Below are 57,671 nucleotides of genomic sequence, written 5' to 3'. Positions count from 1 at the left end.
GAGCTTTCCACTCATGTCGGGGCTAGCTTCGCCGTCGGAATCTTCGGCCTGTATCGGTCTTTTGTGTTTTAGATTTGGCCACTAACTCAAAAGGTGTCATCCAAAACAACAAGGCAAATAAAGAGAATGTACATCCTGAAATGCGTTAATTTGAGTTAACATTTGTTAACGAGGGAATTGTTTTTACAATGGCGTTTGCAAGTTCGCAATGGTCTTTGGTCAACTACAAGTTCACAGTTAAAGGGTACTTTACTTACGGAAATTCATATTTTATTGAAAGCCAAGTGCAAAACTATTCTTAAAAAAAACATATAGCTTATTTGTTAAAAATAGAATAACGCTACATTTGTGCTATGGAAATTACAGCAGCAAACAGAAAGTGGTTGGACGAGTTAAACTTGTCGCATCCATTGGTTCTCGCAGGACCTTGCAGTGCCGAGACTGAGGCACAAGTATTACAAATAGCACGCGAATTAAAAGATTCGGACGTGTCGATCTTTAGAGCCGGAATCTGGAAACCAAGAACACGTCCAGGTGGTTTTGAAGGCGTTGGCGCGATTGGTTTAAAATGGCTCCAAAAAGCAAAAGCAGAAACAGGAATGTTAATGGCAGTGGAAGTGGCCAATGCAGCTCACGTAAAATTAGCATTAGAACACGATATGGATGTATTGTGGATTGGCGCTCGAACTACTGTAAATCCGTTTGCCGTTCAAGAAATAGCAGATGCATTAAAAGATACCGACAAAATTGTTTTGGTAAAAAATCCCGTAAATCCAGATCTAAGTCTATGGATTGGTGGCGTAGAACGTTTATATGGAGCTGGAATTAAAAACTTAGGCGTCATTCACCGTGGTTTTTCGGTGTATGAGAAAACCAAATACCGCAACAATCCAGAATGGCAAGTAGCTATTGATTTGCAAAATCGCTTTCCTTTATTGCCATTAATTTGCGATCCATCGCACATTACTGGAAGACGCGACATGATTCAGGAAGTTTCGCAACAAGCGTTGGATTTAAATTACGACGGTTTAATGATTGAAACGCACATTGATCCAGATAATGCATGGAGCGATGCGGCTCAACAAGTTACACCAGATCGTTTGAAAGAAATTTTTGAAGATTTAAAAGTAAAGAAAAAAAGCAGCGAAAGTGCAACTTACATTATAGAAATTACCAAATTGCGTAACAAGATTGATGCTTCAGATAGTAAACTATTGGAAATCATCGGCGAGAGAATGCAAATTTCGGAAGCGATAGGAACGTTGAAAAAGCAAAATAAAATTGCAGTCTTACAAAGCCAACGCTGGATGGAAATCCTAGAAAGAATGAAGCGGGAGGGAAGCGAAAAAGGTTTAAGTGAACCATTTATTTTAAACTTCTTTAAAGCCATTCACCAAGAAAGTATTACGCATCAGGAGAAAGTAATAAACAAATAGTTTCATGTAAAAGTTGTCAGAAATGGCAACTTTTTTTTTGTAAAAAATCTTCAATCAAAATAGTATCTTTGTCCCATGACAGGAATCGTTTATAAATCTACTGGAAGTTGGTACACCGTTAAAGGTTCGGATGGTGCTTTTATTGAATGCCGTATTAAAGGGAAATTTCGGATGAAGGGAATCAAAAGTACCAATCCCATTGCCGTTGGCGATCACGTGGATTATGAAATTGACGAAACTTCAGATAAAATCACGGGAACTATTGATAAAATTCATGAAAGAACAAATTACATCGTTCGGAAATCAGTGAATTTATCGCACCACATGCATATTATTGCATCCAATATTGACCGCGTATTTTTATTAATTACCGTAAATAATCCTCCTACAACGTTCAATTTCATCGATCGTTTTTTAGTAACTGCCGAAGCGTATGGTATTGAAACTATATTGGTTTTTAATAAAATTGATACGTTTGACGAAGCCACTTTGGACGAACAGTTGTACATGCAGTACGTCTATGAGCAAATTGGCTACCAATGTCTTCGCGTTTCTTCCACAGAAATGAAAGGAATTGACAAGCTAAAAGAACTGATGATTGGAAAAGTGAGCATGTTTTCCGGACATTCAGGAGTGGGAAAATCGACTTTGGTAAATGCGATGGAACCTTCTTTGCACTTAAAAACAAAGGTAATTTCAGAAGCCAGTAAGCAAGGGCAACACACCACAACCTTTGCAGAAATGTACGATTTGAGTTTTGATGCTCATATTATTGACACGCCTGGAATTAAAGGTTTTGGAATGGTGGATATGGAACCTGCCGAAATTAGCGGTTACTTTCCGGAATTTTTCAAGTTGCAGGACCAATGTAAATTCAACAATTGTTTGCACAAAGAAGAACCGCATTGTGCGATCAAAAATGCGCTAGAAAAAGACGAAATTGCTTGGTCACGCTACCGCAGTTATCTGAAAATAATGGAAGGCGATGATGAAAATTACCGTACCGATATTTACAACGATGATCGAGTAGCAAGCGATGATACCAGAAAAAGTGAATAGTTTGCAGTTATAGTTTTTGGCTTTCTGCTAAAAATCCTAAATCCTAATTCATAAATCCTCAATTTAAAAATGAAAGCCGTCATCCAACGTGTTACCTCCGCCTCAGTTACAATCGATACTATAATTACGGGTCAAATTCAATCTGGATTATTGGTATTTGTAGGTATAGAAGAGGCAGATTCTCAAGAAGATATTCAATGGTTATCCGCTAAAATTGCCAATTTGCGCATCTTCGCAGATGAAAATGGGGTAATGAATAAGTCGGTTAAAGATAGTGGTGGCGCACTGCTAATTGTGAGTCAATTTACACTTCAAGCGTCCACTAAAAAAGGAAATCGACCTTCTTACTTAAAAGCGGCGAAACCTGAAATTTCCATCCCTCTGTACGAAGCTTTTTTGTGTCAAATGGAAATTGATTTAACTAAAAAAGTGCAGTCCGGAACTTTTGGAGCCGATATGAAAATTGCTTTAATAAATGATGGCCCAGTGACTATTTTGATGGATACTAAAAATAAGGAATTAGTTCCTTACCAATTCGGTGATAATTAATTTTAAGAAAAACTTCAATATTGATGTAAATAGGCCATCAACAACATTAATTATGTAGTAATTATACATGTTTATGCCATCGACAACATTAAATGTGTCATAATCATACATGATTATGCCGTCGCCAACCTTAATTATGCAAGAATTATATATAATTATGCCATCAGCAACAATAATTATGGCGTCTACAACATTAATTATGGCATCTACAACTTTATATTTGGAAAATTCATCTTTAAGTTTTGCATCTCTACTAGTGTTTTGCTTGTGAATTATCGTATTAAACTAAGGTAAACTATAATTTGCAACTTCTTGTTTACCTAAAATTTCAGAATAACTTTATGAAGTGGGTAACTCAAATAAATTAAAGACAAACAGTGATGGAAAAAGAGTTATATATCCTTGCTTTCTCTATATTTGTTTTTCAATTATAAAAGAGTACATACAGCTCCTTGGAGGTAACGAAAAAACTATTTTAGACCTACTGAAGTAAAAATTATTCGGGAAAATTTAAAATAGGTTCGGCAGAATTAAGTTGATGTCAAATACGAATTTTCTGAAAAAAAAAAGTAATGACAGTGGGAATTTTCCTCGTATTGCGTTTAATATTGGAGAGCATTCGTTTAAAGTTTTGATACAGAAATCGCAAACCTGGTTCACCAACTAGGGTTTTTAAAATTATAAATATGAATATACAAAATTCCCAAATTGACGTTGATAACTGGATCAAAGAGCACGGCGTTCGCTATTTCAATGAGTTGACCAATATGGCACAATTGACCGAGGAAGTAGGCGAGGTAGCCCGAATTATCGCCCGACGGTACGGCGAACAATCCGAGAAAGAAAGTGATAAAAATAAAGACCTTGGAGAGGAATTGGCAGATGTTGTTTTTGTAGTTTTGTGTTTGGCCAATCAAACCGGAATTAATTTACAAGAAGCCTTTGACAAGAAGCTAGATTTAAAGACAAACCGCGACAAAGACCGTCATAAAAATAATGAAAAACTAAAATAATGAATCCAAATTTAAAGCGCTTTTTGGTTATTTTGCCATTAGTTATATTCATTACTTTTCCATTATTTTATTTCATCGAAGAAGATCGAAACTGCGTATTGGATTTTGGAAGTAAATGTTCCAACTCTTATTTTATAAGAACTTCAGTGCAAGTAGTAGTTATGACCGTATTATTCTTTTATCTAGGAAGAAAGAAAACGGCCAATAAAACAAAGTAAATTTTGAAAGAAAAAGGCATTACATTTATAGTCGGTTTTATAGGAATGGGACTTTTTTATGGCGTTTTGCTTTACTTTTTTGGATCGGCATCTTCAACAGGTGAAGTGATTCAAGGAGCTATTTTCTTTGGATTAATGTGGGGTTTAGCAGAAGTTTTCGTATTTCCATGGATTCGTAAAAAGTTTAAAAAAAAGTAGGTATATGAATTTGCAATTACATCATTCTAAAATAATAACTAAAGCTACTATTGCAATCACCGGTTCCAAGTCAGAAACCAACAGATTGCTATTGCTTCAAGCATTGTTTCCACAAATTAGTTTGAAAAATACATCCAATTCGGATGATTCTGAAGTGATGATGAAGGCGTTGTCTCACATTTTACAACCTAAAACTTACAACCTAGAACCTACAACAATAAACGTCCACCACGCAGGAACTGCCATGCGATTTCTAACGGCTTTTTTTGCTACGCAAAGCAATTCAGACATAATTTTAACCGGCTCGTCACGAATGAAAGAACGTCCGATTCATATTTTAGTAGAAGCATTAAATAATTTAGGAGCTCAAATTTCGTACGAAGAAAAAGCGGGCTTTCCGCCAATACGCATCAAAGGCAAAGAATTAGAAAGTAGCGAAGTTGCTATGGAAGCCAATACGTCCAGCCAGTTTATCTCGGCTTTAGTACTGATTGCTCCAAAACTAAAAAACGGATTAAAATTACATTTGAAAGGCGAAATAACTTCAATGCCGTACATAAAAATGACGTTGGCTTTGTTAAAAGAAATTGGCGTAAAAGCTTCTTTTGAAAACAACATAATAACGATACAACCTAGAACCTACAACCTAAAACCTACAACAATAGTTGTGGAATCCGACTGGTCTTCCGTATCTTATTTTTACTCGATAGTAGCACTTTCTGAAATTGGAACACAGATTACACTTTCAAGCTACAAGAAAAATAGTCTGCAAGGTGATTCTGTTTTAAGTGAAATTTACAAAGATTTTGGAGTAGAAACGGTTTTCAATGACGATGAAACAATAACGATTTCAAAGGTTAATGCAAACGTCAACAGCATAAATCAAAAATCAAAAATTCTAAATCTTATTAACGCGCCAGACATTGCGCAAACCATAGCTGTAACGTGTTTCGGGTTGGGAATTGGATGCGAACTAACGGGATTACATACCTTGAAAATCAAAGAAACAGATCGGCTTCAAGCTTTGAAAAATGAATTGATAAAGTTGGGAGCTTCTGTAGAAATTTCTGATGAGAGTTTGGTTCTTAAACCAACTTCAGTAATCAAAGAAAATGTTACGATAAAAACGTATCAGGATCATAGAATGGCGATGGCATTTGCTCCTTTAGCCTTGAAAACGGCGCTGCAAATTGAAGATGCTGAGGTGGTTTCGAAATCCTATCCCGACTTTTGGACCGATTTAAAAGGTTGTGGTATTCTGATTTCGCAAGACCAGTAGAAGTATTTTTAACATAATATTGTATAAAAGACTTAAATTTTGCGAGAACCAAGTCAATGTCTGTATGGCATTGCGAAAATAAACAGTGTTTTACTTGACAACGCCTAGTTGACAGTCGTATCTTTGCAAGCGCATTAGGAAATATTTTAATTCTTGACGCTACAATCTTAATACTGTACTTTTATTATGAAATTATCTCACTTCCAATTTGATTTGCCGAAAGAGCTTCTTGCTGAGTATCCTGCTGAACATCGTGATGAAGCACGATTAATGGTTATTAACCGAGAAAAAAAGACCATTGAGCACAAAATGTTTAAGGACGTTATTGATTACTTTGACGAAGGAGATGTTCTAATTTTAAATAATACCAAAGTTTTTCCAGCACGTCTTTACGGAAATAAAGAAAAAACGGGAGCAAGAATCGAAGTATTTTTATTGAGAGAATTAAATGCAGAACAGCGTTTGTGGGATGTTTTAGTAGATCCAGCTCGTAAAATTCGTATTGGAAATAAATTATATTTTGGCGATGATGATTCGTTAGTAGCTGAAGTTATTGACAATACTACTTCAAGAGGTAGAACATTACGTTTCTTATACGATGGTTCTTACGAAGAATTCAGAGCTAAACTTACGGAACTTGGAGAAACGCCTATCCCAAAATACATCAGTCGTGAAGTAACTCCTGAAGATAAAGACCGTTACCAAACGATTTATGCTAAAGAAGAAGGAGCAGTTGCAGCACCAACAGCTGGTTTGCACTTTTCTAAACACTTAATGAAACGTCTTGAAATTAAAGGAGTAGATTTTGCAGAAGTAACACTTCACGTAGGTTTAGGAACTTTTAATCCAGTGGAAGTAGAAGATTTGTCTAAACATAAAATGGATTCGGAAGAATTGATTATCAAGCAAGAAGCGTGCGATATTGTAAATAACGCAAAAATTAAAAAGAAACGCATCTGTGCTGTAGGAACAACTTCTATGAGAGCTGTAGAAAGTGCAGTTTCTTCTGCTAGAACATTAAATACATTTGACGGTTGGACTAATAAATTCTTATTTCCTCCTCACGATTTTAGTATTGCAAATTGTATGATTACCAATTTTCATACTCCAAAATCAACTTTATTAATGATGGTTTCTGCTTTTACAGGACATGATTTAATGAAAGAAGCATACGCAGAAGCAATCAAAGAAGGATATAAATTCTACTCATACGGTGACGCGATGTTAATCATCTAATTGCTTTTTATATAAAACAAAGAATCCCATCAGCAATGATGGGATTTTTTTATGAAATTTTGTGATCAAATTATTTTTAGAAATAGTGTACTGTTTGCATCCTCTTGCTGTAAGGCTAAAGAAATAGTAGGAATGATTTTTAAATAGAAACTTCCAGATTCAAAACCAGCAATTCTTCCACATAATCTCGTTGATTAGAAAGTCGCGGAATTTTATTTTGACCACCCAACTTGTTTTGATTTTTAAGCCAATCATGAAATAAATTTGGTCGTGCAAAATGAATAATAGGAGCGTTTAAAGTCATGTTGTTATACCTTTTGGCTTCATAATCCGAGTTCAAAGCTTGCAGACTTTCGTCCAAAACCTTCTTGAAAAGTGCTTCATCCTCAGGATTTTTTCGAAATTCAATGATCCATTCGTGAGCACCTTTCTCTTTACCTTCCATAAAAATTGGGGCTACCGAATAATCAATCATTTCAGTATGCGTCACTTCGCAGGCTTTGGCAATTGCATTGTCGGCATTTTCAATAATGAGTTCTTCGCCAAATACATTTATGTGGTGTTTGGTTCGTCCCGTAACTCGAATGCGGTATGGATTTAAAGACGTAAACCGAACAGTATCGCCAATTTGGTACCGCCACAAACCAGAATTGGTAGTGATGACGATGGCATAATTTTTATTGATTTCAACATCTGCAAGTCGGATAATTTTCTGTTCAAGTGTTCCGTACGTATCCATCGGAATAAATTCATAGAAAATCCCGTAATCCAACATCAACAATAAATCACTTGAATTATTCAAATCCTGAATGGCAAAAAAGCCTTCTGATGCATTATAAATTTCATAATACTGAAAAGTATTACTTGGAAATAGATTTTTATATTGTTCTTTATAAGGATCAAAAGCAACGCCGCCGTGAAAATAAACTTCGGCATTGGGCCAAACTTCTAATAAATTTGTTTTTTTGGTTTCCTCCAAAACTTTGTTCAATAAAACCAACATCCAAGACGGAACTCCCGCTAAACTGGTCACATTTTCGAACCTCGTTTCATTGACAATAGCCCCTAATTTAATTTCCCAATCGTCCATTAAGGAAACCTTACTACTTGGCGTACTGCTGAATTCAGCCCACATGGGCATGTTTTCAATCAATATGGCAGATAAATCTCCAAAAAACGAATTGTTGTCAGCATACAATTGTTTGCTTCCACCCAAACGCAAACTTTTACCGGTAAACATTTGCGAATCTTCGTTGTTATTGAGGTAGAGAGAAAGTAAATCTTTGGCTGCTTTATAATGGCAATTTTCCAACGCATCGGCACTTACCGGAATAAATTTACTTTTAGAATTAGTGGTTCCGCTGGATTTTGCAAACCACTTAATTGGCGTAGGCCAAAAAATATTTTGAGCCCCTTTTCGGGTTTGTTCAATTAAAGGTTCAAGGCATTCGTAGGTGGAAATTTGTACACGATCGGCAAAGGTCTGGTACGATTTGATACTTTCAAAATCATATTGAAGGCCAATTTGCGTCCTTTCGGCAGTTCGAATCAAGTTCATCAACAATTCCTCCTGAACTTCATTGGGGTATTTTATAAACAATTCAATCTGGTGAATTCGCTTTTTTAAAATCCAGGTTGCAACAGAATTAATAATTGGTAACGCCATTTTATATTATGATAATGGTTGTTGAATTTCTAACTTTACCAAAAATAATAAAAAATAGTCCAAATTCGGGATTCTAAAATTTAAATATACAATGACTTACGAAGGCACGTTAACAAAGATGCAAACCGAATTGGGAACTCCCATCCAATATTACTTGGTTTTTGAAAATAGTTTTCTAAACGTCAATCAGTTACTTGGTAAAGAAATAGAAATTATCTTTGACGGCTACCAATGTTTGAACTGCGGAAAGGAAAAGAAAATTTTTCGTCAAGGTTTTTGCTACGATTGTTTTTACAGCAGTCCGGCCGTTGGCGATTGGATCATGAAACCCGAGTTAAGTACAGCACATTTAGGAATTGCCGACCGTGATTTGGAATACGAATCACGTGTTCAGTTGCGACCGCACATTGTTTATTTTGCGTCGTCAAGCGAAATTAAAGTAGGAGTGACGAGAGATTCTCAAGTGCCTACGAGATGGATTGATCAAGGTGCCGAGCAAGCTTTAGCGATTGTAGAAGTACCCAACCGCTATTTAGCAGGAATTACGGAAGTCGCATTGAAAAATCATTTTGCTGATAAAACCAATTGGCGAAAAATGTTGACTAATGACATCATTGAAGTAGATTTGATGGAGGAAAAACAAAAAGTAGCTGCACTTTTACCTGCCGAAGTACGCGAATTTTTTGATCTAAATGCATTTCACGTGGAGTCTTTACAGCATCCTGTTTTAGAATATCCAAAGAAAATTGCAAGTTTGAGTTTAGATAAAAATCCATCATTTCAAGGAAAGCTGACTGGAATTAAAGCACAGTATTTAATTTTTGAAAACGGAACTGTTTTTAACGTCAGAAGTAATGAAGGGTATAAAGTTAGAATATCTGTATAAAAAAAAGTCCTTTTAAGAAATTTTCAAAAGGACTTTACTTTTTATAATGCAAATATTTTATTTTTTCTTTCCGCCAAATAAACCATTAATCAGGTCGGCTGCTTTGTCTTTTACCTTATCTTCTTTGGTTGCAGGTTTTGTAGAATCTTTAACCGTTGTGTTGCCTTTAATCAGGTTTTGTAACGCGTTTGTTCCTTGATTGATCAACTTGTCTTTCTGTTGTTGAATCAATTGGTTGGCCAAATTGGTTACCGCTTGTTTCATATCTGTCGAAATCTTAGGATTACTAAAGTTACCAGTCACCATTGCACTGACAGGAATATTTTCCAATTTTGCCGATTCAGCAGGAGTTAGTTTTGCTAACAATCCATTTACTTCGCTTCCCAAATATTTCGCTGGGACATTGAATTTTAAATCGTAATTCATAGATTGATCAAATCCGTGCGAACCGCCAACCGTCATTTTAATGTCTTGGTACTTTATATCAAATGGTTTTACATTGACTTTTCCATTCTCAAAAGTAAGATTCGCTTTTAAATCATTTAGATTGATTTTACTCAAATCTATAAACTTAATATTGCTGCTCAAAGCGGTTAACAAATCGGAGTTTTTTGCATTAATCGTAGTGGATAACAATTGTCCAAATAAGTCTCCACCAATTGTTTTTAAATCAGGTGTCATTTCTTTCGCATCTAAATTTCCATTTAATTTAATGGTAGAATTTAACTGTCCATTAATGATTCCGGCTATTGGAGCAATGTTTTTTAACATGTCCAACTGCGTAAAAGATTGCTGAATGTCCACACCTTTCAAGCCCAATTCCATTGCAAAAGTGGGTATTTTACTTTTCGTAGAAACCGAACCATTTGCGGTAATTAAGCCGTTAAACAAGTTTGTTTTTACGTTTTGCAAAGTCACTGTTTCATTTTTAACCAAAAGCGTTCCAGATACATTCTTCAAATTCAAATTGTCATACACCACACTATTTGCAGCAGCATTTAATTTGATGTTTAAAAATTTAGGAACCTTTATTGCTTCTTCAGTCGTAGTTTTATCATTCGCTTTTTCAGTTGTTTTCGTCATGAAATCACTCACAATAATTTGATTTGATTTCAAATTAAATGTACCTTGAATGTCGCCATTTTTAAATAGAAAACCATAGAAATTTTCTAAAACGCCGTTGATTTGCAAGTCGGTTTTACCCGTTGTTACATCCAACTCTTGCAAGTTTACGGTAGCAGGATTAAACTGTGCAACCGCTTTATTGATGGTATATACTTTTTTATCTTCGTCGGTATATTTAAATCCAGTAATGCTTAAGTTTCCAGAGTTGCGGACTTTTTCATACTGACTTTTATCGATGGATTCCATGTCAAATTTGGTTACCAAATCTGCTTTTAAAATCCCTGAAAGTGGTGTGGTTAATTTAATGGGATACGCTTTTGAAACATTCCCTAAATTAATAGTTCCTTTTAAAGCCGCATCAACCAATGGGTTTTCAGTGATGTTTTTTACATTTGCTTTGACATCAAAAACATCTTGGTCAATTCTAAACGAGAGTTGGTCCAAATTGACATACGTATCTTTCATCAATCCGCTTTCGTTTATGATTTTAGTGTCAATCATAATATTAGTAACCGATTTTGGCAAATCAGGATACTTAAAGGATGCATTTTTAGATGAAATGTCAATGTTGAATTTTGGAATCGTTGTTTCGGTCAACATTCCTTTTGCAAAACCTACAACAGTAAAGTCACCCGTGGTCTGTACAGTATTCAAATTACCTGCATATTGTGCGGGAATTACCCCCAAAAAGTTTTTGAAGGAAGAAGTTGGTGTTTTAAAGCTCAGATCATAATTCTGTCCATCTTCCACCATTTGGATAAAACCGTCAAACTCTAACGGAAGTTGATTTATTAAAGCTTTATTCTTTTTAAAAGTATATTTACTCTGTTCTAAATCGATCCCTAAAACAGCGTCTAAATCCAGTTTCATGTTTTTCATATAATTGGTAGAATCCATATCAAATGAAACTCTAGCGGTAGTCTTAGTATTCAAATCCAATTTTGAAGCGGCAAAATTTCCTGTACCTTGGTGGTTTAAACTGTCAATGATCAACTTCATCTTTGATGTTTCATCAAAATATTTAAATTTTAAATTTTCAAATTCATAATTCTGAATGTTCAACGCAAAGGGTTTACTGTCCTTGCCGTCTTCTTTTGCTGCATCTTTTAAAGCAATGTCAAAGTTACCCACGCCATTTTTGTCAAATAAAATATTGACTTTTGCATCCTTTGAGTAAAAGGATTCAATATTCATGGCTTCATTTTCTCCTTTAAAAAGTTCTTTTACGGACATTTTTAAATTTACTTCTCCTGAATAAAGCAGCGTGTCTCCAGCAAAAGGTGCTTTATTGATGATGCTCAATTTATTGATGGTCACATTTGCTTTAGGGAAACTTTTGAGTAAACTCAAATCAACCTCTTCAAATGCAACAGTGGCATCCAAATTTTGGTTGATGGAAGTAATTACCATTTGTTTTATTTTGTCCTTGAACAGAAACGGAATGGAAACGAGTGCGATAATAAGCACTAAAAGAACAATTCCTGTGACTTTTAAAATCTTTTTTAACATAATATAGAATATTGAAAGGCAAAATTATTAAATAGAAAGCCAACTTATCTAATAAAATTAAATAAGTTGGCTTAATAATAACTATTTGGTTATTTATTTTATGCTTAACTCAAACGGTAATGCAGTTTGAATGCCAGTTCGAGACGATGCCTCTTTCAATCGTTGCCAAATTTTATAATTTTCGGCACCTATTTCTTCTTCAATTAAAGCTGCTTTTGAGGTAGCAAACGGTAATCCTGCAAAAATATCTTCAAACTTCTTATCAAATTCTGGGAAGTTAACAGTTCGGTATTCTTTGATTTTTGCCAGTTTTGCGGCTTCCGCCAAAGCTTTGTCTAAACCGCCAATTTCATCCACTAATCCAATTTTTAAAGCTTCAGCACCAGTCCAAACGCGTCCTTGTCCAATAGCATCCACTTGTTCAAAAGTCATTTTTCGGCCTGCAACTACTCGGTTTACAAAAGTGGTATAAATGCGTTCGATACTTTCTTGTGTTACTTTACGATAGGTATCTGATAAAGGTACAAACGGACTGTAATCTGCCGAGTTGGTATGTGTGGTTACTTGTTCCGTATGAATCCCCATTTTTTCAGATAGTGTAGAAAAATTAGGCAACATTCCGAAAACACCAATTGAACCTGTAATTGTCGTGTTTTCTGCAAAAATTTTATTCGCGTTACAAGCAATGTAATATCCACCGGAAGCGGCTACATTTCCCATTGAAACGACTACAGGTTTTACTTTTTTGGTCAATTCTATTTCACGCCAAATCAATTCTGAAGTCAAAGCACTTCCGCCAGGACTGTCAATTCGCAGTACAACGGCTTTAATGTCTTTATTATCTCGCGCTTCTTTTAACGCCCGATTCATTGATTTTTCTCCAATATAACTTACATCACCTTCGCCTGAACGAATTTCTCCTTGTGCATAAATCACAGCAATTCTGCTTTCGGCACTGGTATTTTTTGGTTTTGTATTGTTATTTAACGTATAATCTACAATAGTTATTTTTTTATACTCTTTGTCTTTTGCCACTTTCAAAGCACTCTTAATGCCAGCGTGGTATTGGTCTTCATAACTTACTTTGTCAATCAGTTTTTCGGTCTTTGCCATTTCTGGTGTTCGAGCCAAAAGTCCGTCAGCAATGTTATTTAATTGTGCAACAGAAACCTTTCGAGACGTAGCAATATCGCCAACCATTCCCGTCCAGACGGAGTTCAGCAATGCAGAAATTTGTTCCCGATTTGCGTCACTGATTTCATTTGAAATAAAAGGCTCCACGGCACTTTTATATTTTCCGTGTCGAATTACTTCTAATTTAACTCCCGTTTTTTCTTGCAAATCTTTAAAAAACATCACTTCAGATGAAAGTCCTTTAAAATCCATTTCGCCTAAAGGATTCAAATAAATGGTATCGGCTACGGAACTTAAATAGTATTCTTTTTGCGATAAAACTTCAGAATACGATACGATGAACTTCCCCGATTTTTTGAAGCGAGCCAGTTCGTCACGAAGTTCTTTCAGTTGTGCCATTCCTAAATTTGAAGAATTGTTTAGAATACTGATTCCTTTTATATTGTCGTCTTCTTGTGCAGCAGCAATTGCTGTTAAAACATCAGTAAAACCTACGCGATTTTCACCTTGAAACATACTCACTAACGGATCGGAGAATTTTCCCGTAAAGTCACTGCTTACGTTTTGTAAGTTTAATTCAATTACAGAATTGTCTTCAACGGTAACCTTTTCCGACTCTCCTCCGAAAATTACGCCGATAAAAATGATTCCAAAAACAAAAATCATGATAAATAAAAACAACCCGACAACAGTTGCTACTACATTTCCTAAAAATTTCATATCCTATTTCTTTTGCCTAATAAGACGTTTATCCTGTCGATTTGTTACAGTTTCATTTGAATATTTTAAAAATCAATTCAGGAGTACTTCTTTTACTTTTTTTAGAAAATGTTTTACTTAAATTTGCAGTCTATGGAGGAGCAAAATAAAATAGTATTATCAATTGGAAGTAATCAAGGCGATAGAAAAGATCTGATTCAACAAGCGATTAATGCAATCAACAGGAAAGTGGCAACGGTAATTTCAGTTTCAAGATTATACGAGTCGCCTTCATGGGGTTTTGAAAGTGAGCCGTTTTACAATTGTGCCATTTTAGTGCATACTTCAAAATCGCCTTCCAAAGTTTTAACAGCCATTTTGAAAATAGAGAAAGAGTTTGGTAGAATTCGAACCGATGAAAAAGGATATAAAGCAAGGCCAATAGATATTGACATTATCAATTGTAACAACGAGATTTTGCAAACCAATACTTTGCAAATTCCGCATGTTCAGATGGAAAACAGACGATTTGTGTTATTGCCCATGAAGGATTTGGAAACAGAATTTGTACATCCTATTTTGCATAAAACTGTAGCAGAACTTATTGCAGATTGTGTGGATGTATCCGATTGCAAAGCGGTAGCCGTTTTGGAAAATCCGTTTAAGAATACACGAATTAACAACTACAGTTTCATCGCTGTGGAAGGAAATATTGGTGCAGGGAAAACAACTTTGGCACACAAAATAGCTGCGGATTTTAATGCGAAGAAAATTTTAGAACGTTTTGCAGACAATCCTTTTCTTCCAAAATTTTACAAGGATCAAGCACGGTATGCATTTCCGTTGGAAATGTCTTTCCTGGCCGATCGCTACCAACAAATTTCTGATGATCTGGCACAACTGGATCTGTTTAAAGATTTCATCGTAGCTGATTATCATATTTTCAAGTCGCTTATTTTTGCAAAAGTAACTGTTACTGAAGATGAATTTAGATTGTATCGGAAGTTGTTTGAAATTATATATAAGGAAATTCCTAAACCGGATTTATATATTTATTTGTACCAAAATACAGAACGTCTCTTGCAGAACATCAAAAAACGGGGAAGAAGTTATGAGCAAGAAATTCCTTCGGATTATTTGGATAAAATAAATCAGGGTTATTTTGACTTTATCAAAACGCACCCTGATCTGAATATTTTGGTATTAGATGTTTCCGATCGCGATTTTGTAAAAAATCAATCGGATTATATTTATATTCTTGAGGAAATAGACCGAGCGCTTGCCGCACATTAAGCTTTTAATTGCTTGAATAAATCCCAAACTACAATTCCGGCACTTACAGCGATATTGAGCGAATGTTTTGTTCCCAATTGCGGTATTTCAATACAACCGTCACACAACGCAACTGCTTCCTGAGAAACGCCGTATACTTCGTTTCCAAAAACGAGAGCATATTTTTTAGTAGCATCCACCTGAAAATTGTCTAATAAAATAGCTTGTTCCACTTGCTCAATGGCCAAAACAATTACGTTTTCTGCTTGCAAATTTTGAATTACATCAGTTACATTTTTTTGATGTTCCCAAGCGACCGTCTCTGTTGCTCCAAGCGCGGTTTTCTGAATTTCTTTGTGAGGTGGTGTTGCGGTAATGCCACACAAATATATTTTTTCTATTAAAAAAGCATCAGACGTTCTGAAAACCGAACCAATATTGTGCAAACTCCGAATGTCGTCCATTACAATAATTATTGGCGTTTTATCGGCAGTTTTAAAATCTTCAACCGTTTTGCGATCCAGTTCGCTGTTTTCTAATTTTCTCATGATTGGGTATTTGATTGTGCAAAAAAAAAAGCTTCCTCGTGAGGAAGCTTTGAAATCTATATGAAGTGTAAACTAGCTTTTTACTGCTGCAGCGGCTGGCTGAGGCAAAACATTTCCTTTAATAGTTAAAAGTTTTGAAGGAGTTGTAGTTGAATTACTTGTTAAAGTAATTGTTTTAGTAAATGGACCTGGACGATTTGTATCGTATTTTACACCAATAACAGCTGTAGCACCTGGAGCGATTGGCGCTTTTGGCCAAGTTGGAACTGTACATCCACAAGATCCTTGTGCGTTAGTGATAATTAAAGGTTGTGTACCGTTATTTGTGAAAACAAATTCACGAGCACCATCCGATTTTAATTCAATAGTTCCGTAATCCATTACATCGTTAACGAAATTAATTCCAGCTCCTTGTACTGTTGGAGCTACAACTTTAGAAACTTTTGCTTTAGGTGCTTTTTTAGAAGTTTGTTGAGCAAAAGATCCAGAGAATGTCAAAAGCGCCACTGCTGAAAATAATAATATACCTTTTTTCATTGTAATATGATTTTTATAGTTTGATAATGACAAATTTATATAAATAGAATGATATTGAGGACATTGTTTTCTTAAAATTGAATTAAAATTTTTTGAGTAGCGGTAATCAGGTATAAAATTTTTAAATTCGCTCACTGATATATTGTCCTAAAATAAATAGTAAACGCATTGAAATCACCAAAGAAAGAAGTTAAAGAAACGCCGTTAATGAAGCAATACAATGATATTAAAGTAAAATATCCTGACGCATGCTTGCTTTTTCGTGTGGGCGATTTTTATGAAACTTTTGGAGAAGACGCGGTTCGGGCTTCAAAAATATTGGGAATTGTGCTTACCAAAAGAAGTGCCGGTTCGCCAAGTGAAACTGCATTGGCTGGTTTTCCGCATCATTCTTTAAATACGTATTTGCCAAAATTGGTAAAAGCGGGACTTCGAGTAGCCATTTGCGATCAGTTGGAAGATCCAAAAATGACCAAAACCATCGTCAAGCGTGGTGTTACAGAGTTAGTGACACCAGGTGTTTCCATGAACGATGAAGTGTTGCATTCCAAATCAAACAACTTTCTAGCATCAATATATTTTGGCAAAAAAAATGTTGGAGTCGCCTTTTTAGATGTTTCTACAGGTGAGTTTCTTACAGCACAAGGCAATGAAGAATACATTGATAAATTATTGCAGAACTTTAACCCAAGCGAGGTTTTGGTTCCAAAAGTGAATAAATCAGATTTTAAAAATGCTTTTGGAGAAGATTTTCATGTGTTTTATTTAGAAGATTGGATTTATAGAGAAGAATATGCATTTGAATTATTGACCAATCATTTTAAAACCAATTCATTGAAGGGTTTTGGTGTGGAAGATTTGCAGGAAGGGATTATTGCTTCGGGTGCCGCCTTATTTTATTTGTCAGAAACGCAGCACAATAAAATTCAACATATTTCTATTTTACAACGTATTGCGGAAGATGCTTATGTTTGGATGGACCGGTTCACGATTCGGAATTTAGAATTGTATCACAGTTATAATCCAAATGCCGTAACGCTTTTGGACGTTATAGATAAAACCATCTCACCAATGGGAAGTCGCTTGTTGAAACGGTGGTTAGCTTTGCCTTTAAAAGACATGAAAGCGATTCAGAAAAGGCATCAAGTGGTTACTTATTTGAAGGAAAATAAAGATTTGCTCAAAAATATTCAATACCAGATCAAGCAAATTTCGGATTTGGAACGATTGATTTCTAAAATTGCGGCAGGAAAAGTAAGTCCACGAGAAATTGTTTACTTAAAAGACTCGTTGGACGCTATTATTCCGATTAAGAAAATCGCGTTGGAAAGCAAGAATGAAGCGGTTAAAATTATTGGAGACAGCTTGCACAGTTGTGATTTGCTTCGAGAGAAAATTAAAATCACTTTAAATCAAGACGCTCCTGTTGCTTTGGCCAAAGGAAATGCAATTGCAAAAGGAGTTAGTGCAGAATTAGATGATTTACGTGCAATATCAACCTCTGGAAAAGATTTTTTAGACGGAATTGAAAAAAGAGAATCGGAACGAACGGGGATTTCTTCATTGAAGATTGCCTTTAATAATGTCTTTGGATATTACATTGAAGTTAGAAACAGTCACAAAGATAAGGTTCCTGCAGAATGGAGCAGAAAGCAAACCTTGGTCAATGCCGAACGCTACATTACTGAAGAGCTAAAAGAGTATGAAACAAAGATTCTTGGAGCGGAAGAGAAAATTCAGAAGTTGGAGTCGGAGCTTTTTGAACAGTTGGTAGTTTGGATTGCTACTTATATAAAGCCCGTTCAACTGAATGCGAGTTTAATTGCACAGTTGGACTGTTTGACTTCGTTTACGCAACTGGCAATTGAAAATAAATATGTGTGTCCAGATTTGGACGATAGTTTTGAATTGGAAATTAAAAATGGTCGCCATCCTGTTATTGAAAAGCAGTTGCCTATTGGAACACCTTACATCGCAAATGATTTGTTTTTGGACCGCGAAACACAACAGTTGATTATGATTACCGGACCCAATATGTCGGGAAAATCAGCTATTTTAAGGCAAACGGCATTAATTGTTTTACTTGCGCAAATGGGTTGCTTTGTTCCAGCGGAATCGGTACGAATGGGTGTGGTGGATAAAATATTTACTAGGGTAGGCGCTTCGGATAATATTTCTATGGGAGAATCTACTTTTATGGTGGAAATGAATGAGACGGCTTCCATCTTGAATAATATATCTGATAGAAGTTTAGTGCTTCTAGATGAGATCGGTCGAGGAACAAGTACTTATGATGGAATATCGATAGCATGGGCAATTGCGGAGTACTTGCACGAACATCCATCAAAACCAAAAACATTATTTGCCACGCATTATCATGAACTAAATGAAATGACGGATATTTTTGGACGCATCCAAAATCATAATGTATCAGTCAAGGAATTAAAGGACAATGTGCTTTTTCTTCGAAAATTGGTGAAGGGCGGAAGTGCTCATAGTTTTGGAATTCATGTAGCAAAGATGGCGGGAATGCCGCAAACGGTTATTCTTCGAGCTCAAAAGATTTTAAAGAAACTGGAAAAAAATCATTCGTCGGACGCTTTGGATGGTGTTAAAAATGAATCGCAAGAAATGCAAATGAGCTTTTTTAACTTGGATGATCCTTTGTTAGAAGAAATAAAAGAAGAAATTTTGAACATCGACATCAATACTTTGACACCGGTAGAAGCCTTAATGAAGTTGAATGAAATCAAAAGAATGCTGATTAAAAAATAAGTTTGTTAAAATTTAATTTTTAAAAACTACGTTTTCAGATTGTTATAAATTTCATTAAAAATAATTCAGAAAAAGGTTTGTGTAAGTAAATAAAAGTCCTACATTTGCACCCGCAACACAGTAATAGTGGCGCTGTTCTTTAAGATTTTGAAATGCGAAAATAGCTCAGTTGGTAGAGCGCGACCTTGCCAAGGTCGAGGTCGCGGGTTCGAGCCCCGTTTTTCGCTCAAACCATAAATATTGAGGTTGTGGATATGATTTTTTTAGTTATATTTGTGCCGAAGTAAATTACAAGGTTGATGAATGTCTTTATAATAGTAAAGAATAACGTTCAACAAAACAGTAAATCGCTCGGATGGTGAAATTGGTAGACACGCTGGACTTAAAATCCAGTGAACAGCAATGTTCGTGCGGGTTCAAGTCCCGCTCTGAGTACAAAAGCTCGTAATGAAAATTACGAGCTTTTTTTTTGATTATGAAAATAAGCTACAGTCATATTGGTTCCGTTTTTGGAGCCGCTCCAGTGCAAGCTCGTAATAAAAATTACGGGTTTTTTTATGCTGTAAATTGAAAATTCTTTTTCACCTTCATGTCCTGAATAATTCTTAAACTGATAAAATAAATATGGGTGCCTTTGTTATATCTAAAAAACACAATGATGAATATAAATTTGTCTACACGTCGCGAAAAGGGAAAATTGTGTTTAGTAGTAAATCGTATGAGTTAAAGATGTATTGTGAGGAAGATATTGATCTGATAAAGGAAAATGCACATGTAGCCCAATGTTTAAAATTTAAGGCCTCTAACGGCACTTTTTTCTACAAGCTAATGATAGGTGATAAGGAATTGGCTAAAAGTAGAAAATTCAATACGGAGCTTCGTTTGGCAAAAGGAATTGCAGAAGTGGCTTTGTATGTTTCTAAAGCTGAAATATTAGATTTTTCTGGCGCGCCTGTTTTTATAGATTAGAAAAATAAAATATAAAGGCATAAAAAAAGCCTCACTAAAAGTGAGGCTTAATTTTCTGTAACTGTGAATTACTTAACTTCAGTTGAAGTTTCAGTAGTTGTTTCAACAGCCATTGTGTCAACGTCAGTTGTAGTTGTAGTTTCTTCTACTACAGGAACTTCCATTGTAGTTTCTTCTGTTGTAGTTGTAGTTTCTTCAGTTGCTGCATCTTTACAAGATACGAAAGAAACGCTTAATGCTACTACTAATGCTAAACTTAAAAATACTTTTTTCATCTTACTTTTTATAAAAGGTTAATTATTAATTCGATGCAAAGATATAAATTTTTTGATATGATAATTTTTTTTTGGAAAATTTTTTAAAAAAAATAAATACCTCTTCAACGAATAATCATTTTACAATTACTGTGCCAAAAACACAAAACCATAAAGAAAACTTAAATAAAGTTAATTCTTTTTTCTTTTATTTTTAACCTTCTGTTTTTTAGCACTTTGCTTCCCTTTCTTCGGGTGTACTAATTTCATTTCGTCAATTAAATTTTTTGCACCAGCATATTTATCAATGATAAAAAGTACATATCGCATATCAACCATGATGTTTCTACAGATAGCGGGGTCATAATACACATCGCTCATTGTTCCTTCCCAAACTCTATCAAAGTTCAAACCGATCAAATTTCCATTCGCATCAATAGCTGGACTTCCTGAATTTCCTCCAGTAGTGTGATTTGTACCAATGAAGTTAACAGGCATTTTACCATTTTCACCGTAGGGTCCGTAATCTTTCACGTTATATAAATCAATTAATTTTTGGGATACGTCAAATTCATAATCATTTGGAATGTATTTTTCCATAATTCCATCCAAATAAGTTACTGGCTCGTAAGCAACAGCGTCTCTTGGCTCATAGCCTTTTACTTTTCCGTAAGTTACACGAAGCGTACTATTCGCATCTGGAAAAATACGTGCGTCGGTATTCAGTTCTAATTGTGCTTTCATGTAGGTTCGCTGCAACGCACTTAATTGTGTATTGATTTGCTCATATTTAGGATTTACATTTTTCAAAAATGCTTCACCTAAACTTTTTACCAATTGATATCCCTTGTCGTTATTCAGGTTTTTCAAAACCGTTTGCGAATCGCCAGTTAATAATTCTTTTACACCTGCATAAGTAGTCATCTTGGAAGTACCATAAACGGACGCTGTTAATTGCGCAATATTGGTATTTTTTAAATCAGCAGGAATAAATTGTTGAGGCGATTTATTCAAATACAAATCAATTAATTGTTCAAACACTTTTTCATCCACTTGTAGATTGAAGTTTTTGTAGAAATCGTCTAGACCGTCCACTAAGTTATCTCTTCGGTCCATTAGCGCTTGGTCGCCTCTCATGGCTTGAATTTGTTCCAGTTGGTATAATTTAAACCCTAAACCTAGCAATTCAGTATTTCTCAAAACTACTTCCATAAAGTAATCACGACTTACAGTATAAGGCAAGATTTCTTCATAATTTTTTTCAAAATCGGCTAGCAAATTTCCATATTCCGCTTGTTTGCCTGCTTTGATAATTTTCTGTTGAAAAGTAGCTTCTTGATCTCTTTTAATTTGAACTGCATTAGATTTAATTAAACCTTGTGTTTCTCCAATCCATTTTTTCCAATAATTTGCAATTCCTGCATATTTAGAAGCGTATTGAATTTTGATTGCTTTGTCTTTTCTCATAAATCCATCAGTTACCTTTAAGGCACGATCACGGATTTCAATTTTTGCAGGATTGGTTTCTTTTACAATTTGCTCAATTGCAACAGCAGGTAAATACTCTGTCGTTCTTCCAGGATATCCAAATACTAAAGTAAAATCGTCTTCTGAAACGCCGTCAAGCGATACTGGAAGGAAGTGTTTTGGAGTGTAAGGAATATTATCTTTTGAATAATCTGCGGGACGGTTATTTTTATCTGCATAAATTCTAAATAAAGAAAAATCCCCAGTATGTCTCGGCCAAACCCAGTTGTCTGTATCTGAACCAAATTTACCAATAGAACTTGGCGGCGCTCCAACCAATCGGATATCCGTGTACGATTCAGTTACAAAAAGCATGTACTGATTTCCTTCAAAAAAAGTTCTAATCTTAATACCTTGGTAGCTTTCTTTTGCAAAGGATTTGTTTAAATTAGAAATGTTTTCTTGAATTTTCTTCTGTTTGTCTGCTTCAGAATTTAGTGCTTCAACGCCATTTAGAATTTGTGTGGTAACATCTTCAATTTTGACAATAAAGGTTACTTCTAAATCTTTATTTGGAATTTCATCTTCCATTTTCATTGCCCAAAATCCATCGGTTAAATAATCGTGTTCAACCGTAGAGTGCGACTGAATTTGGCTGTAACCACAGTGATGATTGGTTAGTAAAAGTCCCTTTGAAGAAATAACTTCGGCAGTACAGCCACCATTAAATTGAGGAACAGCATCTTTCAAACTTGATTTGTTGACATCGTAAATATCAGATGCCGACATTTTCATGCCTAAGTTTTTCATTTCAGTTTCGTTCATTCCTTCTAATAATGAAGGAATCCACATTCCGCCTTGTTGGGCCTGCATTTGAACGACGAATAAAAGTAAGAGTAATTTTAAAAATTTCATGTGCGTTGTTTTAAAAAAATAAAATAGGTTTTAGTAAAAACGAAAAAACACTTCGCTTTGGACGAAATGTTTGGCAATATACCATTTAAAGTGCTTAAAAAAGTAGATTTAACATTTTTTAGGGCTTTGTAACGTATTTCATAATTTGTCTGTTGTGTATCGTGAAATCATTTGATAGGTATAATTTTTTAGCTACTGCATTGTGTGGCTCAATTTCCAAGTAAACCAATTTCAAATCGTTCTGATGCGCTTGATTGCGTACAAATTCCAAAGTTTTTTTACCAATTCCCTTTCCTCTAGCATTTTCATTAAGGTAAAGTTCGTCTAAGAATGCGATTTTTCCTTTGTATTCAAAACTAAAAATATAGGTTAGAATTACATATCCAACAACTGTTTTGTCGTACGAAATCAGCCAACAATGACCTAAATTTTGATCTGCCACAAAGGTTTCAAACAATTTCTTTGTCGTTTCAGCTTCGATCGGATAGTTATCAATTGCGTAGAAATCTTCCATCATTGGAACAATTTCTTCTATATCGGATTTTTTTAAAGGGTTGAATTCAATCATAAAATTTCTTTTAAAATAATTTCAGTTGCATTTTTATTCATTTGCACGAAAGTGCTGCAAATATGTCCTTTTTCTGCTCGAATGTCTTCATTTTGAATCAAGTTTTCAAATGCTTCATTCAATTCATTTTGATTAGAAATGGATAGACAACCTTCCATATTTACCAACGCAGTGGCTTCGGCAAAATGCGAATAGTTGGGTCCGATCACAATTGGAACACCAAAAGTAGCCGGTTCTAAAATGTTATGAACACCCGGATTGCCAAAACCTCCACCTACATAAGCAATATCTGCATAAGAATATATTTTTGTCAAAATCCCAATGGTGTCAATAATGAATACTTGATATTCTTTTAAATCTGGTTTTCTCAAAGTTTCGATTGAATAACCAGAATAGGTTAACGTGTTTTTGAGCATTTTTTTAGACAAGGACGCTATTTGCTCTTCTTTTATAGTATGAGGTGCGATTATAAATTTTACATTATGATGCGTAGAATTAATAAAATTCACCAATAAATCTTCATCTTTCGGCCACGAGCTTCCCACAACAACCGTTAAAGTATTATTTTTAAATTCATGAATAAAGTCAAGTGCATTGTCTTTTTCTAAAATCGAAGCAACACGGTCAAATCGTGTGTCTCCAGAAACGGTTACATTCGTCTTTTTTAATTCCAATAATAGTTCTTTTGAAGAAGAATTTTGCACAAAAAAATGGTGGAAGGCGTTAAGTGCGTTTCTGTAAAATCCGCCATACCATTTAAAGAACAATTGATTTCTTCTGAAAATTCCTGAAATTAGATAGGTTGGAGTTGCTCGTTTTTTTAGTTCATTTAAATAGTTGTGCCAATATTCGTATTTGATGAAGAAGGCCATTTCGGGATTTACGATATCTACAAATTGTTTTGCATTGGATGGCGTATCTACAGGTAGATATACTACCACATCAGCGACTTTTGTGTTTTTACGCACTTCGTATCCGGATGGAGAAAAGAAAGTCAATACAATTTTATGTTTCGGAAAACGATTTTTAATTTCTTCCATAACCGGTAAACCTTGCTCATATTCGCCTAAAGAAGCAGCGTGAAACCAAATGCATTGATCAGTAGCAGCAATTTTGCTTTTTAAAGTTGAAAGTACATTAATTCTACCATTGACAAATAGTTTTATCTTTGGGCTGAATAACGCAATTATTTTTAATAGAAACGAAGTGAGATAAGTTACAAGATTATAAAGCAGATGCATTTTTGTCAAATTTTATCGGGCTAAATTACATTACTTTACCTGAATTTCATTGATAGGACATATTAAATTGTTATTTTTGCTTGATTTTAAATCGTAATATCAAGATGAAAAAAATTCAAATGGTTGACCTTAAAAGTCAATATGAAAAAATAAAAGAGACCGTAAATACTTCAATTCAAACGGTTTTAGATACAAATACTTACATTAATGGACCGGAAGTGCACACTTTTCAGAAGAATCTGGAAACGTATATGGGTGTGAAACACGTAATTCCTTGTGCTAATGGAACGGATGCGTTGCAAATTGCCATGATGGGATTGGGATTGCAACCTGGGGACGAAGTAATTACTGCTGATTTCACCTTTGCAGCAACTGTTGAGGTAATTGCATTATTGCAATTGACTCCCGTTTTAGTGGATGTAGATTTGGTTAATATGAACATTTCGCTTGACGCTATTCGAAAAGCAATAACACCAAAGACCAAAGCAATTGTTCCTGTACATTTATTTGGCCGTGCCGCAAATATGGATGCCATTATGGAAATTGCAAACGAACATAACTTATTTGTTATTGAGGACAATGCACAAGCCATTGGTGCTAATTTTACTAATAAAAACGGCGAAAAACAGAAAGTAGGAACTATTGGTCACGTAGGTTCAACTTCATTTTTTCCTTCAAAAAATTTAGGATGTTACGGCGACGGTGGAGCAATTTTTACCAACGATGATGCTTTGGCACACACGATTCGAGGAATTGTAAATCACGGAATGTATGTTCGATACCACCACGATGTAGTGGGTGTAAATTCAAGATTGGATAGTATTCAAGCAGCGGTTTTAAATGCAAAATTACCCTTGTTAGACCATTATAATGCAGCACGTCAAAATGCAGCAAGAAAATATTCTAATGCATTTATCGGACATAAAAATATTATTGCTCCAATGATTTGCGATGTCTGCGATTGCCACGTTTTTCATCAATATACGTTGCGAATTGTGGACGCTGACCGCGATGCTTTGATGCAACACTTACTTGATCACGAAATTCCATGTGCGATTTATTATCCAATTCCATTACACAGTCAAAAGGCGTATTTGGATTCGCGTTATAAAGAAGAAGATTTTCCAATTACCAATCAGTTGGTTAAGGAGGTCATTTCATTGCCAATGCATACGGAATTAGACGATGATCAAATTGAATTTATTACGCAAACGGTTTTAAGTTTTTTTAGTAAATAATAGATGGAAAAGAAGTCTAAAAAAATTACTCCCGCTCAAATCATTGTTTTTGCAGTCAGTTTTGCAGCAGCATATTTTGGGGCCAATTATTTATTTTCAAACGATAACAGTAGTAATCAATTGTTGCTAGAACTCTCTGAAGAAACAAATAGAACGTTACCAAAGATGATTGATAGTGAAACGAGATTTGATAGTGTGACGATAAAAGGCGATACTATGAGGAATCACTTTACTTTTATCAACATTCCCAATGATACAATTGAGTTGGATATTGAAATGGCAAAGTCGCAAATGATGCATGTCGCGCAAATGAACTTGGATACAAATCGGGTGATGCAAGAAATTAGAACTCGCAATATTACGTTATTTTACAATTTTTACGATCGTGAGAATAATAAAGTATTTGATTATACGGTACAACCCAAAAAACAAAAATGATGAAAATACTTGTAACAGGAGGATTAGGATTTATAGGATCTCATACAGTTGTTGAACTACAAAGTGAAGGTTTTGAAGTGGTAATTATAGATAACTTATCTAATTCTTCGGAAGAAGTAATGGTGGGTATTGAAGCAATTTCAAACATAAAACCAATTTTTGAAAAGTTAGATTTACGTGAAAAAAGTGCGGTACAATCCTTTTTTGAAAAGCACCATGATATTAAGGGTGTAATTCACTTTGCGGCTTCAAAAGCGGTAGGTGAAAGTGTGGAAAATCCATTGTTGTACTACGAAAACAACTTGAGTACGCTCATTTACTTGTTGCAAGAATTACAGAAAAAAGACGAAGCAAGTTTTATTTTTAGTTCGTCATGTACCGTTTACGGTCAAGCCGAAAAAATGCCAATTACGGAAGACGCGCCAATTCAATCGGCAATGTCTCCTTATGGAAACACAAAGCAAATTGGCGAAGAAATCATTACTGATGTGGCCAAAGTTTCAAATATTAAAGCGATTTTACTGCGTTATTTCAATCCAGTAGGTTCGCATCCTTCAGCGGAAATTGGCGAATTACCAATTGGTGTTCCACAAAATTTAGTGCCGTTTATTACACAAACAGGAATGGGTTTACGCGAGAAATTATCCGTTTATGGAGACGATTATCCAACGCCTGATGGAACGGCAGTTCGCGATTATATTCACGTGGTGGATTTGGCGAAAGCCCACGTTATAGCTTTAAAACGACTTTTGGAAAATAAGAATCTCGAAAAAGTAGAAACATTTAATTTAGGTACAGGAACAGGAAGTTCAGTTTTAGAAGTAATTAATGCTTTCGAAAAAGTTTCAGATAAAAAATTAAATTACCAAATCGTAGGAAGAAGAGAAGGCGATATTACGTCGGCTTACGCCAATACGGATAAGGCGAATGAAGTTTTAGGTTGGAAAGCACAATCGACTTTAGAAGAAAGTTTAGCTAGTGCTTGGATGTGGGAACAAAAAATTAGAGGATAAACATCGTATAATTTTTTTATAATTACAGTGAGCTTCATTTTGTATTATTTATCTTTAACAGAGAAAATAATATAAAATGAAGCTTTTTCTAATTCAATTAACGCTACTTATGAGTACAATAACGATATATGATTTCGATAAAAACGCTATTACAAATGATTGGAAAATTGTCGATGACGTTGTAATGGGTGGCGAATCCAATGGTCGATTTTTAATTGACGACGATGGAAATGGCGTTTTTGAAGGTGAAATTTCGTTAAAAAATAACGGCGGATTTTCATCTGTTCGTCACCAATTTGAAAAAATAATTGTAACAGAAAAAAGTACGGTTTTAATTCGATTAAAAGGGGATGGAAAAGACTATCAATTTCGAATAAAAGATAAATCAAGTACTTCGCATTCATACATTACAACTTTTAAAACTTCGGGCGAATGGCAAACAATTGAAATCAAATTAGCTGATTTATATCCTTCTTTTAGAGGTCGAAAATTAGATTTACCCAATTATGAAGCCACTTCTTTTGAAGAAATTGTCTTTTTAATTGGCAACGGAAAAAACGAATCGTTTAAACTTATGTTGGATAAAATAGAATTGCAATAACTGCAACTATATGCTATTCAGATTTATGAATTTTGTATTTAAATTAGTGGATTATGGAAGATAGAAGCACAACTAAGAAAACCGTAGAAGAGCCTCCAACTGTGTACCAGGAAAGAAAGCAACAACAAGGAATTGGTAATGATTTTAATTTTGATAAAGAATTCGCCAAAGGTTTGACTGCTGAAGAGGCAAAGGCATTGTCGAAATCGTTAATCAGAAAGTGGTGGAAGACAGAAGCGTAATTATCAAAATTAAATCATTTTCTTACTCCTGCAAGGTTTTCAAAACCTTGTAGGTATTTAAATCTAACAATTCCTACAAGGTCAAAAAAAAGACCTTGCAGGAAACAATTAACGAAAAACTTTTTATTTGCAATTAAAAATATTTTGACTTGTAAAAGTGCCTTATCTAATCTGCAACAACAAATTAGGGTCTGGGCAATTTTCTTTGTAAAACTCCAATTCTGTTTTTGAGCAAACACCGGGATAATCGCCTTTTTTGCCTTGCAAATCTGCAATAATTTGAAAATGTAAATGCGGTGCATAATCGCCATTTACGGGTGGAGCGCCAAGTTGGCCAATGACTTCTCCTTTATTCACAACTTGTCCTTCCGCTTTTCCATCCAAACTTTCCAAGCTCAAATGTCCATACAAAGTATAAAAAGTCAAACCTTCAATTTCGTGTTCTAAAATAAGCGCTGGACCATAATCGCCTAATGCCAGGTTGTTTTGAAAGCTATGAATCGTTCCGTCCAAAGCCGCTAAAACAGAAATTCCCGCTTTAATCCATAAATCCAAACCGATGTGAATATTCCGTTCTTCGATGTTGATGTCTTTGAAAACGGTGCTTCTTTTGTATAAATTTCGGTGTTCCAAATAACCGCCATAAGCCACTTTAGCTTGGTTTTTAGAAAAATAATTCTCAACAAATTCTTCAAACGCTTTTGAATCGGTCAAAGGTAAATCTAGTAAATCGGTAGTAGTTGCCGATAAGTCGAATGGAATATAATCTGAATAGTCAATTTCAGGAGCAATGACTTTGACGTTTGTTTGTTTCTGTAATAGTTCTTGTAATGTAGTCATGTTGTTTAAATTTGAAAATCCCCATCTAAATAGTAGATGAGGATTTGTAAGATATAATTTTAAAGTGAATTAAGCAGAAAAAACAGCTACCTCTTTATTGATTTTTCCAACCAATCCAATCAACACTTGTCCCGGGCCAACTTCCGTAAACGAACTTGCTCCATCGGCTATCATTTGTTGCACCGTTTGTGTCCATTTTACGGGAGCTGTCAATTGGATAATTAAGTTTTTCTTTATTTCGTTAGCGTCAGAAACTGCAGTTGCCGTCACATTTTGATAGACTGGACAACTTGGTTCAGAAAAGGTAGTCGCTTCAATTGCTGCAGCTAATTCTTCGCGAGCCGGTTCCATCATTGGCGAATGAAATGCACCACCAACAGGTAAAATAATAGCCCGTTTTGCTCCAGCGGCTAAAAGTGCTTCACACGCTTTTTCAACTGCTACGGTTTCACCAGAAATCACTAATTGCCCTGGACAATTGTAATTTGCAGCCACAACAACGCCATCAATTGAAGCACAAATATCTTCTACAATTTTATCGTCCAAACGTAAAACGGCTGCCATTGTAGATGGAGTGATTTCACAGGCTTTTTGCATTGCCAAAGCTCTTTTAGAAACCAATCGTAATCCGTCTTCAAAGGATAAAGCTCCATTGGCAACTAATGCCGAAAATTCACCTAAAGAATGTCCAGCAATCATTTGCGGTTGGAATTCTTCGCCTAACGTTTTTGCTAGAATAACTGAATGTAAGAAAATAGCAGGTTGTGTAACTTTCGTTTCCTTCAATTGTTCTGCTGTTCCTTCAAACATGATGTCTGTGATTCTGAAACCTAAAATTTCATTCGCTTTTTCGAACATTTCTTTAGCTAACGGAGAATTTTCGTATAAATCTTTGCCCATTCCTGTAAATTGAGCGCCTTGTCCTGGAAATATATATGCTTTCATGCTTGAGTGTTTTATAAATTGGAAAACAAAAATACTGTATTTAATCAATTCAGCACAATTTCTGAATCATTTTGCCGCCAATTTGAAAACTTAATCGGCAATAAATGTAACATTTGCTCTTATTTGCGACTTATTTAATAATCAAACTATAAGTTATGAAAAAAATATTTGCGGTAATCGTTTTAGTTCTTGTTGCTCTTCTAATGTTTTATTTTGGTCAACCGGTACTGAATTATGGTTTCGTACAGTTGCCCATTTTAATACTACTTTTACTTTTAATTGGAGTAGTTCTTTTTACCAAATTAGCTGTAAATCCTGCCAATAAACAATTGATTATCACTCAAAAACCGAGTAAGATTTTCAAAATTTTAATTGCAATTGTTCTGGCTTACGTCATCATTTTGCCTTTGGTAACGTCACTTCCGATGTTCAGAAGCGAAACGTATCGCAATTTAATTGGTGAAGTTAAAAACGGTGACGATTTAAAAAATCACATCGCTCCGATTTCTTTAGACGAGATTAGAGTAGTTGACGAAAGATTGGCAATGTTGTTAGGCGAAAAAATCATTGGCTCGCAACCTTCTTTAGGTAGTCAGGCGGAAATAGGAGAATTTACCATTCAGAAAGTAGATAACAAATTGTATTGGGTTGCCCCACTTTTGCACACGGGTTTTTTAAAATGGATGAACAACAGCGAAGGAACTCCAGGTTATGTAATGGTATCGGCAACGAATGAACGCGACGTGAAATTAGTACAAGAGATCAACGGAAAGCCGGTAAAAATTAAATACCAACCGGAAGCATTTTTTGGTTCTGAAATTGAAAGACACGTTTATTTCAAGGGATATACAACTACCGGTTTGACTGATTTTAGTTTTGAAATTGATGATGAAGGGAATCCTTTTTGGATTGTAACTACCTATAAAAAGGAAATTGGTTTTGGCGGAAGCAATGCCACCGGAACGCTAATTGTAGATGCTCAAACGGGTGTTATTACCGAGTATTCAATGGAAGAAACGCCACTTTGGGTAGATAGAATTCAACCGATCCATTTTATTGAGGAACAACTTTCTGATTGGGGCGAATACGTCCAAGGCTACTGGAACTGGTCCAATGAAAATAAATTGCAAACTACAGAAGGTTTGACTTTGGTCTACGGTGAAAATCACAAATCGTATTGGTATACCGGATTATCTTCGGTTGGAAAAGAGGAATCCACAGTTGGTTTTGTTCTGGTAGATACGCGAACCAAGGAAACGACGTATTATAAACAAAGTGGTGCGACAGAATATGCGGCTCAAAGTTCCGCGGAAGGGAAAGTACAGGAGAAGGGATATCATGCTTCATTGCCTATTCCGTATGTGATTAATAATATTCCAACGTATGTAATGACTTTGAAAGATGATGGCGGTTTGGTTAAAATGTTTGCGATGGTTTCCATTAAAGATTACACGATTGTAGGTGTTGGAAATACAATGCGTGAAGCGCTTATGGCTTATAAAAACGTGTATAATATGGCCGATAATGGTGTGGATAGTGAAAGTTTGACCACCAAGAAAAAGTTGAATTCCGTGGTAACTCGGATATCAAATGACATCAAGAACGGCAATAGTTTTTATTATTTTATGGTCAATGACAGTCCTTCGATTTTTGTGGGTTCTTCGCAATCGTCCAACGAACTTCCGATTACCGTGGTTGGTGATAGTGTTCAAATTTACTTTGACGTGGATTTAGAGAAAATAATTACGGTTTCTGATTTTGATAATCTTTCGATTGGGAAATAGTAAAACTAAAAAATAACTTTACTAGAGATGGAAAACTGGGTAACAGAAATGAAAGAGCTTTTGCAAGCAAAGACCGTACACTTTTCAGAGCAAGAAAGGGAAAATATTGAATATTCTTATTTATCGAATCTTTTACAAAAATTGGCAAAAGAGGTTATAATTTCTGATGAGGAATTACAATCGAAAGTTGGTTTTGTGATTAGAGAAATTCCTGTTAAAACAGATGGTAAGTCACCAAAATACAGAACAAAACACCTAAATGAAATTTCAAATTTGCAAACGTATGTAGATAAAAAATTTGGTTTTATTCGAAAAGGGAAGTATAAAAGCCGTTACATGGCTTTGGGAATGAGTTTGGGCTGGGTAGTATTTTTGCCCGTTGGCGTAGCTTTGGGAAACATTGCTTTAGGTATAGGGATTGGCCTTCCGATTGGACTAGCAGCTGGAATTATTTATGGAAATTATTTGGATTCCAAAGCCGAAAAAGAGCATAAAGTATTGTAAAGTAGTTCGACGAATGTGAATAAAATTAATCGGAACGGATTTTGAACTTCAGTACTGATAATAAATAAATAACCCTGTTTTAAATTACTAAAACAGGGTTTCTTATTTGAACCTAAATCTATTTAAGATGAAAATTATTGTTGTGCCAATTGCAATTCAATTTCTAATTTTACTTCTTCACTTACTAAAACTCCACCTGTTTCAAGAGCTGAATTCCAGTTCAATCCCCAATCTTTACGGTTAATTTTTCCAGAGATGTTCAATCCTGCTTTTGTATTTCCCCACGGGTCGGTCATCAATCCGCTGAATTCTGCTGGAAATTTTACAAATTTTGTTATACCGTGCATGCTCAAATCTCCAGCAATTTCATAATCATCTCCAGCTTTGGTGAAAGAAGAAGCTTTGAAAGTCAATTTCGGGTGATTTTCTGCATCGAAAAAGTCAGCGCTTTTTAAGTGTTTGTCTCTATCCGCATTATCGGTATTAATGGAGTCAATATCAGCTGAAAACTCAATAGTAGCTTTAGAAAAATCAGCTTCATCAGAAATAATTGTAGCATCGTATTTTTCAAAATTCCCTCTTACGTTTGTAAACATCATGTGTTTTACTTTGAAACCTATGCTTGAATGTGTTGGATCAATTGCCCATTTAGTTATTGCCATTTTTATGTTTTTTATTGTTAGTATTATTGATAGTACAAATTTAGTTTGTCTAAATCGAAAGCCACTTAACCTAGATTATGTATTTTGGTTTTATTGCTTATTTTAATTTTATGCCACAGTTTAAGAAAATTAAAAGCATTTTAAACCGCTGAAAATCATTTAATCTGTGGCAAATTTTTTATAAAACATTTACACATTCATCGGAATTTCCATTACTAAAAACTTTGAAACTCTAGTGGCTTTAATTTCAATTTCAGAAGTATTTGAAATTCCAATGGCATCTCTAGTTGAAAGTTTTTCTCCATCTACTTCAATTTCACCTTCAATATTCATGATGTAAAATCCGTTTCCTTCTTTTTTCAAAGCTAGTTTTTTTGAAAAGTCGGCGTCAAAATCACTCAAATAAAACCAAGCATCTTGATGAATCCAAACTCCTTCATCTTCTATATTTGGAGATAAAATTTGTGCGAAATCATTTTTCTGCAACGATTTATCTAATGTAATTTGTTGGTACCGTGGCGTTACATTTTGCTTATTTGGAAACAACCAAATTTGAAATAATTTAGTTCGAATGTCTTTATTTGGATTAAACTCCGAATGTTGAATGCCCGTTCCGGCACTCATAACTTGAATGTCGCCCGTTTTAATGGTTTCGGCGTTTCCCATGTTGTCTTTGTGTGCCAAATCGCCTTCAAGCGGAATCGTGATGATTTCCATATTTTCGTGACCGTGCGTTCCAAAGCCCATTCCTGCTGCAACGGTATCGTCATTTAAAACGCGTAAAGTTCCAAACTGAACGCGGTTTGGATTGAACCAACTTCCGAAACTAAAACTGTGATAAGCATTTAACCAACCGTGATCGGCATGTCCTCGTGAATCTGCTGTATGTAAGACTGTATTTTTCATATCTAAAATTTTTATTGATTTTTATTTTACAAATTTACAAAGCTTGCACAAAAAGAGCACTTGACCTAGATTATGAAATTATTTTTTTAAAAGTCGGGCTTTCATTCGGCTGAAAAATTCGGGAGTCACGCCAATATAGGAGGCAATTTGCTTTTGCGGAAGGTAAGGAAGTATGGAATGAAATTTTTTAGTAAAAAGATCATAACGCGCTTCAGCCGTAAAAGTCAAGTTATTTATTAGCCGACGTTGATTGGCAATCAATGAATTTTCGATTAAAATTCTAAAGAAGCGTTCCAGTTTAGGAACTTCAGAATAGAGCTTTTCTTGATTTTCTCTAGTCAATACAATTACCTCTGCATCTTCATTTACTTCAATGAAAAGTTGGCCCGGACGTTGGGAAAGGTAACTGTACATATCGGCCATCCACCATTCTGCACAAGCAAAATTAACCACGTGTTCCACGGCATTTTCGTCTCTCGTGTAGCTTCTTAAAATGCCTTTAATTACAAAATAAGACTGTGTACAAATATCGCCTTCTTTGAGCAAAATAGTTTTTGCTTTGAATGTTTGAAGTTCGGTCAAAAGCAAAACACGTTCTTCTTCCTGTTCAGTTAAAGTAACGTGTTTTGCGATATTTTTCAGTAGTAAATTCATTCTTTAAATATAGAAAAAAATGAAATAAAAGATACATTTTTTTGCCACAGATTATTTTGATTCAAAAGATTAAATCTGTGGTAATCTTTTGAATCTGTGGCAAAATTGAATTAGAATATTTCCTATTTTAATTCAACCAATTTTGCTGCTTCAACAGCTCTGTCCACTATTGCTGCAATTGGAGTTTCCAAAGTATCATAAGTTAATGAAACACCCATTCTTCGATAAGGCCGACTTATTTTTTTGCCAAAGATTCTAAAATCGGTTTTTGGTAAAGCAGCGATTTTTTCCAAACCTTCATAAACGATGTGTTCCGAATTTTCTTTCGCAGCAATTACAGCACTTGCACCTGCTTTTTCAAGTTTGATTTCGAAAATAGGAAAGCCTAAAATCGCCCGAAGATGCAGTTCAAATTGATTGAAATTTTGCGTTCCCGCCAAAGTTACCATTCCCGTATCGTGAGGTCTTGGCGATAATTCGGAGAAATAAACGCCGTCGTCGGCTAAGAAAAATTCAACACCAAAAATACCAGCACCACCCAAAGCTTCGGTTACTTTTTCTGCCATATCTTGTGCTTCAAACAAATCTTTGTCCGAAATTAGAGCCGGTTGCCAACTTTCTTGGTAATCGCCTCGTTCTTGTCGGTGGCCAATTGGAGCACAAAAAAGCGTTGGATTATTGTTTTGGGTAACCGTCAAAAGTGTAATTTCAGAATTGAAATTCACAAACGCTTCCACAATGACTTCTACCACGTCACCACGCGAACCTTCAAGTGCGTAATTCCAAGCTTTCTCAATGTCAGCTTCCACTTTTATAGTTGATTGTCCTTTTCCAGACGAGCTCATTAATGGTTTTACCACGCAAGGCATTCCTACTTCGGCAACCGCTTTTTGCAATTCTTCGCCAGTAGTTGCATATTGGTATTTGGCTGTTTTCAAACCTAATTCTTTCGCCGCCAAATCCCGAATAGCTTTACGATTCATGGTGAAATTCGCCGCTTTCGCCGAAGGAACAACAGTGATTCCTTGTTTTTCATAGTCATAAAAACGTTCCGTTCGAATCGCTTCAATTTCTGGAACAATATAATCCGGTTTATGTTTGGCAACAATTGCATCCAAAGCCGTTCCGTCAAGCATATTGATGACTTCAAAATCATTGGCAACTTGCATCGCTGGTGCATTTTCATAACTGTCAACGGCAATTACCGTTTGACCGATTCGTTGTGCTGCAATGGTGAATTCTTTTCCAAGTTCGCCGGAACCGAGTAATAGTATTTTTGACATTTCGATTGGATTTAATTTTTGTAAAGATAATTTTTGTAAAATTAAATTAAGAAATAATCCCTAACGAATACCAATTGCAATTTAGTATTGCTGAAAATAAACGAAATTTGCTGTGATTTTGTAAAACACTAACGACTAATTAAATTCTAAACATGTTCAAAAAAGAATACATTCATCCCAATGCAGGATTTTCGCAAGTTGTGGTTGTAGAAACTGAAAACACCAAAACCCTGCATATTTCGGGTCAAATAGGAATTGGTAGTGATTTGGAATTACAAACCATAGACACATTCAAAAATTTAGAAAATTTACTAACGGAATGTGGCGCGACGTTTCAAGATGTGGTAAAAATGAACACGTATATTGTACATTTTAACCCAGAAATTGACTTGCCTATTTACAGAAAAGTGCGAAAAGATTTTCTTGGCGAAAGCAATTATCCAGCGAGTACTTTAGTAGGCGTTTCGATTTTAGGAAATCGAGATTGGCTGATTGAGATTGATGCGGTAGCGGTTGTACAGCTTTAATAAATTGAAACGCCGAATAACTTTGTAGTGTTTTTTGTATCTTTGAGTATAAAATAATAGAAATTATGACTTTAGTATTAGACAGCACTTCGAAAAAGAAACTTTTATTATTGAAAGAACTCGCTTTAGAAATGGGAGTTAAGGTAACGGAAATGCCGACAAAATCAGTTGAAAAAGAAACTGAAAAGGCAGCTATTTCTGATTTGTCAAAAAAAGTAAACAAGTCGATGACCAAGAAACTTTTCGCTAAATTTGATATCGATTATGATAATAGAAAGTAATATTTAATGAATTACCGCAAGAAATAAATACTCTTTTCTAAAACTAAAAAAACCCCGAAATCTTAAAAATTTCGGGGTTTCTATTTTATATAAATATCAATTACACTAGCGCTTTCTTGATTCTAGTAAACGCTTCCGTCAATTGGTCTTCGCTTGTTGCATATGATAATCTTAAGCAATTTGGGTTTCCAAAAGCTTCCCCAGTAACTGAAGCTACATTGGCTTCTGCCAAAAGATACATTGCAAAATCAGTGGCATCTTTAATTTCAGTTCCGTTCAAAGTTTTTCCAAAATAAGATGAGACATCAGGAAATACATAAAACGCACCTTCAGGAATATTTAATTTCAATCCCGGAATATCCTGAATTAATTTCACCACTAAATCACGTCTGCTTTTAAAAGCACCAACCATTTCATTTAAAACACTTGGGTCGGCTTCAACAGCTGCAATCGTCGCTCTTTGTGCAATAGAATTCGCGCCAGAAGTAACTTGGCCTTGCATTTTTGTACATGCTTTTGCAATGAACTCAGGAGCTCCGATGTAACCAATTCTCCAACCAGTCATAGCAAATGCCTTTGCTACACCATTTACAGTAATCGTTTGGTCAAACATTCCTGGAATCGATGCAATACTGCAGAATGTTCCAGAGAAATTAATGTGCTCGTAAATTTCATCAGAAACTACATAAATCGTTTGCTTTTGTGCCAAAATCACTTTCGATAAAGCCGTCAATTCTTCACGGTTAAATACAGAACCACTAGGGTTACAAGGCGAACTGTACCAAATCATTTTTGTTTTTGGAGTAATCGCAGCTTGCAATTGTTCCGGTGTGATTTTGAAATCGGTTTCTACAGAAGTTGGAACTTCAACAGGGATTCCACCCGCCATTTTTACAATTTCATAGTAAGAAACCCAGTATGGTGCCGGAAGAATTACTTCATCACCTTCGTTAATCATTACTTGAGCAATATTGTATAACGATTGTTTGGCTCCAGTAGAAACAACCACATTTGCAGGTGTATAATCCAAGTCATTATCGCGTTTGAATTTTTTACAAACGGCTTGTTTCAAATCCATATAACCATCCACTGGCGAGTACGTACTGTAATTTTCGTCGATTGCTTTTTTCGCAGCTTCTTTGATAAAATCAGGCGTGTTAAAATCAGGTTCACCTAAACTTAAACTGATGATATCTTTTCCTTGTGCTTTCAATTCGCGCGCCAAAGCGGCCATTGCCAAAGTTTGTGAAGTGGAAATCTTATTAATTCTATCCGATAATTGATTCATGGAATAAAGTTTAAAATGTTAGTATTCGTTTACAAATATAAGGCTTTAGTTCAAATTACATGGAAAGAAAACCACGTCTTATTTTTTATAAAATAAAAAATCGGCAACAAGATTTTTTACATCCGTGCCGATTGATTTTTAGTATTAAGTTCAAAATATTTAATACGTATTTTGTACAATTTAAAGTGTCTAATTAAGCTACCAACATTGGTTTTTGCCCCAACTCCTTCAAGTGTTTAAAATGTGCAACTACAGCGGCAGTCATCGTTTGAAATTCATGATACGGAAGGTCGCATTCCTTTGCGGTTTGCTTCACGATTTCAGCAATTTTACCATAGTGAATATGACTGATATGCGGAAATAAATGATGTTCAACTTGGTGATTCAAACCACCTGTAAACCAGTTTACGATTGCATTTTTCGGAGCAAAATTAGCTGTCGTATACAATTGGTGAATAGCCCAAGTGTTTTCCATTTCGCCTAATTCGTTTGGAGATGGATTGGTCGTTTCATCCACAACGTGAGCCAATTGAAACACAATACTCAAAATCAAACCAGCTGTGTAATGCATGACTAAAAAGCCTAGTAAAACTTTCCACCAAGCGATTCCAATTACCATTGGTAAAACCAACCACACTGAAATATAAATAATTTTAGTAATCACTAAAACCGTCCATAATTTCGCAGGATTTTGCGGTTCTCCGTATGACAATTTACGTTTCAAATATGCTTTCATTTGCTTCCAATCGGTTGTTAAAGCCCAGTTGAAAGTCAATAATCCGTAAAGAAAAACAGAGTAATAATGCTGAAATTTATGAAACTTATACCAAGGCGCTTCTTGCGTAAATCGAATAATTCTTCCCGCATCTAAATCCTCATCATGACCGTGAATATTCGTATAAGTATGGTGCAAAACATTGTGTTGCACTTGCCAGTTGTGTACATTTCCAGCCAAAATATAGATGCTTCCACCCATAAATTTGTTCAACCACGTTTTGTTCGAATACGAACCATGATTTCCATCGTGCATCACATTCATTCCCACTCCAGCCATACCAATTCCAATGACAACGGAAAGTAAAAGCATCACCCAAAAAGGCATCTGAATTGTAAGAATTAAAAAGTAAGGAGTTAAAAACAGTACAAACATCACAACAGCTTTTAAATGCAGTTTCCAGTTTCCAGTTTTTTGTATGTTGTTTTCTTTAAAATAAGCATTCACTCTTGAATTTAACGTTCGGAAAAATTTAAGACTGTCTTTTTTTGAAAACGTGGGTATGTTGGTATTCATATAGTATTTAGATGTAAAAATAAACGACTCCAAAGATAAAAAATAATAAAATTGAAAACGCCACACAAAGGTTAAATATTTGCCTTTAAAATTAGTTACTTTTGTAAAAAAGTTTAAAATGGAAGAAATTAGCACATATTTCCCTAATCTATCTGATGTTCAGAAGCAACAGTTTCAAAAATTAGGCGAATTATATCCCGAATGGAATGCCAAAATCAACGTGATTTCACGAAAAGATATCGACGAATTGTACACCAAACACATATTGCATTCGTTAGCAATCGCAAAAATCCAATCTTTTGAACCCGGAACTTACGTTTTAGACGTCGGTACAGGCGGTGGTTTTCCAGGAATTCCACTAGCTATTTTATTCCCCGAAACGCGTTTTTACTTGATTGATATCATCGCCAAAAAAATAAAAGTAGTACAAGCCGTTGCCGAAGCTTTAGAATTAAAAAACGTAAAAGCCGAACAAATGCGTGCCGAAAACGTAAAAGGTGATTTCGATTTTATCGTAAGTCGCGCCGTAACTAACATGCCCGATTTCGTTTCTTGGGTCAAAACCAAAATCAAAAAGCAAAACAAACACGCACTCAAAAACGGAATTCTCTACCTAAAAGGAGGCGACTTAACCGAAGAATTAAAAGATTTTCCAAGTGCCAAAGAATACAATATCACCGAGTTTTTTGAGGGTGAATTCTTCGAAACCAAGAAAGTAGTGCATTTACCTTTGAAGTTTAAAGCTTAATTTTTTTGAACCATTAAGATAGTAAGATGCATGAAGTGGGATTAAATTTTAATTTATACGCTACATTTTTTACTTGAATAGTACTATTTTATTGCATCAAATGAGTGAGCATTCTTATGTTTAATTAGGATAAGTATTGAGCTTAATTTTCTTATTATCTTAATGGTTTAGCTACATTCAAGTAGTTTTTCATTTTGAGCATTCATTCATTAGTACATTCAATTGATTACGAATTTAATTTCCACAAAAAAAACCGAGCCAACTAAATGACTCGGTTTTTCTATAAATTGCTCAAAACTGTCAACCGTCAACTGACAACAAAGACTATTCCCCTAAAAACGGGTACCTATAATCTTCTGCAGTAACAAAAGTTTCTTTAATCGTTCTTGGCGAAACCCATCTCAACAAGTTCAATGGAGAACCCGCTTTGTCATTGGTTCCTGAAGCTCTTGCTCCACCGAAAGGTTGCATTCCCACAACAGCACCTGTAGGTTTGTCGTTGATGTAGAAGTTACCCGCTGCATTTTTCAACGCTTCAGTCGCTTCTGCAATGGCATAACGGTCGCCACTAAAAATAGCACCAGTTAATGCATACGGAGAAGTTTCGTCAACCAGTTTTAATGTTTCTGCCCATTTTGCATCTTCGTAAACGTAAATCGTCATCACAGGTCCAAACAATTCTGTTTCCATCGTTGCATATTTTGGATTTGTAGTCACGATTACCGTTGGCTCAATAAAGTACCCTTTCGATTTGTCGTAATTTCCACCCACAATAATTTCTGCATCGCTGTCTTTCTTCGCTTGGTCAATAAAACTAGCTAGTTTGTCAAACGAACCTTCGTGAATAACCGCTGTAATAAAGTTTCCAAAATCTTCTGGCGAACCCATTTTAAACGATTTCACATCTTTAATCAACAATTCTTTGGCTTCAGCCCACATACTTTGCGGAATATAAGCTCTAGAAGCTGCCGAACATTTCTGTCCTTGAAATTCAAATGCACCACGAGAAATTCCCGTAACCACTTGTTTTACATTAGCTGTAGGATGTGCTACAATAAAATCTTTTCCACCTGTTTCTCCTACAATTCTTGGGTAGGTTTTGTACGTGTGGATGTTGTTTCCAATGTGTTTGAAAATATCTTTAAACACGTGAGTCGAACCTGTAAAGTGAATTCCAGCAAAGTCAGGACTTGCATAAACCGTATCACTTACCATTTGAGCATCACCAAAAACGACGTTGATTACTCCATCAGGAACACCCGCTTCTTTAAAAATATCAATGATAATTTTTGCCGAAAACACTTGGCTATCACTCGGTTTCCATACCACTACATTCCCCATCATTGCCGCACTCGCTGGCAAGTTGGCTGCAATAGCCGTAAAGTTAAAAGGCGTTACTGCATATACAAAACCTTCCAACGGACGGTATTCCAAACGATTCCAAACCGAAGAATCCGATTTTGGTTGGTCGTTATAAATCTGCGTCATGAACTCTACGTTAAAACGTAAGAAGTCAATCAACTCACAAGAAGCATCTATTTCTGCTTGGTAAATCGTTTTGGATTGAGCAATCATCGTAGCCGCGTTAATTCTCGCACGGTACGGTCCAGCAATCAACTCCGCTGCTTTCAAGAAGATAGCGGCACGTTGTTCCCAAGCCAAGTTTGCCCAAGCATCTTTAGCTTCCAAAGCATTTGCAATCGCTTGCTCTACATGCTTTTTCTCTGCTAGATGATACGTTCCCACAATGTGTTTATGGTCGTGTGGTGCCGACATATTTCTGGTGTTTCCCGTTCTAATTTCTTCGCTACCTATGTAATTAGGCACGTCAATCTTCTCGTTCCACATTTTAGTGTACGCTTCTAAAACCGCTTTTTTCTCCGGGCTATTTGGTGCATAAGACTTTACCGGCTCGTTAACCGCCTTTGGCACATGAAAAAATCCTTTTAACATAATATCGTGTTGTTTAAATTATCAATAAAAAAACTTGCTGCAAATGTACAAAATGATAATTAGATAACCTTCTTTTACCGATAACATCCCCTTTTCCGTAATTAAATTGGGAGCGAATCGATAGTGTTGTTTCAGGTTTCCTTTTTCCCGCCATCATCCCGTCCCGATGAAAAATCGGGGCTCCTTTCTGTCGGGGCTAGGTGAGTTTCTTGGGTGTGCTTTTGGGGTGGTTTGGGGCTTATGAAACATCATATAATGTTTCATGATTATATAGTTAACATTTGAGTGTTTTATAATAGTAAATTTTGTTAAATTTGGAAAAAAGTGGAAAGTTTAATATAAGTTTATTTGTATTTAAAAGAAACTAATTATACAAATACTTCCGGATAATTATTAATATTTAGAAGATTAAAAAGTGAAAAATTCGCTACTAACTATATAAATTATATATTTTATAATATGGAAATTAAATTTGAAGGTAAATATAAATATTTAAAGAGTTTTGAATGGGCTAACATTCCAGATTTAGCAATACTTACAGGGCTTAATGGTACTGGTAAAAGTCAGCTTTTGCAAATCATTAGTCAAGGATATAATAATCTTTCTTATAATCAGAGAACTCCAAATAATGTATATAATGGTGGAGAGTTTAAGATGACATTTAATGAAATAGATATAGAAAAAAATGGCTTATTGCAGTGGCAATCTGGAGGAGGTAATTTTAATTTTGAAAATAATAAGTTCGGATTCCAAGATTTAAAAAAGATTTGTGAGTTTTTGCTTAATTTTATTGATCACGCAAATTCTTACCAATTTATTCAGCGTGAGCAAGATATCATTGATAGCATTCAAAATAAGATTATTGTAGGTAACTATTCTGACCCTCATCCAGCATTTACAAGATTATTTAATGTGTTAAAGGGTAAAGGAATAAGAATTTAGATGAAATTGTTAGAGATTCAGGTAAGGATATAAAATCACTATTGCCTGCTGACATTATGTATTATTTGCCTTTAGAAATATTAACGGAAGATTCAGATTTAATAAGTCAAGACAATTTGGATATGATTTTTTACATTTATTTGTACAAAACCACTTCTATTGAGCATAAGAATACTGGTTCATCTAGAAACGTTGAAGCACCTTGGGATATATTAAATAAAGTTATTAAATCTGCTGGAATTCCTTATGAGATAATGATTCCCGAAAAAAAACATATTCAATCAGTATTTGATAATCCATTAAATGAAATGAATCCCTATCAATTCTCTGCAAAATTGATAGACCCGGTTGATGGAACTGATATAGGAATAAATAATTTATCTTCCGGAGAGAAAGTGATTATGTCTTTAGCTATGCTTCTGTATTATTTTGAGTACAGAGGATTTAAGAAAAGTATCTTAATTTTGGATGAAATTGATGCACACTTACATCCATTGATGACTAAGAAGTTTTTTGATGTAATAAATAATGTTGTGATTAAAGAGTATGGTTCAAGAGTTATTATGGCTACACATTCACCGAGCACCGTTGCGTTGGCACCATCTGAATCTATATATGTTATAAAAAAAGAATCGGAAACAACTACAATTAAAAAAGTAAATAAAGGCGAGGCACTAAATATACTTACATTTGGTGTTCCTTCTTTGAGTATAAGTTACGAGAATAGAAAACAGGTTTTTGTTGAATCAAAATATGACGCTGAATATTATGACAAGGTTTACAATTGTGTCAAACAGCATTTACTAGCTGAAATCTCATTGAACTTCATATCTTCTGGTGTGTCGGGTCGAGGGAATTGCGACCAAGTAATAGATATTGTTAGTAGATTAAATACTGCTGGTAATAATTCTATTTATGGTATTATTGATTGGGACAAGAAAAATCAATGTGATGAGAAAATCAAGGTACTTGGATATAATAAAAGATATAGTATTGAAAATTATATTTTTGACCCCGTACTTTTAGGATTCTATTTTTTAAGAGAAAAAATATTAACTAATGAAGAACTTGGACTAGATGAGTCTGATAGGTATTTAGATTACATCTCATTTGATGAATCAAAAATTCAAACTGTAACTCATAAAATTTTAGATATAATAAAACCTTCTTTTAAAGATACTACCGAGACCACTATATCACACGTTAAATATATTAATGGTTTAACCATAGCTTTGCCAGATTGGTTTCTAAAAAGTTATGGACATAATATCCCAAATTTTTTATTCGAAATATTTCCTCCGCTACTCCGATATAAAGATGAAAATGGACTGAGAAGAGATGTGATAAATAAAACTATTTCTGATATTCCAGAATTCATATCTGTTGATATATTAGAATTATTTAAGAGTATACAACTTTAATTAAGAATATAGTCTTTAAAATTTCGCAGCTACCGCGAGCGTCCCGCTCGTGCCAACAAAGAAAAGTAACAACTATATACTTTTGTAATCGGGTACGAGCGTGACGCTCGCACGAGCGAGGGGGATAAAATTGTTTACTCTTACATTGGTAATTGTATGTCTAATGCTAGATACAAAGGTTTGCTTTCAGAAAAAATAAAATCTTTAAAAACATCTTCAGTGTAAGAATTGGTTAAAAATACTTTTACAATTTCTTTTGCTTCTTTTTCTGAATCTACTTTAAAGTAATTATCGGATTCATTAGTAATATTTGTTATCCAAAACTTACAGTTTAAACTCACTTTGCCAAGTAATGAGAATCCTTTTCTAAAAAGAAAGTTTTCAACATACTTATTTACCTTTTCAATTTTTTCTTGGGTGTTCATAATATAATATTATCGCCAAATTTAAGAAATTATTTCTATTTTTGAATAAAGTTTAGAAAATTATGGGTAACAGCATAGGGGTTGGAGCAATTGTAGGTTTAGCCTTTGCATCTTCAATTTACGTTTGGAAAAGTGAGAGTTTTAGTGTTTTACAAAAAATTATTCTATACATCTGTATCATCTTTCCTCCTGCTCAATGGTTAGGAATTTTGATTATGTTGATTTACAACAATATTAAAGTGGAAAATTCGGCAGAAAAAGTAAGTGAAAGAAAAGTTGAACAAGTAAAAACAAAATTAGATTCTTCAATTAACAGTCTTACAGAGTTGAGAGATAAAGGGATATTGACAAATGTGGAATACTATGAAAAAGTTGCTAAAATAAAAACAGAAAAAGCAAAAGAGGATATTCAAAATTCGTCTGAATATAGACAGTTAAAGAGCTTAAGAGATTCGGGGATTTTAACTACAGAGGAATTTAATTTAAAGGTAGAGCAAATTTCGAAAAATGAACTAAAATCGCTTTTAAAAAAGATAAATTAACTATTATTAATGACGGAGAGTGGGATATTTTTAAATTTGATGATGAAAGTATAAGATTTAGTACAAGTTTTATAGATCGTCATAATTCATTTACACATGGAAATTATAAAGCCTGGTTTTTGATCTTTGAAGCAGGACATAACTATAAATTTTACACTAAAAATTCAAACGGGAAATTTTTTATTTATGACAATATTCAGACTACATTTTTTGATTCTAAAGAAGAATTACTTTATCATTTAATGAAATTAGAATAGTTTACACTAATATATTATTATAAGTATGTTACGGGAAGTTTTCTCCCCGCTTGCGCGAGCGTCCCGCTCGTGCCAACAAACAAAGCCGCAACTATATACTTTTATAATCGGTTGCGTGCGTGACGCTCGCACGAGCAGAATTACAAAATTTCCAATCACTCTTAAAAATTGTATACCGTAAAGATTTTCCAATCACGAGATTTTAAAGTTCCTGACTTCCACAGTAGATAGGTCGAAAACATACATGATTGTACCATCGACAACTATAATTATGTCGAAAACATATATAATTATGCCATCGACAACTATGATTATGTCGAAAACATACATGATTATGCCATCGACAACTATAATTATGTCGAAAACATATATAATTGTGGCATCTACAACTATAATGGTGCGGTATTTATGTGTTCTTTTGACGGCTGCAACGGTTTTTAATTGTAAAACAATACTGTTCAGCTTTCTAAAACACTTAGCTTGCAGGTGTTTTGCTTCATTAAAAAGTGTTTTATGTCTGTAAAACTTGTTACTGATCAAAAAAACACGCACCTTTAATCCCACACACGGCATTGCACTGAAAGAGTAGTCAAGTAATTTTGGTAAGAACCAAAAGAGGGACAAATAGTATAAGAAACGGGTGTTATTGATTTAAAAAATGGGAGAAATTGAATTCTATACGAATCTAAAAAGTGCAGGCAAAAACCTGGTCGACTTATTGGCTATGGAAACGCGCTTTACGGAAATTCCGTCCACTTGGCATGTGGTGGTGGTGGATATTCAAAACTCCACAGAAGCCGTTGCAGATGGGAAGCACCATCAAGTCAACTTGACTGCCACTGGAGCGATAATTTCTGTGCTCAACTTGGTGCGAAAAGAAAAGCAGTCTACAGAAATCCCTTACTTTTTTGGCGGAGACGGAGCCACATTTATAGTTCCTGCTTTGTTTTTAAATCAAATTGTAGGGACGTTAGACAATTATAGTTTGCACATAAAGAGAAATGCTAATCTCACGTTGCGGGTTGGACATGTTTCGGTAGCGCACTTGATTGCGCAAGAGGCAACACTCAAAATAGCAAAACACAAGCTGACCGAACAATTGTCTATTCCCGTGGTTTTAGGAAACGGATTGAAAAGAGCAGAAGAAATTATCAAGCAAAATTTTGAAGAAAATGAGGCGATTTTATTTGAGAAAGACCTTCTAAATCTGGAAGGGATGGAATGCAGGTGGAAAAAAATCGATCCCAATCAGAGTCAAAATAAAGTGGTCTGCTTGTTATTAGATGCGGTAAATGAAACGGACCAGCGCCTTTTATACAAAGAGATCATTGCGCAAATGGATATTTTGTTTGGGACGTTCAACAGCAGGCAACCCATTAAATCAGAGAAATTGCAACTGAATTTTAATATTCTCACCATTTGGGAAGAGATGAAAATTACGTTGGTCAATCAGAACTGGTTTTACTTACTGAAGAAGTGGATTTCCACACTCATTGGGAAGTTCTACTTAAATTTGTCGGCTGATGGCCAGCACTATTTGCAACAAATAGGGCAGTTGTCCCACACCTTCATGATGGACGGAATGATCAACACTATATTTACTGCCGATCAGGATAAAATAGATTCATTTGTAACTTATCTCAACCAATTAGAGCAAAACAAAAAAATCATTTACGGTATTCATATTACCCACGCCTCAGTCATGTCTTGCTACGTTTTGGACCGGAAAACTAAGCATTCGCACTTTGTAGATGGTACCGAAGGAGGCTATACCAGCGCTGCGAAAATGTTTAAGGTAAAACTTAGAGCGTTGCAAAAGTAAGCGGAACTAGGATATGTTTAATAGGAAGAAGCAATTTCGATTTCTAGTACATTAAGGAGCAATATCTGAGATTGCAGCTGCGAAATACTTCTTACCATTAGGAGTATTTTGCCAAAACTTGTGCTAAGAAAGAGTTTTCTAACAGGATGATCGATTCCACTATCCATCTGAATCTAGAACGTACAACAATGCAAAACTGATGCGTCAGTTAGAAGGAATTTGTACTCTAAAAGATGTGGTGTAAATAGCATTTAAAGCAGTTTTCATTTGAAAACATTAGGATGCATTGAAGTGGTGCAGGTACTAAAGTATAAAATTCCGGTGCAATAAATTTCTAGACCTCAACTCATTTCCACATTTATTATTGAAAAACCTTTACACTACAGGTGGAGCATGGCAATTGCAACTTCTAAAAAAAATCCTATTAAATCTTTTAATTTTAGTTCTATCTTTGCGGCTGTAAGTTTCACATCTTTATAGCATCTTTTAGATTCAACTATTTTTGTAAACAAAGCTATAAAGAAAACAAAAACAAGAACTTAGAAATTAAATTATTCACTTAAAACCAGTATGACACTTTTACTTATTTATCTTTTTACCGCACTAATTATATCTTTTGTGTGCTCTATTATGGAGGCGGTATTGCTGTCTACTCCCGTTTCTTATTTGAAATCAAGAGTTGAAAACGGTGACAAAAGTTCTGAAACTATGCTGAAGTTAAAAGGAGATGTAGACAAGCCTCTTTCTGCTATATTATCTTTAAATACGATAGCGCATACAGTGGGTGCTGCAGGTGTAGGAGCCGAAGCAATTAAAGTATTTGGCGAAGCGTCTTTTGGAATTGTCTCTGCAGTGTTAACCGTTTTGATTTTAGTATTGACCGAAATTATCCCAAAAACGTTAGGGGCAAATTACAGTAAAGAGTTGATAAGCATATCTGCTAAAATTATAAGAATCATGATTTTTATAACGTATCCAATTGTTTGGGGTGCGTCAATTTTGACCAAATTGCTATCCAGAAGCAAAGCAGAATTAACTACAAGTAGAGAAGAAATTTCTGCTTTGGCAAGTATTGGAATGCAGGAAGGTATTTTTGCTGATAAAGAGAATAAAATCATTCAAAACTTGATCAAGCTAAAAACCTTGAAAATTAAAGAGGTTATGACGCCACGAATTGTGGTGGTAACGGTGAGTGAGGAAATGACTTTAGAAGAATTTTTGAAGAACAAAGAATTTTTACATTTCTCAAGAATACCGATTTTTAAAGACAATAAAGACAACATTACAGGGTATATTTTTAGAGAACTTGTATTTGAAAAATTAGCGGAGGATCAATTTAATTTGCAATTAAAAGACATCAAGAGAGAGATCATTCACTTTCCAGAAAACATGACTTTATTTGATGCATGGGAAGAAATGCTTATCAAGAAAGAGCACATATCGTTAATTGTAGACGAATACGGTGGAATGGACGGTATAACTACACTTGAAGATATTATAGAATCACTTCTTGGTTTTGAAATTGTTGATGAAAAAGACCGCGTGGAAGATATGCAACAATATGCAGCCAAAAGGTGGCAGGAAAAGCAAAAGAAGTACGAGCTTTTAATGAACGGGAAATAATAAACGCTTTTTAATCCAACATCAAATATTTCGTTTTGGAATAAACATCACTATCATTTGTAAATGCGGAAGTAGCACCTGTAGGAAATGAAATGATTATTTAAAATTTATTTGGTTAATACAACTTCCATCATTGATGACCATTGACAAATTAATTTTGCACATCAGAAAAATTGCTCCCGATAAGGTGGTACAGGAAGTGGCGGATACGCTGCAAAGCTGGAAAACAAACGAAATGAATAGTGAAGCATTAGAAAATTCGTTCGAAAAGTACCTTGGGAATATCTGGTTGGAAAACAATTTTGATTACTTACAGATTTACAGTTTATGGTCCGAATTCAAAAGAGTTACAATTGATAGTATAGGCGGAATGACCATGAATGAACGATTGTTTCATTTTGGATTAGTGGATGAATTTGAAAATGCTTCAACTGATTTAGAAAAAGAAAAGTTCTATCTAAAATTGATGGCTAGGAGATAAACTTTTCTAATTAATTATTTCCACGCGGCTTTACTTATAGCAGATTGATGAAAATGGTCTTCTTACTGATACTACTTTTATCTAATGCTACTTTGAAAAGCACAATGAAAGATGTGAAATTAAGATAACAAACGACACGGCTGTCCTAAATTGCGAATCAAGTTCAATTTTTCTTCTGATACAATAATACGGCAATAACAATAAAACCTGCACCAGTTAGTGCTGGAGGAGCCATTTTTGCATTAATACCCATAACAATCATGACAATTGCAATAATCAAAAGTGCTGCTAATAAAATAGTTTTCATAAATGTAATTTTTGATGTTTAAAGTTCGTCTGCGTCAAAGGTGAAATTTAATGATGTGCAAAAGCTGTAGAAAGTGAGAGAATCACCATTAAAGTTCAATAAAAAACCGCTTCATATTTGAAACGGTCTAAATGTAATGAAAAATTTTATTTTCCAAAAATCCCTCCTAGTAGTCCACCCAATCCACCTTCTTCTGACTTTTTTGAAGTATTTCCACCCAGTAAACCACCAAGCAAGTCGTTCAGCGGATTTCCGCCTGATGCAGTAGTTCCACCACCCAGCAAACCGCCTAAAATTTCATTCAAAGGATTACTCGGTTCGCCCTTTGCTTCAGTAGATGCTTTTCCTAAAATCCCACCAAGCAAGTCCGATAGTCCACCGCCACTAGAAACGCCCGAATCTTGTTTTTCTTTGCCAATATATCCCATGATAATTGGAGCAAGTGTTGCCAATAATGGTCCGATGGTACTCATTGAAATTCCTGTTTTATTTGAAAGCGAGGTTTCTACTTCTGTTTTCTTATCGCCAAAAATATGATCTAAAATTGAATTCCCTTCTGATTCTTTGTCCATAGCTTCCGATGGATTATTCAGAATACTACCATTATGGTCTTTTTCCAAAGCCTTATTTAAAGACGCTGCTTCCTCAGTATTTTCTGACTTGTTCTTTAAATACATAATAATGAGTGGTACCGCAACGGCTGCCAATCCAATCATTTGTCCTTTACTTATTCCGAATTTGTTTTCAGCATCTTCAGCTACTTTATTGCCGGTAGTTCCTGTAATTAAATCTATTAAACTCATATTTTGCAATTTTTTTGTTTGTTATAAAGATATAACATTTGCGTATTATCCTAGATTACAACTTTCTTGGTTTAATTTCTATAATTTACTTTATGTTCTGAATTTTTAAAATGCGAAATTTTACAACTTATGTTTAGAGAAGTTGTAATTTTTGACTTCCGATATTCCTTAAATTTACTACAGTGCGAAAACGAATGTATAAGTCCTGAAATACAGTAAAAAGTTAAGGATAAAATGTGCAATTTCGTAAAAATCACATTTGTATTATTTTTTACCATTATAATAAAAGTTGTGACTTTAAGAAAATAGCTGACAGAGAAAATAAAATAACCATGGCATCACCCTTACTTGAATTTAACGACAAAGGCATCTACTGTTCCCAAGCCGACGTATATCTCGACCCTTGGAAACCGGTGAAGAACGCCCTCATCACCCACGGTCATGCCGACCATTCGCGATGGGGAAACGAACGTTATATTACGCATTCTAGTAATGTTCCCATCATCAAACACCGACTCGGAGTGACCAACGTTATTGGGAAAGAATGGAATGAAACCTTCATAATTAATAATGTAAAATTCTCTTTTCATCCTGCGGGACATATTATTGGTTCGGCTCAAATTCGGGTGGAACACAAAGGTGAAGTTTGGGTTTTTACGGGCGATTATAAAACAGAAGATGATGGTATTTCGGTTCCTTATGAAGTCGTAAAATGCCACACGTTTATAACCGAATGTACCTTTGGATTACCTGTTTTTAAATGGTTGCCTCAATCCCAAGTAATGAATGATGTCAATGAATGGTGGGCTGAAAACAAAGCAGAAGGCAAAACATCGGTACTGTTTGGCTATTCTCTAGGAAAAGCACAACGCCTACTCAAATTTCTAGACCCAAACATAGGAAAAATATATACCCATGGCGCCATCGAAAATATGACGCAAGTGCTTCGTGCTCAAGTCGATTTTCCTGAAACTACTTTAATTACTCGGGAAACCAAGAAAGAAGAACTACTAGGAAACATCGTTTTGGCTCCGCCAAGTGCTCACGGAAGTACTTGGATTCGGAAAATGACGCCTTATGTGACCGGTTCAGCAAGTGGATGGATGGCGTTTCGTGGAGCGAGAAGACGTCGCGCTGTCGATAAAGGTTTTGTGTTAAGCGACCATTGCGACTGGCAAGGTTTGCTAGAAAGTATTACTGCAACAGGTGCCGAAAAAGTGATTGCTACCCACGGTTACAGCGATTTGTTTTCAAAGTACTTGCGTGAATTAGGGTACGATGCCCGAACTGCAAAGACCCAATACGAAGGGGAAGCGGGAGAAATTAGCGGTAAAGGAGAAGGTGAAATGGAAAGTGAAGAAGCACAGCCTGAAGTATTAAAAGTCAAAAACCTGCTTACGTAATGAAAAGTTTTGCCAATCTTATTCGAATCCTCGATAGCACTAATAAAACCAATCTAAAGGTGGAAGCTTTGACGGATTATTTCCGACAAGCTCCACCAACTGATAAAGTTTGGACGATTGCTTTACTGTCGCATCGTCGGCCACCAAGACCTGTTAATACAACACTTTTACGCCTTTGGGCAAATGAATTAGCAAATATACCGATGTGGCTTTTTGAAGAAAGTTACCACATTGTTGGCGATTTAGCGGAAACGATTGGTTTGATAATTCCCACCACAGATAATAGTACTGATAAAAGTTTGACGACTTTCCTCGAAGAAATCATTGCACTAAAAAAGAAATCAGAAGAAGAAAAGAAAGCCTATTTGCACGAAAATTGGTTGGCTTTAAATTATTACGAACGTTTTGTCTTTACCAAATTAATTACCGGTAGTTTCCGAATTGGCGTCAGTCAAAAATTAATGACTCGTGCTTTGGCGAAAGCCGAAAACCTTGACGAAGATGTATTGGCTTACAAATTAATGGGCAACTGGGAACCGTCAACAATCAGCTTTCAGGAATTAATTTTAGACGAAAAAAGCAGTGATTTCATTTCAAAACCGTATCCATTTTATTTGGCGTATCCGTTAGAAATGGATATCGCAGCATTGGGAAACCCAAGCGATTGGAGTGCCGAACACAAATGGGACGGCATTCGTTCACAAACCATTATTCGCGACGGACAGATTTTTGTATGGAGTAGGGGAGAGGAATTAGTGACCGATAAATATCCCGAATTTGGCGCCTTCGTAAATGCAATTCCCGACGGAACGGTTTTAGATGCAGAGATTTTGCCTTTTCCAAACGACGATATCGGAACGTTCAATGATTTGCAAACCCGAATTGGTCGGAAAACGGTAAGTGCAGCTTTGTTGAAAAAAACGCCTGTGATTCTAAAAGTTTATGATATTTTAGAATGGCAAAACAAGGATATTAGGGAAACGGCTTATCAAGAAAGACGAGAAATTTTAGAACAATTATTTCAAGAAATTAAAGATAAAGGATTGCCAATCCGACTTTCAGAACGAGTGCAGTTCGCTACTTGGGAAGAATTAACCGAAGAGCGATCCCGTTCCCGAGAAATGAAAAGCGAAGGCTTGATGTTAAAGAAAAATGATTCGCCTTATCTCGTTGGACGAAAAAAGGGAGATTGGTGGAAATGGAAAATCGCACCATTAACCATTGATGCGGTTTTAACTTATGCCATGCGAGGTCACGGCCGAAGGTCCAATTTATTTACGGATTATACCTTTGCCTTATGGCAAAATCAGGAAGATGGAACCCGCGAATTAGTAACTTTTGCCAAAGCCTATTCCGGACTTACTGATGCCGAATTCAGAAAAGTAGATGATTTCATAAAAAAGAATACTCTAGAACGTTTTGGTCCGGTGCGAAGCGTGACGCCACAATTGGTTTTTGAAATTGGTTTTGAAGGTATTGCACTTTCCAAACGGCACAAAAGTGGCATTGCTACACGGTTTCCAAGAATTTTGCGTTGGCGAATAGATAAAAAAATCGATGAAGCAAATTCTATTGAAGATTTGAAAAGTATGATTGTTGGTAATGAAAATGAGGATTAAATGACACAAAAAGTACTAATCGATATTGGAAAATCTTTTTTTCAACGCCAAAATTGGAACCCATTCCCATTTCAATTAGAAACATGGAAGGCTTTTTTGCAAGGGAAAAACGGTTTACTTCACGCGCCAACAGGAAGTGGAAAAACATTTGCACTTTGGATTCCAATTGTATTAAATTACATCCGAAAAAATAAAAACTACAAAGAAAAAGCACCTCCAGGATTAAAAGCGATTTGGATTACTCCATTGCGAGCACTGTCTATAGAAATCAAACAAGCGGCAGAAAAGATGATTCTCGATCTAGAATTGCCTTTAACTGTCGGAATCCGAACAGGAGATACTTCGGCTTCCGAACGAGCGAAGCAGAAAACCAAAATGCCCGATTTACTGATTACGACTCCCGAAAGTTTGCAATTATTATTGGCTACAAAAGGTTACGAAAAGATATTTAAAAACTGCGAAGCCATTGTAATTGACGAATGGCACGAATTATTGGGAACCAAAAGAGGCGTTCAAATGGAATTGGCGCTTTCGCGATTGAAAACGATTGTTCCCAAGTTGCAAGTTTGGGGTATTTCGGCAACGATTGGTAATTTGGCGCAAGCCCAGGAAGTGTTATTTGGCGTCAATCAAAATCCAGCGGAAACGGTTTTGGTAAGTGCCAATATCAATAAAAAGATTCGTGTGGAATCCATATTGCCCGAGAAAATGGAAACCTATCCGTACCGCGGCCACATGGGTTTGCATTTATTAGATCAAGTAGCAGAAATAATTCGCGGTAGCAAAACGACGTTAGTTTTTACAAATGTGCGTTCGGCTTGTGAGTTGTGGTTCCAAAATTTACTCGAAAAATATCCCGAATTTGCTGGTGAAATGGCAATGCATCATGGAAGCATTAGTAGAGAAACGCGCCATTGGGTGGAAAATGCCATCCGAAATGAAGAATTAAAAGTAGTGGTTTGTACGTCAAGTTTAGATTTAGGAGTCGACTTTGCACCTGTAGAATCTATTGTGCAAGTTGGAAGCCCGAAAGGAGTTGCACGATTTTTACAACGTGCCGGAAGAAGTGGACACCAACCCGGAAAAGAAAGTCGCGTGTATTTCTTGGCAACATATGCGATGGAATTAATCGAAGCTTCGGCATTACGAAAAGCAGTAAAATTAGGTTTAGTTGAAGATAGAGTTCCGTATTTGAACAGTTATGATGTGTTGATTCAATATCTAAATACTTTGGCGGTTTCGGATGGATTTTATCCTGATGAAATTTATAAGGAAGTAAAATCTACGTTTTGTTTTCAACACATAACAAGGGAAGATTGGCAATGGATTTTGAATTTTTTAGTTTATGGAAGTCAAAGTTTACAAGCGTATGATGAATTCAAAAAAGTTGAATTGGACGAAGATGGATTGATGATCATTAGAAGCAGGCGAACAGCAATGCACCATCGAATGCAGATTGGAACCATAGTTGGCGATGCTTCAATGAGTGTAAAATTTTTGAGCGGAGGTTATATAGGTTCGATTGAAGAATCATTTGCTTCGCGATTGCAACCGGGCGACACCTTTATTTTCGGTGGAAAAAGACTGCAACTTTTTGCCATCAAAAACATGCAAGTGTTGGTCCAAAAAGCGCCTGCTGGAAGTAAATCAAAAGTAGTAAGTTGGTCCGGAGGTCGGATGTCCTTTTCGGCACAAATGAGTGAATTGCTGCGTCAAGAAATTCATTTGGCAAACCAACCTGAAGAATTATCGGTAGAATTAAAGGCATTGGAAGTTATTTTTAAGAGACAAAGAAAAGAATCAATTATCCCAAATGCGGATGAATTTCTAATTGAAACTTTTAAAACTCGGGAAGGTTATCATGCCGTTTTTTATCCTTTTGAAGGGCGATTTGTGCATGAAGCAATGGCGTCGGTTTTGGCATATAGAATGAGTTTGTTATCGCCAATTACTTTTTCGTTAGCATTTAACGATTACGGTTTTGAATTATTATCCGATCAAGAATTCTCCATAGAAGTTTTATTAGATAATAATTTATTGTCGACTTCCTACATTCACGCAGATTTGCAACAAAGTTTAAATGCAACCGAAATGGCACGAAGAAAATTTCGCGACATTGCCGTAATTGCCGGATTGGTTTTTACCGGAATGCCCGGAAAAGCGGTGAAGACAAAACATTTGCAAAGCGGAACCCAATTGTTATTTGAAGTGTTTAAAGATTACGAACCGGACAATTTGTTATTACAACAAGCTTATAGCGAAACGTTTGAACACCAACTCGAAGAAGGTCGACTTTTATTGGCTTTGGAACGAATTGCAAAACAAAAAATAGTAGTAAAGGAATGTTTAAAACCAACGCCGTTTAGCTTCCCAATTATCACCGACCGCTTGCGCGAAAAATTATCAAGTGAAACTCTGGCAGAACGAATTAAAAAAATGACGGCTTCTTATTTGAAGTAACACACGAATTACGAAATTTTAATTTGTGAAAATTCGCGTAATTTGCGTTTAAAAATTACAAGTTCGAAAATCGGACAATTCATATGACTTTAGAAACAACAATTAACGACCAATTATTCACCATGCATTCCAGCGGTGCTTTATTTTGGAACGAGAAAAATACTTTATTAATTGCCGATGTTCACTTAGGAAAAGTGACCCATTTTAGAAAAAACGGTTTTGCAATTCCAAACGATGCTTTGCATAAAAATTTTGAAAAATTAATTGATGTCGTAGATTTTTTCAAAGCTTCAACCATTCTTTTTCTTGGCGATTTATTTCACAGTACAAAAAATAGCGAGTGGGATTTGTTTATAGAATGGTCCAAACAGTGTACGTGTGAACTTGTTTTAATTGCAGGAAATCATGACATTATTGACGCGAAGAATTATGAAAGTAACGGTATTGAAGTGGTCGATTATATTCGCATGGACGACTTCTTACTGACGCATCACCCGACAGAAGTAGAAGGAATGTTTAACTTTTCCGGACACATTCATCCTGGAATCGTACTTCGAGGTTTGGGAAGAGGTCATCTAAAATTGCCGTGTTTTTTTCAGCGGAAAAATCAAATGATTCTGCCTGCATTCGGCGCTTTTACGGGTTTAGGAATTATGAAATTGCAAGAAGGTGATGTTATCTTTGCTGTGACAAATGAGGAAGTTGTGCAGATTAAGATGTCAGAGAAATAGATTTTTACTTTAATTTGAGGCAAAGGGAGCGCTTAATTTAAAACTAGGCACAATTACTTTGAAATTTCGTGTTGAGGTAAAATTAATCATATTAAAATAGCCTTTCATCGCGCCAAAAGGAGAGGTCAAAAGACAACCTGATTTATAGGTATATGTTTCACCTGGACGTAGCACCGGTTTCTGTCCAACTACACCTTCACCCATTACAGTGTCTTTTTCATTTAAAGCATCAAAAATTTCCCAAAAACGAGTCATCAATTGCACTGAATCTTTGCTGTGATTTTCGATTGTAATTTGGTAACTAAAGGCAAAGTTAAGTTGGTAGTTTTTAATGTAGGTACCTTCAAAACTAGTCAAAACAGAAATTTTTATACCTCTTGTTATTTGTGTAACCATTGGAGAGCAATTTGTTTAAGGGTTTGAGTTGAAACTTTGGATAAAATTACTTAAAAATAAAAGCTAAACCAAATATTTACCTAATTAGTCACAAACTCGGACGTTGTACTTCCTTTGCCAATTACTCGATCGTATCGTTCTCCATTTTCTCGATAATACACTAAAGCAAGATAATCGTTAAGCGTTTGCTGAAAGTTACCATCGATGGCATTTTCATGATCGATAACTCCTTTTTTGTCAGCAATTTGGTATTGATAATTCACAAAACCTTGTTTGATGAAAATAGCTTTCTCATAAAGGTTTTTCTTTTCATTATATTCCATCTTGTTTTCTTCAGAAAGCGCATAATTTTCGAACATTCCGGTAATGTAAATGTCTTTTTTGCCAAAATATTCGGGAGCACTTAGGCTAAAAAATACCCAAGCATAATCAGCTTCGATGCTGTGATTTTCGGAATTAATATCTCGCACAATAAAGTTTCCGTTGAGGTCTGGGAAGTACGTATAAATTGAATTTCGTCGCGCATTGTTGGTGTGCAATATTGAATTGTACGTTTCATTTGATCGTACCAATGCTATTGTATTATTGGCGGCGCGAATGTCTCGATTGTAAAAATTCAGAAATTCGTTTCCTCCCCAAAATTGCGTCTCTGCATCGTATTTGTAAATCAAATCATTTCCAATAGTAA

General features: G+C 35.3%; 55 protein-coding genes and 2 tRNA genes (1 of these 57 cut by a window edge). 34 read left to right on the top strand and 23 right to left on the bottom strand.

All coding sequences use genetic code 11. The annotated features are described in order from the left end of the window. Positions 1-353: 353 nt before the first annotated feature. From H602_RS0102885 to queA, 8 genes are all read left to right on the top strand, one after another. Positions 354-1,436, top strand: coding sequence for a bifunctional 3-deoxy-7-phosphoheptulonate synthase/chorismate mutase type II (locus tag H602_RS0102885; protein ID WP_026976662.1), 1,083 nt, complete (start codon positions 354-356; stop codon positions 1,434-1,436). A 75-nt stretch (positions 1,437-1,511) separates the two neighbouring features. Further along, positions 1,512-2,495, top strand: coding sequence for a ribosome small subunit-dependent GTPase A (gene rsgA, locus H602_RS0102880; RefSeq protein ID WP_026976661.1), 984 nt, complete (start codon positions 1,512-1,514; stop codon positions 2,493-2,495). A 69-nt stretch (positions 2,496-2,564) separates the two neighbouring features. After that, positions 2,565-3,044, top strand: a complete 480-nt coding sequence (dtd, locus tag H602_RS0102875) for a D-aminoacyl-tRNA deacylase (RefSeq protein WP_026976660.1) — start codon at positions 2,565-2,567, stop codon at positions 3,042-3,044. Between the two features lie 686 nt (positions 3,045-3,730). Continuing rightward, positions 3,731-4,057 (top strand): nucleotide pyrophosphohydrolase, encoded by a 327-nt coding sequence (locus H602_RS0102865; protein WP_026976659.1) that lies wholly within the window; start codon positions 3,731-3,733, stop codon positions 4,055-4,057. Next, entirely contained in the window at positions 4,057-4,275 is a 219-nt protein-coding gene (locus tag H602_RS19805) for a hypothetical protein (RefSeq protein ID WP_157504825.1), read from the top strand. The genes H602_RS0102865 and H602_RS19805 overlap by 1 nt, the downstream gene beginning before the upstream one ends. Positions 4,276-4,278: 3 nt before the next feature. Further along, positions 4,279-4,473, top strand: coding sequence for a hypothetical protein (locus H602_RS19800; RefSeq protein ID WP_157504822.1), 195 nt, complete (start codon positions 4,279-4,281; stop codon positions 4,471-4,473). A gap of 4 nt (positions 4,474-4,477) precedes the next feature. Next, complete coding sequence (locus H602_RS0102855) at positions 4,478-5,752, top strand: 3-phosphoshikimate 1-carboxyvinyltransferase (RefSeq protein ID WP_026976658.1); 1,275 nt, start codon at positions 4,478-4,480, stop codon at positions 5,750-5,752. A gap of 186 nt (positions 5,753-5,938) precedes the next feature. Continuing rightward, positions 5,939-6,988 (top strand): tRNA preQ1(34) S-adenosylmethionine ribosyltransferase-isomerase QueA, encoded by a 1,050-nt coding sequence (queA, locus tag H602_RS0102850; RefSeq protein WP_026976657.1) that lies wholly within the window; start codon positions 5,939-5,941, stop codon positions 6,986-6,988. A 139-nt stretch (positions 6,989-7,127) separates the two neighbouring features. Here queA and H602_RS0102845 read toward each other — a convergent pair whose 3' ends face one another. Next, a complete protein-coding gene (locus H602_RS0102845; RefSeq protein WP_026976656.1) occupies positions 7,128-8,654 on the bottom strand; it encodes a GH3 auxin-responsive promoter family protein in 1,527 nt (508 codons plus the stop codon). Positions 8,655-8,745: 91 nt separating this feature from the next. On the opposite strand from H602_RS0102845, the gene H602_RS0102840 reads away from it, so the two are divergent. Next, on the top strand, positions 8,746-9,540 hold the full coding sequence (locus tag H602_RS0102840; RefSeq protein WP_026976655.1) for a DUF2797 domain-containing protein: 795 nt from the start codon (positions 8,746-8,748) through the stop codon (positions 9,538-9,540). Between the two features lie 57 nt (positions 9,541-9,597). On the opposite strand, the gene H602_RS0102835 is transcribed toward H602_RS0102840, so the two are convergent. Next, positions 9,598-12,174, bottom strand: a complete 2,577-nt coding sequence (locus H602_RS0102835; protein WP_026976654.1) for an AsmA-like C-terminal region-containing protein — start codon at positions 12,172-12,174, stop codon at positions 9,598-9,600. A gap of 93 nt (positions 12,175-12,267) precedes the next feature. Further along, positions 12,268-14,028, bottom strand: coding sequence for a signal peptide peptidase SppA (gene sppA / locus H602_RS0102830; RefSeq protein WP_026976653.1), 1,761 nt, complete (start codon positions 14,026-14,028; stop codon positions 12,268-12,270). A gap of 132 nt (positions 14,029-14,160) precedes the next feature. On the opposite strand from sppA, the gene folK reads away from it, so the two are divergent. Next, entirely contained in the window at positions 14,161-15,300 is a 1,140-nt protein-coding gene (gene folK, locus H602_RS0102820) for a 2-amino-4-hydroxy-6-hydroxymethyldihydropteridine diphosphokinase (protein ID WP_026976652.1), read from the top strand. Here folK and H602_RS0102815 read toward each other — a convergent pair. Together H602_RS0102815 and H602_RS0102810 are read right to left on the bottom strand one after the other, a co-directional pair. Then, a complete protein-coding gene (locus H602_RS0102815; protein WP_026976651.1) occupies positions 15,297-15,827 on the bottom strand; it encodes an RNA methyltransferase in 531 nt (176 codons plus the stop codon). The genes folK and H602_RS0102815 overlap by 4 nt on opposite strands. 72 nt (positions 15,828-15,899) lie before the next feature. Then, complete coding sequence (locus tag H602_RS0102810) at positions 15,900-16,364, bottom strand: DUF1573 domain-containing protein (protein WP_026976650.1); 465 nt, start codon at positions 16,362-16,364, stop codon at positions 15,900-15,902. Between the two features lie 207 nt (positions 16,365-16,571). Between H602_RS0102810 and mutS the strand changes: the two genes are divergently transcribed. The 4 genes from mutS to H602_RS0102785 all read left to right on the top strand — a co-directional run bounded on the left by mutS (position 16,572) and on the right by H602_RS0102785 (position 20,108). Beyond that, entirely contained in the window at positions 16,572-19,139 is a 2,568-nt protein-coding gene (gene mutS / locus H602_RS0102805; RefSeq protein ID WP_157504837.1) for a DNA mismatch repair protein MutS, read from the top strand. Between the two features lie 154 nt (positions 19,140-19,293). Beyond that, positions 19,294-19,366, top strand: a tRNA-Gly gene (locus tag H602_RS0102800). A 122-nt stretch (positions 19,367-19,488) separates the two neighbouring features. After that, positions 19,489-19,574: transfer RNA gene (locus H602_RS0102795), tRNA-Leu, on the top strand. A 189-nt stretch (positions 19,575-19,763) separates the two neighbouring features. Then, positions 19,764-20,108 carry a hypothetical protein gene (locus tag H602_RS0102785; RefSeq protein ID WP_026976648.1) on the top strand — a complete coding sequence of 115 codons (345 nt, stop codon included), beginning with the start codon at positions 19,764-19,766 and terminating at the stop codon, positions 20,106-20,108. Positions 20,109-20,176: 68 nt separating this feature from the next. Here the strand turns inward: H602_RS0102785 and H602_RS18050 are convergent, their stop codons facing one another. From H602_RS18050 to H602_RS0102760, 4 genes are all read right to left on the bottom strand, one after another. Continuing rightward, the gene (locus H602_RS18050; RefSeq protein ID WP_035758755.1) at positions 20,177-20,383 is read right to left on the bottom strand and encodes a hypothetical protein; all 207 of its coding nucleotides are present in this window, start codon (positions 20,381-20,383) and stop codon (positions 20,177-20,179) included. A 171-nt stretch (positions 20,384-20,554) separates the two neighbouring features. Beyond that, complete coding sequence (locus H602_RS18045) at positions 20,555-22,744, bottom strand: S46 family peptidase (protein WP_035758753.1); 2,190 nt, start codon at positions 22,742-22,744, stop codon at positions 20,555-20,557. A gap of 118 nt (positions 22,745-22,862) precedes the next feature. After that, a complete protein-coding gene (locus H602_RS0102765) occupies positions 22,863-23,312 on the bottom strand; it encodes a GNAT family N-acetyltransferase (protein ID WP_026976647.1) in 450 nt (149 codons plus the stop codon). Further along, on the bottom strand, positions 23,309-24,553 hold the full coding sequence (locus tag H602_RS0102760; RefSeq protein WP_026976646.1) for a 3-deoxy-D-manno-octulosonic acid transferase: 1,245 nt from the start codon (positions 24,551-24,553) through the stop codon (positions 23,309-23,311). The genes H602_RS0102765 and H602_RS0102760 overlap by 4 nt, the downstream gene beginning before the upstream one ends. 104 nt (positions 24,554-24,657) lie before the next feature. Here H602_RS0102760 and H602_RS0102755 point away from each other — a divergent pair, with 104 nt between their 5' ends. The 5 genes from H602_RS0102755 (at position 24,658) to H602_RS0102735 (ending at position 28,085) form a co-directional block, all read left to right on the top strand. Next, positions 24,658-25,791, top strand: coding sequence for a DegT/DnrJ/EryC1/StrS family aminotransferase (locus H602_RS0102755; protein WP_026976645.1), 1,134 nt, complete (start codon positions 24,658-24,660; stop codon positions 25,789-25,791). Positions 25,792-25,794: 3 nt separating this feature from the next. Then, a complete protein-coding gene (locus H602_RS0102750; RefSeq protein WP_026976644.1) occupies positions 25,795-26,229 on the top strand; it encodes a hypothetical protein in 435 nt (144 codons plus the stop codon). Next, complete coding sequence (gene galE, locus H602_RS0102745) at positions 26,229-27,242, top strand: UDP-glucose 4-epimerase GalE (RefSeq protein ID WP_026976643.1); 1,014 nt, start codon at positions 26,229-26,231, stop codon at positions 27,240-27,242. Before H602_RS0102750 ends, galE begins: the two co-directional genes overlap by 1 nt. Before the next feature lie 109 nt (positions 27,243-27,351). After that, complete coding sequence (locus tag H602_RS0102740) at positions 27,352-27,843, top strand: CIA30 family protein (protein WP_035758785.1); 492 nt, start codon at positions 27,352-27,354, stop codon at positions 27,841-27,843. A gap of 53 nt (positions 27,844-27,896) precedes the next feature. Continuing rightward, complete coding sequence (locus H602_RS0102735) at positions 27,897-28,085, top strand: hypothetical protein (protein WP_026976641.1); 189 nt, start codon at positions 27,897-27,899, stop codon at positions 28,083-28,085. 162 nt (positions 28,086-28,247) lie between these two features. On the opposite strand, the gene H602_RS0102730 is transcribed toward H602_RS0102735, so the two are convergent. Further along, a complete protein-coding gene (locus tag H602_RS0102730; RefSeq protein WP_026976640.1) occupies positions 28,248-28,925 on the bottom strand; it encodes a peptidoglycan DD-metalloendopeptidase family protein in 678 nt (225 codons plus the stop codon). A 69-nt stretch (positions 28,926-28,994) separates the two neighbouring features. After that, positions 28,995-29,870, bottom strand: a complete 876-nt coding sequence (gene fabD / locus H602_RS0102725) for an ACP S-malonyltransferase (RefSeq protein WP_026976639.1) — start codon at positions 29,868-29,870, stop codon at positions 28,995-28,997. Between the two features lie 155 nt (positions 29,871-30,025). Here fabD and H602_RS0102720 point away from each other — a divergent pair, with 155 nt between their 5' ends. Both H602_RS0102720 and H602_RS18040 read left to right on the top strand, forming a co-directional pair. Beyond that, positions 30,026-31,654 carry a hypothetical protein gene (locus H602_RS0102720; protein WP_026976638.1) on the top strand — a complete coding sequence of 543 codons (1,629 nt, stop codon included), beginning with the start codon at positions 30,026-30,028 and terminating at the stop codon, positions 31,652-31,654. Positions 31,655-31,681: 27 nt separating this feature from the next. Further along, entirely contained in the window at positions 31,682-32,158 is a 477-nt protein-coding gene (locus H602_RS18040) for a hypothetical protein (RefSeq protein ID WP_035758750.1), read from the top strand. 134 nt (positions 32,159-32,292) lie between these two features. Here H602_RS18040 and H602_RS0102710 read toward each other — a convergent pair whose 3' ends face one another. From H602_RS0102710 to purT, 4 genes are all read right to left on the bottom strand, one after another. Next, positions 32,293-32,820, bottom strand: a complete 528-nt coding sequence (locus H602_RS0102710; protein WP_026976637.1) for a YceI family protein — start codon at positions 32,818-32,820, stop codon at positions 32,293-32,295. A 189-nt stretch (positions 32,821-33,009) separates the two neighbouring features. Beyond that, positions 33,010-33,726: a pirin family protein gene (locus H602_RS0102705; RefSeq protein ID WP_026976636.1), complete on the bottom strand. Its 717-nt coding sequence runs from the start codon at positions 33,724-33,726 to the stop codon at positions 33,010-33,012. A 78-nt stretch (positions 33,727-33,804) separates the two neighbouring features. Then, positions 33,805-34,380, bottom strand: a complete 576-nt coding sequence (locus H602_RS0102700; RefSeq protein WP_026976635.1) for a Crp/Fnr family transcriptional regulator — start codon at positions 34,378-34,380, stop codon at positions 33,805-33,807. 122 nt (positions 34,381-34,502) lie between these two features. Beyond that, entirely contained in the window at positions 34,503-35,663 is a 1,161-nt protein-coding gene (gene purT, locus H602_RS0102695; RefSeq protein WP_026976634.1) for a formate-dependent phosphoribosylglycinamide formyltransferase, read from the bottom strand. 152 nt (positions 35,664-35,815) lie between these two features. On the opposite strand from purT, the gene H602_RS0102690 reads away from it, so the two are divergent. Then, positions 35,816-36,190, top strand: coding sequence for a RidA family protein (locus H602_RS0102690; protein WP_026976633.1), 375 nt, complete (start codon positions 35,816-35,818; stop codon positions 36,188-36,190). Between the two features lie 65 nt (positions 36,191-36,255). Further along, positions 36,256-36,471: a hypothetical protein gene (locus H602_RS0102685; RefSeq protein ID WP_026976632.1), complete on the top strand. Its 216-nt coding sequence runs from the start codon at positions 36,256-36,258 to the stop codon at positions 36,469-36,471. A gap of 100 nt (positions 36,472-36,571) precedes the next feature. Here H602_RS0102685 and H602_RS0102680 read toward each other — a convergent pair whose 3' ends face one another. Both H602_RS0102680 and H602_RS0102675 read right to left on the bottom strand, forming a co-directional pair. Next, positions 36,572-37,759 carry a pyridoxal phosphate-dependent aminotransferase gene (locus H602_RS0102680; protein ID WP_026976631.1) on the bottom strand — a complete coding sequence of 396 codons (1,188 nt, stop codon included), beginning with the start codon at positions 37,757-37,759 and terminating at the stop codon, positions 36,572-36,574. A 193-nt stretch (positions 37,760-37,952) separates the two neighbouring features. After that, positions 37,953-39,050, bottom strand: coding sequence for a fatty acid desaturase family protein (locus H602_RS0102675; RefSeq protein ID WP_026976630.1), 1,098 nt, complete (start codon positions 39,048-39,050; stop codon positions 37,953-37,955). A gap of 118 nt (positions 39,051-39,168) precedes the next feature. Between H602_RS0102675 and rsmG the strand changes: the two genes are divergently transcribed. After that, a complete protein-coding gene (gene rsmG, locus H602_RS0102670; RefSeq protein ID WP_026976629.1) occupies positions 39,169-39,798 on the top strand; it encodes a 16S rRNA (guanine(527)-N(7))-methyltransferase RsmG in 630 nt (209 codons plus the stop codon). Positions 39,799-40,122: 324 nt separating this feature from the next. Here the strand turns inward: rsmG and pruA are convergent, their stop codons facing one another. Next, positions 40,123-41,751 (bottom strand): L-glutamate gamma-semialdehyde dehydrogenase, encoded by a 1,629-nt coding sequence (gene pruA / locus H602_RS0102665; protein ID WP_026976628.1) that lies wholly within the window; start codon positions 41,749-41,751, stop codon positions 40,123-40,125. A gap of 459 nt (positions 41,752-42,210) precedes the next feature. Between pruA and H602_RS0102660 the strand changes: the two genes are divergently transcribed. Further along, the gene (locus H602_RS0102660; RefSeq protein ID WP_026976627.1) at positions 42,211-42,693 is read left to right on the top strand and encodes a hypothetical protein; all 483 of its coding nucleotides are present in this window, start codon (positions 42,211-42,213) and stop codon (positions 42,691-42,693) included. A 41-nt stretch (positions 42,694-42,734) separates the two neighbouring features. Then, entirely contained in the window at positions 42,735-44,114 is a 1,380-nt protein-coding gene (locus H602_RS0102655; RefSeq protein WP_157504819.1) for an ATP-dependent nuclease, read from the top strand. Between the two features lie 140 nt (positions 44,115-44,254). Here the strand turns inward: H602_RS0102655 and H602_RS0102650 are convergent, their stop codons facing one another. Beyond that, positions 44,255-44,539, bottom strand: a complete 285-nt coding sequence (locus H602_RS0102650) for a hypothetical protein (RefSeq protein ID WP_026976625.1) — start codon at positions 44,537-44,539, stop codon at positions 44,255-44,257. 62 nt (positions 44,540-44,601) lie between these two features. On the opposite strand from H602_RS0102650, the gene H602_RS0102645 reads away from it, so the two are divergent. From H602_RS0102645 to H602_RS0102610, 4 genes are all read left to right on the top strand, one after another. Next, positions 44,602-45,081, top strand: coding sequence for an SHOCT domain-containing protein (locus H602_RS0102645; protein WP_026976624.1), 480 nt, complete (start codon positions 44,602-44,604; stop codon positions 45,079-45,081). A 915-nt stretch (positions 45,082-45,996) separates the two neighbouring features. Continuing rightward, positions 45,997-47,160 (top strand): DUF3095 family protein, encoded by a 1,164-nt coding sequence (locus H602_RS0102630; RefSeq protein ID WP_026976622.1) that lies wholly within the window; start codon positions 45,997-45,999, stop codon positions 47,158-47,160. 570 nt (positions 47,161-47,730) lie between these two features. Then, positions 47,731-48,783 (top strand): hemolysin family protein, encoded by a 1,053-nt coding sequence (locus H602_RS0102615; RefSeq protein ID WP_026976621.1) that lies wholly within the window; start codon positions 47,731-47,733, stop codon positions 48,781-48,783. 136 nt (positions 48,784-48,919) lie between these two features. After that, positions 48,920-49,264, top strand: coding sequence for a hypothetical protein (locus tag H602_RS0102610; RefSeq protein ID WP_026976620.1), 345 nt, complete (start codon positions 48,920-48,922; stop codon positions 49,262-49,264). A 163-nt stretch (positions 49,265-49,427) separates the two neighbouring features. On the opposite strand, the gene H602_RS20070 is transcribed toward H602_RS0102610, so the two are convergent. Together H602_RS20070 and H602_RS0102600 are read right to left on the bottom strand one after the other, a co-directional pair. Next, positions 49,428-49,571 (bottom strand): hypothetical protein, encoded by a 144-nt coding sequence (locus H602_RS20070; RefSeq protein WP_169516015.1) that lies wholly within the window; start codon positions 49,569-49,571, stop codon positions 49,428-49,430. A 146-nt stretch (positions 49,572-49,717) separates the two neighbouring features. Continuing rightward, on the bottom strand, positions 49,718-50,374 hold the full coding sequence (locus H602_RS0102600; RefSeq protein WP_026976619.1) for a DUF937 domain-containing protein: 657 nt from the start codon (positions 50,372-50,374) through the stop codon (positions 49,718-49,720). Positions 50,375-50,706: 332 nt separating this feature from the next. Between H602_RS0102600 and H602_RS0102595 the strand changes: the two genes are divergently transcribed. The 4 genes from H602_RS0102595 (at position 50,707) to pdeM (ending at position 56,587) form a co-directional block, all read left to right on the top strand. Then, on the top strand, positions 50,707-51,777 hold the full coding sequence (locus H602_RS0102595) for a ligase-associated DNA damage response exonuclease (protein ID WP_026976618.1): 1,071 nt from the start codon (positions 50,707-50,709) through the stop codon (positions 51,775-51,777). Continuing rightward, a complete protein-coding gene (locus H602_RS0102590) occupies positions 51,777-53,396 on the top strand; it encodes an ATP-dependent DNA ligase (protein ID WP_026976617.1) in 1,620 nt (539 codons plus the stop codon). Before H602_RS0102595 ends, H602_RS0102590 begins: the two co-directional genes overlap by 1 nt. After that, entirely contained in the window at positions 53,397-55,856 is a 2,460-nt protein-coding gene (locus H602_RS0102585; RefSeq protein ID WP_026976616.1) for a ligase-associated DNA damage response DEXH box helicase, read from the top strand. It begins immediately after the preceding gene. A gap of 83 nt (positions 55,857-55,939) precedes the next feature. After that, positions 55,940-56,587, top strand: a complete 648-nt coding sequence (gene pdeM, locus H602_RS0102580) for a ligase-associated DNA damage response endonuclease PdeM (RefSeq protein ID WP_026976615.1) — start codon at positions 55,940-55,942, stop codon at positions 56,585-56,587. Between the two features lie 9 nt (positions 56,588-56,596). Here the strand turns inward: pdeM and apaG are convergent, their stop codons facing one another. Continuing rightward, positions 56,597-56,983, bottom strand: coding sequence for a Co2+/Mg2+ efflux protein ApaG (gene apaG / locus H602_RS0102575; protein WP_026976614.1), 387 nt, complete (start codon positions 56,981-56,983; stop codon positions 56,597-56,599). An 80-nt stretch (positions 56,984-57,063) separates the two neighbouring features. Then, on the bottom strand, positions 57,064-57,671 hold the 3' portion of the coding sequence (locus H602_RS0102570) for a type IX secretion system plug protein (RefSeq protein ID WP_035758781.1). The gene runs 619 nt beyond the window's last position; the window shows 608 of its 1,227 coding nt (coding positions 620-1,227); its start codon lies off the right edge, out of view; the stop codon is at positions 57,064-57,066.

The organism is Flavobacterium tegetincola DSM 22377, assembly GCF_000425485.1.
GTDB classification, from domain to species: domain Bacteria; phylum Bacteroidota; class Bacteroidia; order Flavobacteriales; family Flavobacteriaceae; genus Flavobacterium; species Flavobacterium tegetincola.
This window is presented reverse-complemented; position numbering and strand designations above follow the sequence as displayed.

What these genes read in the sequence shown, in the direction of transcription:
- H602_RS0102680 (WP_026976631.1), bottom strand. Translation starts at nt 37,759, where the DNA reads ATGAATCAATTATCGGATAGAATTAATAAGATTTCCACTTCACAAACT.
- fabD (WP_026976639.1), bottom strand. Translation starts at nt 29,870, where the DNA reads ATGAAAGCATATATATTTCCAGGACAAGGCGCTCAATTTACAGGAATG.
- rsgA (WP_026976661.1), top strand. Translation starts at nt 1,512, where the DNA reads ATGACAGGAATCGTTTATAAATCTACTGGAAGTTGGTACACCGTTAAA.
- H602_RS0102720 (WP_026976638.1), top strand. Translation starts at nt 30,026, where the DNA reads ATGAAAAAAATATTTGCGGTAATCGTTTTAGTTCTTGTTGCTCTTCTA.
- apaG (WP_026976614.1), bottom strand. Translation starts at nt 56,983, where the DNA reads ATGGTTACACAAATAACAAGAGGTATAAAAATTTCTGTTTTGACTAGT.
- H602_RS0102815 (WP_026976651.1), bottom strand. Translation starts at nt 15,827, where the DNA reads ATGAGAAAATTAGAAAACAGCGAACTGGATCGCAAAACGGTTGAAGAT.
- pdeM (WP_026976615.1), top strand. Translation starts at nt 55,940, where the DNA reads ATGACTTTAGAAACAACAATTAACGACCAATTATTCACCATGCATTCC.
- sppA (WP_026976653.1), bottom strand. Translation starts at nt 14,028, where the DNA reads ATGAAATTTTTAGGAAATGTAGTAGCAACTGTTGTCGGGTTGTTTTTA.
- H602_RS0102760 (WP_026976646.1), bottom strand. Translation starts at nt 24,553, where the DNA reads ATGCATCTGCTTTATAATCTTGTAACTTATCTCACTTCGTTTCTATTA.
- H602_RS0102810 (WP_026976650.1), bottom strand. Translation starts at nt 16,364, where the DNA reads ATGAAAAAAGGTATATTATTATTTTCAGCAGTGGCGCTTTTGACATTC.
- H602_RS0102645 (WP_026976624.1), top strand. Translation starts at nt 44,602, where the DNA reads ATGGGTAACAGCATAGGGGTTGGAGCAATTGTAGGTTTAGCCTTTGCA.
- H602_RS0102630 (WP_026976622.1), top strand. Translation starts at nt 45,997, where the DNA reads ATGGGAGAAATTGAATTCTATACGAATCTAAAAAGTGCAGGCAAAAAC.
- H602_RS0102740 (WP_035758785.1), top strand. Translation starts at nt 27,352, where the DNA reads ATGAGTACAATAACGATATATGATTTCGATAAAAACGCTATTACAAAT.
- H602_RS18050 (WP_035758755.1), bottom strand. Translation starts at nt 20,383, where the DNA reads ATGAAAAAAGTATTTTTAAGTTTAGCATTAGTAGTAGCATTAAGCGTT.
- purT (WP_026976634.1), bottom strand. Translation starts at nt 35,663, where the DNA reads ATGTCAAAAATACTATTACTCGGTTCCGGCGAACTTGGAAAAGAATTC.
- H602_RS18045 (WP_035758753.1), bottom strand. Translation starts at nt 22,744, where the DNA reads ATGAAATTTTTAAAATTACTCTTACTTTTATTCGTCGTTCAAATGCAG.
- H602_RS0102885 (WP_026976662.1), top strand. Translation starts at nt 354, where the DNA reads ATGGAAATTACAGCAGCAAACAGAAAGTGGTTGGACGAGTTAAACTTG.
- H602_RS0102650 (WP_026976625.1), bottom strand. Translation starts at nt 44,539, where the DNA reads ATGAACACCCAAGAAAAAATTGAAAAGGTAAATAAGTATGTTGAAAAC.
- H602_RS0102595 (WP_026976618.1), top strand. Translation starts at nt 50,707, where the DNA reads ATGGCATCACCCTTACTTGAATTTAACGACAAAGGCATCTACTGTTCC.
- H602_RS0102735 (WP_026976641.1), top strand. Translation starts at nt 27,897, where the DNA reads ATGGAAGATAGAAGCACAACTAAGAAAACCGTAGAAGAGCCTCCAACT.
- H602_RS0102730 (WP_026976640.1), bottom strand. Translation starts at nt 28,925, where the DNA reads ATGACTACATTACAAGAACTATTACAGAAACAAACAAACGTCAAAGTC.
- H602_RS19805 (WP_157504825.1), top strand. Translation starts at nt 4,057, where the DNA reads ATGAATCCAAATTTAAAGCGCTTTTTGGTTATTTTGCCATTAGTTATA.
- H602_RS0102590 (WP_026976617.1), top strand. Translation starts at nt 51,777, where the DNA reads ATGAAAAGTTTTGCCAATCTTATTCGAATCCTCGATAGCACTAATAAA.
- H602_RS0102785 (WP_026976648.1), top strand. Translation starts at nt 19,764, where the DNA reads ATGGGTGCCTTTGTTATATCTAAAAAACACAATGATGAATATAAATTT.
- pruA (WP_026976628.1), bottom strand. Translation starts at nt 41,751, where the DNA reads ATGTTAAAAGGATTTTTTCATGTGCCAAAGGCGGTTAACGAGCCGGTA.
- H602_RS0102690 (WP_026976633.1), top strand. Translation starts at nt 35,816, where the DNA reads ATGTTCAAAAAAGAATACATTCATCCCAATGCAGGATTTTCGCAAGTT.
- H602_RS0102685 (WP_026976632.1), top strand. Translation starts at nt 36,256, where the DNA reads ATGACTTTAGTATTAGACAGCACTTCGAAAAAGAAACTTTTATTATTG.
- H602_RS0102840 (WP_026976655.1), top strand. Translation starts at nt 8,746, where the DNA reads ATGACTTACGAAGGCACGTTAACAAAGATGCAAACCGAATTGGGAACT.
- folK (WP_026976652.1), top strand. Translation starts at nt 14,161, where the DNA reads ATGGAGGAGCAAAATAAAATAGTATTATCAATTGGAAGTAATCAAGGC.
- H602_RS0102755 (WP_026976645.1), top strand. Translation starts at nt 24,658, where the DNA reads ATGAAAAAAATTCAAATGGTTGACCTTAAAAGTCAATATGAAAAAATA.
- H602_RS0102610 (WP_026976620.1), top strand. Translation starts at nt 48,920, where the DNA reads ATGACCATTGACAAATTAATTTTGCACATCAGAAAAATTGCTCCCGAT.
- H602_RS0102675 (WP_026976630.1), bottom strand. Translation starts at nt 39,050, where the DNA reads ATGAATACCAACATACCCACGTTTTCAAAAAAAGACAGTCTTAAATTT.
- H602_RS0102855 (WP_026976658.1), top strand. Translation starts at nt 4,478, where the DNA reads ATGAATTTGCAATTACATCATTCTAAAATAATAACTAAAGCTACTATT.
- H602_RS0102660 (WP_026976627.1), top strand. Translation starts at nt 42,211, where the DNA reads ATGGAAATTAAATTTGAAGGTAAATATAAATATTTAAAGAGTTTTGAA.
- H602_RS0102710 (WP_026976637.1), bottom strand. Translation starts at nt 32,820, where the DNA reads ATGGCAATAACTAAATGGGCAATTGATCCAACACATTCAAGCATAGGT.
- H602_RS0102765 (WP_026976647.1), bottom strand. Translation starts at nt 23,312, where the DNA reads ATGATTGAATTCAACCCTTTAAAAAAATCCGATATAGAAGAAATTGTT.
- H602_RS0102585 (WP_026976616.1), top strand. Translation starts at nt 53,397, where the DNA reads ATGACACAAAAAGTACTAATCGATATTGGAAAATCTTTTTTTCAACGC.
- H602_RS0102615 (WP_026976621.1), top strand. Translation starts at nt 47,731, where the DNA reads ATGACACTTTTACTTATTTATCTTTTTACCGCACTAATTATATCTTTT.
- queA (WP_026976657.1), top strand. Translation starts at nt 5,939, where the DNA reads ATGAAATTATCTCACTTCCAATTTGATTTGCCGAAAGAGCTTCTTGCT.
- galE (WP_026976643.1), top strand. Translation starts at nt 26,229, where the DNA reads ATGAAAATACTTGTAACAGGAGGATTAGGATTTATAGGATCTCATACA.
- H602_RS0102750 (WP_026976644.1), top strand. Translation starts at nt 25,795, where the DNA reads ATGGAAAAGAAGTCTAAAAAAATTACTCCCGCTCAAATCATTGTTTTT.
- H602_RS0102705 (WP_026976636.1), bottom strand. Translation starts at nt 33,726, where the DNA reads ATGAAAAATACAGTCTTACATACAGCAGATTCACGAGGACATGCCGAT.
- H602_RS20070 (WP_169516015.1), bottom strand. Translation starts at nt 49,571, where the DNA reads ATGAAAACTATTTTATTAGCAGCACTTTTGATTATTGCAATTGTCATG.
- H602_RS0102865 (WP_026976659.1), top strand. Translation starts at nt 3,731, where the DNA reads ATGAATATACAAAATTCCCAAATTGACGTTGATAACTGGATCAAAGAG.
- rsmG (WP_026976629.1), top strand. Translation starts at nt 39,169, where the DNA reads ATGGAAGAAATTAGCACATATTTCCCTAATCTATCTGATGTTCAGAAG.
- H602_RS0102835 (WP_026976654.1), bottom strand. Translation starts at nt 12,174, where the DNA reads ATGTTAAAAAAGATTTTAAAAGTCACAGGAATTGTTCTTTTAGTGCTT.
- H602_RS0102700 (WP_026976635.1), bottom strand. Translation starts at nt 34,380, where the DNA reads ATGAATTTACTACTGAAAAATATCGCAAAACACGTTACTTTAACTGAA.
- mutS (WP_157504837.1), top strand. Translation starts at nt 16,572, where the DNA reads ATGAAGCAATACAATGATATTAAAGTAAAATATCCTGACGCATGCTTG.
- H602_RS0102600 (WP_026976619.1), bottom strand. Translation starts at nt 50,374, where the DNA reads ATGAGTTTAATAGATTTAATTACAGGAACTACCGGCAATAAAGTAGCT.
- H602_RS0102845 (WP_026976656.1), bottom strand. Translation starts at nt 8,654, where the DNA reads ATGGCGTTACCAATTATTAATTCTGTTGCAACCTGGATTTTAAAAAAG.
- H602_RS18040 (WP_035758750.1), top strand. Translation starts at nt 31,682, where the DNA reads ATGGAAAACTGGGTAACAGAAATGAAAGAGCTTTTGCAAGCAAAGACC.
- dtd (WP_026976660.1), top strand. Translation starts at nt 2,565, where the DNA reads ATGAAAGCCGTCATCCAACGTGTTACCTCCGCCTCAGTTACAATCGAT.